This is a genomic window from Serratia sp. PL7 (genome assembly GCF_945957435.1).
Map to the genome: position 1 here is coordinate 909,622 of NZ_CAMFLB010000001.1, position 56,561 is coordinate 966,182.

The 56,561-nt window shown below is 57.4% G+C and carries 51 protein-coding genes, 2 tRNA genes, 1 pseudogene and 1 other annotated feature; of the genes and pseudogenes, 27 read left to right on the forward strand and 27 right to left on the reverse strand.

All coding sequences use genetic code 11. The annotated features are described in order from the left end of the window. Positions 1 to 78: 78 nt before the first annotated feature. From N6G83_RS04340 to N6G83_RS04355, 4 genes are all read right to left on the reverse strand, one after another. A tRNA-Tyr gene (locus N6G83_RS04340) sits at positions 79 to 163 on the reverse strand. 213 nt (positions 164 to 376) lie between these two features. After that, positions 377 to 461, reverse strand: a tRNA-Tyr gene (locus tag N6G83_RS04345). Between the two features lie 175 nt (positions 462 to 636). Next, positions 637 to 1,485 carry a formyltetrahydrofolate deformylase gene (gene purU / locus N6G83_RS04350; protein WP_260514767.1) on the reverse strand — a complete coding sequence of 283 codons (849 nt, stop codon included), beginning with the start codon at positions 1,483 to 1,485 and terminating at the stop codon, positions 637 to 639. Positions 1,486 to 1,553: 68 nt separating this feature from the next. Further along, positions 1,554 to 2,018, reverse strand: a complete 465-nt coding sequence (locus N6G83_RS04355; RefSeq protein WP_025303082.1) for a YchJ family protein — start codon at positions 2,016 to 2,018, stop codon at positions 1,554 to 1,556. A gap of 118 nt (positions 2,019 to 2,136) precedes the next feature. Between N6G83_RS04355 and rssA the strand changes: the two genes are divergently transcribed. The 5 genes from rssA to N6G83_RS04380 all read left to right on the forward strand — a co-directional run bounded on the left by rssA (position 2,137) and on the right by N6G83_RS04380 (position 7,690). Beyond that, positions 2,137 to 3,039 (forward strand): patatin-like phospholipase RssA, encoded by a 903-nt coding sequence (gene rssA / locus N6G83_RS04360; protein ID WP_025303081.1) that lies wholly within the window; start codon positions 2,137 to 2,139, stop codon positions 3,037 to 3,039. A 103-nt stretch (positions 3,040 to 3,142) separates the two neighbouring features. Next, positions 3,143 to 4,156 carry a two-component system response regulator RssB gene (gene rssB / locus N6G83_RS04365; protein WP_025303080.1) on the forward strand — a complete coding sequence of 338 codons (1,014 nt, stop codon included), beginning with the start codon at positions 3,143 to 3,145 and terminating at the stop codon, positions 4,154 to 4,156. 212 nt (positions 4,157 to 4,368) lie between these two features. Next, complete coding sequence (gene galU, locus N6G83_RS04370) at positions 4,369 to 5,286, forward strand: UTP--glucose-1-phosphate uridylyltransferase GalU (protein WP_049295767.1); 918 nt, start codon at positions 4,369 to 4,371, stop codon at positions 5,284 to 5,286. A 40-nt stretch (positions 5,287 to 5,326) separates the two neighbouring features. Beyond that, positions 5,327 to 6,670, forward strand: coding sequence for a UDP-glucose dehydrogenase family protein (locus tag N6G83_RS04375; protein WP_025303078.1), 1,344 nt, complete (start codon positions 5,327 to 5,329; stop codon positions 6,668 to 6,670). Between the two features lie 9 nt (positions 6,671 to 6,679). Beyond that, positions 6,680 to 7,690 (forward strand): NAD-dependent epimerase, encoded by a 1,011-nt coding sequence (locus N6G83_RS04380; RefSeq protein ID WP_025303077.1) that lies wholly within the window; start codon positions 6,680 to 6,682, stop codon positions 7,688 to 7,690. A 186-nt stretch (positions 7,691 to 7,876) separates the two neighbouring features. Here N6G83_RS04380 and hns read toward each other — a convergent pair whose 3' ends face one another. After that, positions 7,877 to 8,284, reverse strand: a complete 408-nt coding sequence (gene hns / locus N6G83_RS04385; RefSeq protein WP_004932170.1) for a histone-like nucleoid-structuring protein H-NS — start codon at positions 8,282 to 8,284, stop codon at positions 7,877 to 7,879. Between the two features lie 700 nt (positions 8,285 to 8,984). Here hns and N6G83_RS04390 point away from each other — a divergent pair. Beyond that, positions 8,985 to 9,569 carry a thymidine kinase gene (locus tag N6G83_RS04390; RefSeq protein ID WP_015378091.1) on the forward strand — a complete coding sequence of 195 codons (585 nt, stop codon included), beginning with the start codon at positions 8,985 to 8,987 and terminating at the stop codon, positions 9,567 to 9,569. 119 nt (positions 9,570 to 9,688) lie between these two features. Here N6G83_RS04390 and adhE read toward each other — a convergent pair whose 3' ends face one another. After that, entirely contained in the window at positions 9,689 to 12,361 is a 2,673-nt protein-coding gene (gene adhE / locus N6G83_RS04395) for a bifunctional acetaldehyde-CoA/alcohol dehydrogenase (protein WP_025303076.1), read from the reverse strand. 531 nt (positions 12,362 to 12,892) lie between these two features. Between adhE and N6G83_RS04400 the strand changes: the two genes are divergently transcribed. The 7 genes from N6G83_RS04400 (at position 12,893) to oppF (ending at position 21,609) form a co-directional block, all read left to right on the forward strand. After that, the gene (locus tag N6G83_RS04400) at positions 12,893 to 13,537 is read left to right on the forward strand and encodes a YchE family NAAT transporter (protein ID WP_015378089.1); all 645 of its coding nucleotides are present in this window, start codon (positions 12,893 to 12,895) and stop codon (positions 13,535 to 13,537) included. 696 nt (positions 13,538 to 14,233) lie between these two features. Next, a complete protein-coding gene (locus tag N6G83_RS04405; protein WP_049207077.1) occupies positions 14,234 to 15,871 on the forward strand; it encodes an ABC transporter substrate-binding protein in 1,638 nt (545 codons plus the stop codon). Between the two features lie 147 nt (positions 15,872 to 16,018). Further along, entirely contained in the window at positions 16,019 to 17,656 is a 1,638-nt protein-coding gene (oppA, locus tag N6G83_RS04410) for an oligopeptide ABC transporter substrate-binding protein OppA (protein ID WP_049207079.1), read from the forward strand. An 83-nt stretch (positions 17,657 to 17,739) separates the two neighbouring features. Further along, positions 17,740 to 18,660 carry an oligopeptide ABC transporter permease OppB gene (gene oppB, locus N6G83_RS04415; RefSeq protein WP_004932150.1) on the forward strand — a complete coding sequence of 307 codons (921 nt, stop codon included), beginning with the start codon at positions 17,740 to 17,742 and terminating at the stop codon, positions 18,658 to 18,660. Between the two features lie 14 nt (positions 18,661 to 18,674). Beyond that, positions 18,675 to 19,583, forward strand: coding sequence for an oligopeptide ABC transporter permease OppC (oppC, locus tag N6G83_RS04420; protein ID WP_025303073.1), 909 nt, complete (start codon positions 18,675 to 18,677; stop codon positions 19,581 to 19,583). Between the two features lie 11 nt (positions 19,584 to 19,594). Further along, on the forward strand, positions 19,595 to 20,611 hold the full coding sequence (locus tag N6G83_RS04425) for an ABC transporter ATP-binding protein (protein WP_043142468.1): 1,017 nt from the start codon (positions 19,595 to 19,597) through the stop codon (positions 20,609 to 20,611). Next, positions 20,608 to 21,609, forward strand: coding sequence for a murein tripeptide/oligopeptide ABC transporter ATP binding protein OppF (gene oppF / locus N6G83_RS04430; RefSeq protein WP_025303071.1), 1,002 nt, complete (start codon positions 20,608 to 20,610; stop codon positions 21,607 to 21,609). The genes N6G83_RS04425 and oppF overlap by 4 nt, the downstream gene beginning before the upstream one ends. 72 nt (positions 21,610 to 21,681) lie before the next feature. On the opposite strand, the gene N6G83_RS04435 is transcribed toward oppF, so the two are convergent. Both N6G83_RS04435 and cls read right to left on the reverse strand, forming a co-directional pair. Further along, positions 21,682 to 22,005 (reverse strand): HI1450 family dsDNA-mimic protein, encoded by a 324-nt coding sequence (locus N6G83_RS04435; protein ID WP_004932139.1) that lies wholly within the window; start codon positions 22,003 to 22,005, stop codon positions 21,682 to 21,684. Positions 22,006 to 22,061: 56 nt separating this feature from the next. Beyond that, positions 22,062 to 23,522 (reverse strand): cardiolipin synthase, encoded by a 1,461-nt coding sequence (cls, locus tag N6G83_RS04440; protein WP_025303070.1) that lies wholly within the window; start codon positions 23,520 to 23,522, stop codon positions 22,062 to 22,064. Between the two features lie 242 nt (positions 23,523 to 23,764). On the opposite strand from cls, the gene N6G83_RS04445 reads away from it, so the two are divergent. Further along, positions 23,765 to 23,941 (forward strand): YciY family protein, encoded by a 177-nt coding sequence (locus tag N6G83_RS04445; RefSeq protein WP_025159792.1) that lies wholly within the window; start codon positions 23,765 to 23,767, stop codon positions 23,939 to 23,941. A 45-nt stretch (positions 23,942 to 23,986) separates the two neighbouring features. Here the strand turns inward: N6G83_RS04445 and N6G83_RS04450 are convergent, their stop codons facing one another. Together N6G83_RS04450 and smfY are read right to left on the reverse strand one after the other, a co-directional pair. Further along, positions 23,987 to 24,478: a Dps family protein gene (locus N6G83_RS04450; RefSeq protein WP_004932132.1), complete on the reverse strand. Its 492-nt coding sequence runs from the start codon at positions 24,476 to 24,478 to the stop codon at positions 23,987 to 23,989. 200 nt (positions 24,479 to 24,678) lie between these two features. Continuing rightward, positions 24,679 to 26,151 carry a multidrug efflux MFS transporter SmfY gene (smfY, locus tag N6G83_RS04455; protein WP_025303068.1) on the reverse strand — a complete coding sequence of 491 codons (1,473 nt, stop codon included), beginning with the start codon at positions 26,149 to 26,151 and terminating at the stop codon, positions 24,679 to 24,681. Positions 26,152 to 26,278: 127 nt separating this feature from the next. Here smfY and N6G83_RS04460 point away from each other — a divergent pair, with 127 nt between their 5' ends. After that, positions 26,279 to 26,842, forward strand: coding sequence for a TetR/AcrR family transcriptional regulator (locus N6G83_RS04460; RefSeq protein ID WP_025303067.1), 564 nt, complete (start codon positions 26,279 to 26,281; stop codon positions 26,840 to 26,842). 143 nt (positions 26,843 to 26,985) lie between these two features. Here N6G83_RS04460 and N6G83_RS04465 read toward each other — a convergent pair whose 3' ends face one another. The 5 genes from N6G83_RS04465 to N6G83_RS04485 form a co-directional block, all read right to left on the reverse strand. Then, positions 26,986 to 27,993, reverse strand: coding sequence for a substrate-binding domain-containing protein (locus N6G83_RS04465; protein WP_025303066.1), 1,008 nt, complete (start codon positions 27,991 to 27,993; stop codon positions 26,986 to 26,988). A gap of 33 nt (positions 27,994 to 28,026) precedes the next feature. Continuing rightward, positions 28,027 to 29,004 (reverse strand): ABC transporter permease, encoded by a 978-nt coding sequence (locus tag N6G83_RS04470; protein WP_016927501.1) that lies wholly within the window; start codon positions 29,002 to 29,004, stop codon positions 28,027 to 28,029. 76 nt (positions 29,005 to 29,080) lie between these two features. Next, on the reverse strand, positions 29,081 to 30,586 hold the full coding sequence (locus N6G83_RS04475; protein WP_060433196.1) for a sugar ABC transporter ATP-binding protein: 1,506 nt from the start codon (positions 30,584 to 30,586) through the stop codon (positions 29,081 to 29,083). Further along, on the reverse strand, positions 30,583 to 32,100 hold the full coding sequence (gene xylB / locus N6G83_RS04480; protein WP_197819113.1) for a xylulokinase: 1,518 nt from the start codon (positions 32,098 to 32,100) through the stop codon (positions 30,583 to 30,585). The genes N6G83_RS04475 and xylB overlap by 4 nt, the downstream gene beginning before the upstream one ends. A 4-nt stretch (positions 32,101 to 32,104) precedes the next feature. Beyond that, positions 32,105 to 33,139 (reverse strand): NAD(P)-dependent alcohol dehydrogenase, encoded by a 1,035-nt coding sequence (locus tag N6G83_RS04485; RefSeq protein ID WP_025303062.1) that lies wholly within the window; start codon positions 33,137 to 33,139, stop codon positions 32,105 to 32,107. A gap of 228 nt (positions 33,140 to 33,367) precedes the next feature. On the opposite strand from N6G83_RS04485, the gene N6G83_RS04490 reads away from it, so the two are divergent. Then, entirely contained in the window at positions 33,368 to 33,922 is a 555-nt protein-coding gene (locus N6G83_RS04490; RefSeq protein WP_025303061.1) for a D-lyxose/D-mannose family sugar isomerase, read from the forward strand. A 70-nt stretch (positions 33,923 to 33,992) separates the two neighbouring features. Continuing rightward, positions 33,993 to 34,994 (forward strand): LacI family DNA-binding transcriptional regulator, encoded by a 1,002-nt coding sequence (locus N6G83_RS04495; RefSeq protein WP_025303060.1) that lies wholly within the window; start codon positions 33,993 to 33,995, stop codon positions 34,992 to 34,994. Between the two features lie 24 nt (positions 34,995 to 35,018). On the opposite strand, the gene N6G83_RS04500 is transcribed toward N6G83_RS04495, so the two are convergent. Continuing rightward, a complete protein-coding gene (locus N6G83_RS04500) occupies positions 35,019 to 35,975 on the reverse strand; it encodes a DMT family transporter (RefSeq protein ID WP_260514772.1) in 957 nt (318 codons plus the stop codon). A gap of 91 nt (positions 35,976 to 36,066) precedes the next feature. Here N6G83_RS04500 and N6G83_RS04505 point away from each other — a divergent pair, with 91 nt between their 5' ends. Next, complete coding sequence (locus N6G83_RS04505; RefSeq protein WP_049208561.1) at positions 36,067 to 36,921, forward strand: LysR substrate-binding domain-containing protein; 855 nt, start codon at positions 36,067 to 36,069, stop codon at positions 36,919 to 36,921. A 108-nt stretch (positions 36,922 to 37,029) separates the two neighbouring features. Here N6G83_RS04505 and N6G83_RS04510 read toward each other — a convergent pair whose 3' ends face one another. Next, positions 37,030 to 37,326 (reverse strand): YciI family protein, encoded by a 297-nt coding sequence (locus N6G83_RS04510; RefSeq protein WP_004932096.1) that lies wholly within the window; start codon positions 37,324 to 37,326, stop codon positions 37,030 to 37,032. 175 nt (positions 37,327 to 37,501) lie between these two features. On the opposite strand from N6G83_RS04510, the gene N6G83_RS04515 reads away from it, so the two are divergent. The 3 genes from N6G83_RS04515 (at position 37,502) to bioB (ending at position 40,740) form a co-directional block, all read left to right on the forward strand. After that, entirely contained in the window at positions 37,502 to 38,155 is a 654-nt protein-coding gene (locus N6G83_RS04515; RefSeq protein WP_025303057.1) for an epoxyqueuosine reductase QueH, read from the forward strand. 236 nt (positions 38,156 to 38,391) lie between these two features. Then, complete coding sequence (gene tonB, locus N6G83_RS04520) at positions 38,392 to 39,135, forward strand: TonB system transport protein TonB (protein WP_197835978.1); 744 nt, start codon at positions 38,392 to 38,394, stop codon at positions 39,133 to 39,135. A 582-nt stretch (positions 39,136 to 39,717) separates the two neighbouring features. Further along, complete coding sequence (gene bioB / locus N6G83_RS04525; RefSeq protein ID WP_049205512.1) at positions 39,718 to 40,740, forward strand: biotin synthase BioB; 1,023 nt, start codon at positions 39,718 to 39,720, stop codon at positions 40,738 to 40,740. A gap of 69 nt (positions 40,741 to 40,809) precedes the next feature. On the opposite strand, the gene yciA is transcribed toward bioB, so the two are convergent. Next, a complete protein-coding gene (yciA, locus tag N6G83_RS04530) occupies positions 40,810 to 41,238 on the reverse strand; it encodes an acyl-CoA thioester hydrolase YciA (RefSeq protein WP_004932085.1) in 429 nt (142 codons plus the stop codon). A gap of 116 nt (positions 41,239 to 41,354) precedes the next feature. Beyond that, complete coding sequence (locus N6G83_RS04535; RefSeq protein WP_016927511.1) at positions 41,355 to 41,894, reverse strand: septation protein A; 540 nt, start codon at positions 41,892 to 41,894, stop codon at positions 41,355 to 41,357. Positions 41,895 to 42,116: 222 nt separating this feature from the next. Between N6G83_RS04535 and N6G83_RS04540 the strand changes: the two genes are divergently transcribed. Further along, entirely contained in the window at positions 42,117 to 43,820 is a 1,704-nt protein-coding gene (locus tag N6G83_RS04540; protein ID WP_049205510.1) for a SulP family inorganic anion transporter, read from the forward strand. Positions 43,821 to 43,873: 53 nt separating this feature from the next. On the opposite strand, the gene N6G83_RS04545 is transcribed toward N6G83_RS04540, so the two are convergent. Together N6G83_RS04545 and N6G83_RS04550 are read right to left on the reverse strand one after the other, a co-directional pair. Further along, positions 43,874 to 44,626, reverse strand: a complete 753-nt coding sequence (locus N6G83_RS04545; RefSeq protein WP_260514776.1) for a YciC family protein — start codon at positions 44,624 to 44,626, stop codon at positions 43,874 to 43,876. 34 nt (positions 44,627 to 44,660) lie between these two features. Beyond that, entirely contained in the window at positions 44,661 to 45,101 is a 441-nt protein-coding gene (locus N6G83_RS04550; RefSeq protein ID WP_025303054.1) for a YkgJ family cysteine cluster protein, read from the reverse strand. Positions 45,102 to 45,387: 286 nt separating this feature from the next. On the opposite strand from N6G83_RS04550, the gene ompW reads away from it, so the two are divergent. Further along, a complete protein-coding gene (gene ompW, locus N6G83_RS04555) occupies positions 45,388 to 46,020 on the forward strand; it encodes an outer membrane protein OmpW (RefSeq protein ID WP_016927514.1) in 633 nt (210 codons plus the stop codon). 44 nt (positions 46,021 to 46,064) lie between these two features. Here the strand turns inward: ompW and N6G83_RS04560 are convergent, their stop codons facing one another. The 6 genes and pseudogenes from N6G83_RS04560 to N6G83_RS04585 form a co-directional block, all read right to left on the reverse strand. Continuing rightward, positions 46,065 to 46,379 (reverse strand): BON domain-containing protein, encoded by a 315-nt coding sequence (locus N6G83_RS04560; RefSeq protein ID WP_025303053.1) that lies wholly within the window; start codon positions 46,377 to 46,379, stop codon positions 46,065 to 46,067. Between the two features lie 217 nt (positions 46,380 to 46,596). Next, positions 46,597 to 47,403, reverse strand: coding sequence for a tryptophan synthase subunit alpha (gene trpA, locus N6G83_RS04565; RefSeq protein WP_025303052.1), 807 nt, complete (start codon positions 47,401 to 47,403; stop codon positions 46,597 to 46,599). Further along, positions 47,403 to 48,593, reverse strand: a complete 1,191-nt coding sequence (gene trpB, locus N6G83_RS04570) for a tryptophan synthase subunit beta (RefSeq protein ID WP_025303051.1) — start codon at positions 48,591 to 48,593, stop codon at positions 47,403 to 47,405. Before trpB ends, trpA begins: the two co-directional genes overlap by 1 nt. A 41-nt stretch (positions 48,594 to 48,634) precedes the next feature. Next, positions 48,635 to 49,996, reverse strand: a complete 1,362-nt coding sequence (gene trpCF / locus N6G83_RS04575) for a bifunctional indole-3-glycerol-phosphate synthase TrpC/phosphoribosylanthranilate isomerase TrpF (protein ID WP_260515563.1) — start codon at positions 49,994 to 49,996, stop codon at positions 48,635 to 48,637. Between the two features lie 3 nt (positions 49,997 to 49,999). Next, positions 50,000 to 51,596, reverse strand: a pseudogene (gene trpD, locus N6G83_RS04580) (bifunctional anthranilate synthase glutamate amidotransferase component TrpG/anthranilate phosphoribosyltransferase TrpD). Further along, on the reverse strand, positions 51,596 to 53,158 hold the full coding sequence (locus N6G83_RS04585) for an anthranilate synthase component 1 (protein ID WP_260514779.1): 1,563 nt from the start codon (positions 53,156 to 53,158) through the stop codon (positions 51,596 to 51,598). Before N6G83_RS04585 ends, trpD begins: the two are co-directional and overlap by 1 nt. Before the next feature lie 24 nt (positions 53,159 to 53,182). After that, positions 53,183 to 53,286, reverse strand: a sequence feature (Trp leader region). 252 nt (positions 53,287 to 53,538) lie between these two features. Here N6G83_RS04585 and rnm point away from each other — a divergent pair. The 4 genes from rnm (at position 53,539) to N6G83_RS04605 (ending at position 56,510) form a co-directional block, all read left to right on the forward strand. Then, on the forward strand, positions 53,539 to 54,420 hold the full coding sequence (rnm, locus tag N6G83_RS04590; RefSeq protein ID WP_260514780.1) for an RNase RNM: 882 nt from the start codon (positions 53,539 to 53,541) through the stop codon (positions 54,418 to 54,420). Between the two features lie 47 nt (positions 54,421 to 54,467). Continuing rightward, positions 54,468 to 55,088, forward strand: a complete 621-nt coding sequence (locus tag N6G83_RS04595) for an L-threonylcarbamoyladenylate synthase (protein WP_025303045.1) — start codon at positions 54,468 to 54,470, stop codon at positions 55,086 to 55,088. 115 nt (positions 55,089 to 55,203) lie between these two features. Next, positions 55,204 to 55,563, forward strand: a complete 360-nt coding sequence (locus N6G83_RS04600; protein WP_025303044.1) for a Rap1a/Tai family immunity protein — start codon at positions 55,204 to 55,206, stop codon at positions 55,561 to 55,563. Between the two features lie 149 nt (positions 55,564 to 55,712). After that, positions 55,713 to 56,510: an alpha/beta fold hydrolase gene (locus tag N6G83_RS04605; protein WP_260514785.1), complete on the forward strand. Its 798-nt coding sequence runs from the start codon at positions 55,713 to 55,715 to the stop codon at positions 56,508 to 56,510. Positions 56,511 to 56,561: the final 51 nt, after the last annotated feature.

Sequence of the window (56,561 nt, forward strand, 5' to 3'; positions counted from 1 at the left end):
AAGCTTCTCATCCTTCCCCGGTGCGGAGCAATATGGATGCGATGTGTTTTAACTTGGTTCAGGTATTTTTGCAAGAGATGGTGGTGGGGGAAGGATTCGAACCTTCGAAGTCTGTGACGGCAGATTTACAGTCTGCTCCCTTTGGCCGCTCGGGAACCCCACCATGGTATTCATGGATTTACAAATTGTTGTTCTGGTTTTATCCAGAAGAAACCTGGCCGGTTTCTTTACTGCGCCTTCGCTCCTGGCGGAGAGAAGATGGTGGTGGGGGAAGGATTATTCGTCACTTCGTTCCTCACCCTTTGGGCCGCGCTAAAGCGCGTTATCCTTCCCTTTCTGACTCGCTTAAACTCAGTGCGTATCAGCAACGAAAAGATGGTGGTGGGGGAAGGATTCGAACCTTCGAAGTCAGTGACGGCAGATTTACAGTCTGCTCCCTTTGGCCGCTCGGGAACCCCACCATATACATGGCTATTTAACTGGCCTTGCTTGCGATAACGCTGTCTCGGTAAGCGGGGCGCATCATATCAAATGAAGCGGATGTGTAAAGCATTGAAATGCAGAAAATGAATCGTTTGCCGTTTTTTTATTCTTGGCGGTGCATCCCTGAACGAAATGCACCGATTTATTGAGCGATTACAGAATAACGGTGCGGTTGCCGTAGACGAAGACGCGCTGCGCCAACACCTGATAAAGCGCGCGGCTGAGCACGTTTTTCTCTACGTCGCGGCCGGCGCGCATCATATCCTCGGCGGAATAGGTGTGATCGACGTGGATCACGTCCTGCATGATGATCGGGCCTTCGTCGAGATTGTCGTTAACGTAGTGGGCGGTGGCGCCGATGATTTTTACCCCGCGCTCATAGGCCTGGTGATAAGGGCGTGCGCCGATAAACGCCGGCAGGAACGAATGGTGAATGTTGATCACCTGGTTCGGATAATGTTGCACGAAGGCCGGCGTCAGCACGCGCATATATTTGGCCAACACCACGTAATCCGGCTGATATTGATCGATCTTGGCCGTCATTTCGCGGTCATGCTGCTCCCGCGTCAAGCCTTCGTGGCTCACCAGATGGAAAGGAATATCGAAACGCTCCACCAGCGTTTGCAGCGTGTCGTGGTTGCCGATCACGGCGGCAATTTCAACGTCGAGGCCACCATAGGCGCTTTTCATCAACAGATCGCCCAGGCAGTGGGCCTCTTTGGTGACCAGCACCACGACGCGCCGGCGCCCGGTGCTGTGCAGCTCGCGCAGCGAACCTTCCGGCAGCGCGCTGTCCAGATCGGCCAGCAACGTGTTGTCGTTGAAAATGCCTTCCAGCTCGGTGCGCATAAAGAAACGCCCGGTGCGGTGATCGACGAACTCATTATTCTGGACGATATTGAGTTCGTGCTTGTAACAGATGTTGGTGATCTTGGCGATCAGCCCTTTGGCGTCCGGGCAGATGGTGCGTAACACTTTTCGTTGTACATTTTGGTGTGGCATGGGTTTGAGGATCCTGTCTGATACTGAACGGCCTGTCTGCGCAGGCGTAAACGTGAAGCGCCGGCCGGTTAGCGCCCGCAGCACTTCTTATATTTTTTCCCTGAGCCACAGGGACACATCGCATTTCTGCCGGGCTGGGGTTTGGTACCGTCGATATAATACCAACGTTGATCGCGACGAAGGAAGCGTGAGCGCTCATGCATCGCTTGCGGTTCGCCGCTTTCGCCATCGGTAAAACGGGCGATGAATTCGACGAAGCCTTCATCCGGCTCATGACCGGCTTTCTCTTCCACGACCGTCAGGCCCAGCCATTCGGTATTCTTAAAACTGTCGACGATTGCATTGCGCCACGCTTCGGCACCGCAGTCGGGGTGCCAGGTGGCGATCAGATAGTCGACGTTATGACTCACGTAGGCGGTGAAGCGTGAACGCATCAGCTGGCCGGGCGTCGGCGCTGGCTGATTGCCGCTGATAAAAGGGGCGCAGCACGCGTTATACGCCAGTCCGCTGCCGCATGGGCATAATTCGGGCAAAATAACTCCTGAGAACACGAGGCAGAAAATGAATTTAGCGCATATGTTACCTAACAATATTCGTCAGTGACAATCTACCCTGAAAGCAGAGAACACCTTTCACCCTGAGGATGGCGCGATGCGGCAAATCAAGATCGGACTGGCGCTGGGAGCGGGCTCGGCCAAAGGCTGGGCGCACATCGGCGTGATCAATGCGATAAAGAAATTGGGGATTGAGGTTGATGTCGTTGCCGGCTGTTCTGTCGGCGCGTTGGTGGGCGCGGCGTTCGCCAGCCATCGTCTGCCGGCGATGGAGCAGTGGGTGCGATCGTTCAGCTATTGGGACGTCATTCGCCTGATGGATTTTTCCTGGCAGCGCGGCGGCCTGTTGCGCGGCGAGCGGGTGTTTAACGCCGTCGGACAGCTGCTGAAGGTCAATGATATCGCCGATTGTGCGTTGAAGTTCGGTGCCGTGACCACCAATCTCAGCACCGGGCGCGAGCTGTGGCTGACCGAAGGCGATATTCATCAGGCGATACGCGCCTCCTGCAGTATGCCTGGCCTGTTGGCGCCGGTATGGGCCGACGGCTATTGGCTGGTGGATGGCGCGGTGGTCAATCCTGTGCCGGTGTCGCTTTGCCGCGCCATGGGCGCCGATATCGTCATCGCGGTCGATCTGCAGCATGATGCGCATCTGATGCAGCAGGATCTGTTCTCGATACGTATCGAGGAAGAAAGCCCGAACGATGCGCCTGCGGCGACCTGGCGCGGGCGTCTGCGGGAACGCGTCGGCAGAATGCGTAAGCGCAAACCGGCGACGGCGCCGACGGCGATGGAGATTATGAGCACATCGATTCAAATGCTGGAAAATCGTTTGAAGCGTAATCGGATGGCGAGCGATCCGCCGGATGTGTTGATTCAACCTTTCTGTCCGCAAATCTCGACGCTGGATTTCCACCGCGCCGATGAAGCGATCGCAGCGGGGTTGCTTGCGGTGGAAAAACAACTGGATCGGTTGTTGCCGTTGATAAAAAATAGATAATTCTCGGTTCTCGGTTGGCAATGCGCGGTCAGTCTGTTTCAGACGAGCATAAGTGACCTTTTTGAGCCACTATTACACTATGGAAAGGGACGAGGCTCGGCTGATGGCATTACCACTTACTCACAAGCGCATCTTGATCGTTGAGGACGAACAGGTTTTTCGTTCAGTGCTGGTCGGTTATTTGGCCTCACTGGGTGCTGAAACCGGCGAGGCGACCAACGGTATACAGGCGCTGGGTGCCGTCGATGACTTCAAGCCGGATCTGATCCTGTGCGATCTCGCGATGCCGGAAATGGGGGGGATCGAATTCGTAGAGCACCTGCGTTTGCAGGGGCTGCAAATCCCGGTGCTGGTGATCTCGGCCACCGACAAGATGGCTGACATCGCCAAGGTGCTGAGGTTGGGCGTGCAGGATGTGCTGCTCAAGCCGCTGACCGATCTCAATCGCCTGCGTGAAGCGGTGTTGGCATGCTTATACCCCAATATGTTCACTTCCCAGGCGATTGAAGAGGTTGAACTGTTTCAGGACTGGGATGCGTTGAGCAAAAATCCCTCCGAAGCCGTCAAACTGCTTAAACAATTGCAACCGCCGGTACAGCAGACTATTGCGCATTGCCGGATCAACTATCGGCAGTTAACCACCGGCGAAAATCCTGGACTGGTGCTGGATATCGCCGCTTTGTCAGAAAAGGACCTGGCATTCTATTGCCTGGACGTCACGCGCGCCGGCGATAATGGCGTATTGGCGGCATTGCTGTTGCGTGCATTATTTAATGGGCTGCTGCAAGACCATCTGGCTAATCAACAGCATCGTCTGCCGCAAATGTCGGCATTGTTAAAGCAGGTTAATCAATTATTGCGGCAGGGGAAATTAGACGGTCAATTCCCGCTGTTGCTGGGATATTATCACGCCGAAAATAAAAACCTGATTCTGGTTTCTGCCGGGCTGCATGCCAACGTCAATACCGGTGACAATCAAATCCAGCTGAGCAATGGCGTGCCACTGGGGACGCTGGGGGCCACCTACATGAATCAGATCAGCCAGCGCTGCACTGCCTGGCAGTGTCAGGTATGGGGAAGCGGTGGTCGGTTGCGGCTGATGCTCAGCGCTGAATAACAGGCAACGAACGGCGAGATCTTAAGCTATTCACTTATCGGTAATTAAACCGTTTATTTATTCTCCCGATTATCCGAACGGGTAATAGTCCTAAATGTTTTCTATTTGTGTTCTGGTTAATGCCAGGCGCGCATAAGCTGGTATACTCCGAAGGTTTTTTATATTGAGCCCAAGCTCATAAAATGAGCGCTTTAGCTTCAAGAGAGGAAATAATGCCTGCTGTAAATCGCAAAGTCAGAAAAGCCGTGATCCCGGTTGCAGGCTTGGGTACGCGGATGTTGCCGGCCACCAAAGCCATTCCGAAAGAAATGCTGCCGCTGGTTGATAAACCGCTGATCCAATACGTCGTTAATGAGTGCATTGCGGCGGGGATTAACGAGATTGTGCTGGTCACCCACTCCTCCAAGAACTCGATCGAAAACCATTTTGATACCAGTTTCGAACTTGAAGCGATGCTGGAAAAACGCGTCAAGCGCCAATTGCTGGATGAAGTGCAGTCGATCTGCCCGAAAGGCGTTACCGTGATGCAGGTTCGTCAGGGCAATGCCAAAGGCCTGGGGCACGCGATTATGTGTGCCTACCCGATGGTGGGCGATGAACCGGTGGCGGTGGTGTTGCCGGACGTGATCCTCGACGAATACAGCGCCGATCCGAAAAAAGACAACCTCCACGAAATGCTGCAGCGCTTCGAAACTACCGGCGTCAGCCAGATCATGGTTGAACCCGTGCCGCATAAAGATGTCGGAAACTACGGCGTAGCCGACTGTAAGGGCGTTGCTTTGCAACCGGGCGAAAGTGCGCCGATGGTGAGTGTGGTTGAGAAACCTTCGCCGGATAAAGCCCCTTCCAACCTGGCGATTGTCGGTCGTTACGTGTTATCCGCCGATATTTGGCCGCTGTTGGCTAAAACGCCCCCTGGCGCCGGCGACGAAATTCAGCTGACTGACAGTATCGAAATGTTGATGCAGCAGGAAACGGTGGAAGCGTATCACCTGAAGGGCGTAAGCCATGACTGCGGTAACAAGTTGGGGTACATGCAGGCTTTTGTAGAGTACGGCATGCGTCATGCCAGCCTGGGCAAAGAATTTTCTCAGTGGCTGCAACAGGTTGTTGCCGCTGACAAGAAGTAATTTGATCTTTCGTATTAATTTGAAAAACTAGGATTTTCACATGAAAGTAACAGTTTTTGGTATTGGTTATGTGGGGCTGGTACAGGCCGCCGTACTGGCTGAAGTTGGCCATGACGTTATGTGCATTGATGTTGATGAGCGAAAAGTCGAAAACCTGAAAAAAGGGAATATCCCGATTTTTGAACCGGGCCTGACGCCGTTGGTACAGCAAAACTATGAGGCTGGGCGCCTGCATTTCACCACCGATGCCAAAGCGGGCGTGGCGCACGGGAATATCCAGTTTATTGCCGTCGGCACGCCGCCGGATGAGGACGGCTCCGCCGATCTGAAATATGTCACCGCGGTTGCACGTACCATCGCCGAACACATGACCGATCGCAAAGTGGTGATCGATAAATCCACCGTGCCGGTCGGTACGGCGGACAAGGTGCGTCAGGTGATGGCGGAAACGCTGGCTAAACGCGGCAGCAACGTGGCGTTCGACGTGGTATCCAACCCTGAATTCCTGAAGGAAGGCGCTGCGGTAGCTGACTGCATGCGCCCTGAGCGCATCGTGATCGGTACCGATAATAAAGAGGTAATCGAACCGATTCGCGAACTGTACGAGCCGTTTAACCGCAATCACGATCGTATGATCATGATGGATATCCGCAGCGCAGAGCTGACCAAATACGCCGCCAACTGCATGCTGGCGACCAAAATCAGCTTTATGAACGAAATGTCCAATCTGGCGGAAATGCTGGGTGCGGACATCGAGAAAGTGCGTCAGGGCATCGGTTCCGACTCACGCATCGGTTATCACTTCATCTACCCTGGCTGCGGCTACGGTGGTTCTTGCTTCCCGAAAGATGTCCAGGCGTTGATCCGCACGGCGGAGCAGATCGGTTACCAACCGAAGCTGCTGCAGGCGGTAGAGCAGGTCAACTACCAACAGAAAGATAAGTTGAACAGCTTTATCAAAGATTACTTCGGCAGCGATCTGAAGGGGAAAACCTTTGCGCTGTGGGGCCTGGCGTTCAAGCCGAATACCGATGACATGCGAGAAGCATCCAGTCGCGTGCTGATGGAGCAATTGTGGGCTGCCGGCGCCACCGTTCAAGCCTACGATCCTGAAGCGATGAACGAAGTTCAGCGCATCTATGGCCAGCGCGATGACTTGAAGCTGATGGGGACCAAAGAGGCTGCATTGCACGGCGCCGATGCTCTGGTGATCTGCACCGAATGGCAGAATTTCCGCGCACCGGACTTCGATGTGATCAAGAGTGCGTTGAAGCAGCCGGTGATCTTCGATGGACGTAACCTGTACGATCCGGAGCGTTTGGAGAATCGCGGCTTTACCTATTACGCGATTGGCCGCGGCGCCTCGATTAAACCGGTTATTTAAGGAGTGGGCATGAAATTCCTGGTTACAGGCGCCGCAGGGTTTATTGGTTATCACGTTGCAGAGCGTTTGTTGACCGCCGGGCATCAGGTTGTCGGCATCGATAACCTGAATGACTATTATGACGTGGGCCTGAAAATGGCCCGTCTGGACAGACTGGCGGATAAGCCGGGATTCCGCTTTATCAAGCTGGATTTGGCCGATCGTGAAGGGATGGCGGCATTGTTCGCCGAGCATCAGTTCCAACGAGTCATTCATTTGGGGGCACAAGCCGGCGTGCGTTATTCGTTGGTTAACCCGTTGGCTTATGCGGACGCCAACCTGATCGGCCATTTGAACGTTCTGGAAGGCTGCCGCCATAATAAGGTCGAGCATTTACTTTATGCCTCCTCCAGCTCTGTTTATGGCCTCAATCGCAAGCTGCCGTTTGCTACCGAAGATTCTGTCGATCACCCTGTGTCACTGTATGCGGCCACCAAAAAAGCCAATGAGCTGATGTCACACAGCTACTCTCATTTATACGGTCTCCCGACGACGGGGTTACGCTTCTTTACCGTATATGGTCCCTGGGGGCGTCCGGATATGGCGCTGTTCAAGTTTACCAAGGCCATATTGGCGGGGGAGAGCATCGATGTATATAACCACGGTGAAATGCACCGTGACTTTACCTACATCGATGATATCACCGAGGCGATTGTGCGGCTGCAGGCGGTTATTCCGCAGGCAGATCCGTCATGGAGCGTTGAACAGGGATCGCCAGCGACCAGTTCCGCACCGTATCATGTTTATAATATCGGCAATAACACCCCCGTTAAACTGATGGAATATATCACGGCGCTGGAGCAGGCTTTGGGGGTAACTGCCCGCAAGAATATGCTGCCGATGCAACCTGGCGACGTGATGGATACCAGTGCGGACACCGCAGAGCTTTATCGTGACATTGGTTTTAAACCGGAAACCAGCGTTGAAGAGGGTGTAAAGCGCTTTGTTGATTGGTATAAGGCATTCTACCAGGTTCAATAATTGAACGAGGGTAAATGCGATAAAGGGGCCTTAGGGCCCCTTTTTTTCATTGGGGCTCCATGCAGGGAAGAAAATGCGAATTAGGATATTTACTAAAAGGAGAGGGGGGAGGTGGGATCACGTCGATAAGCTTTAAAATGAAAAGGCCCCCCGGAGGGAGCCTTTCAGATACGGACTGAATCGCTATTACAGCAGGAAATCGTCCAGAGATTTACCTTGCTCTTCGATAGCTTTCTTAATCACCGCAGGCGTACGGCCTTGGCCGGTCCAGGTTTTCAGTTCGCCGTTTTCATCTTTATATTGGTATTTAGCAGGACGTGCTGCACGCTTTGCTTTGCCGGCAGCCTTGTTGGCAGCCATGGTTTGCAGCAGCTCATTTGGATCGATACCATCAGCAATCAGCATTTCGCGGTATTGCTGCAGTTTACGAGTGCGTTCTTCGATTTCTGCTTGAGCCTGGCTGTCTTCTTCGCGACGTTCGTTCACAACAACTTCCAGTTTCTCGAGCATTTCTTCCAGCGTTTCCAGTGTGCATTCTCTTGCCTGGGCGCGCAGAGTGCGGATGTTGTTCAAAATCTTTAATGCTTCGCTCATTGTCCTAGTCTCAAATTATATTGGTGGGGGGCGTCTCGATAATAATAGAGTGCTATTTTCTTTTCTGCAATAGCCAAATTGACTTGAATACTCAAATTTACCTTTTAAAAAACCGTTAATCGGATCTGTCCGACTAATATAGGAAGGGCTGTTAACTATTATCCTCACCGCACTTAAGTCAAAATTTCAGCAGGCATGCTTTAAAAGGCGCGTGTCGCAAGGCTTTCATCGATAAGTTATCGTCGTAATTTATATCAATATTACAATGAGTTCTGTGGGCTTAATCACGCCATGGTAAGGCAGACATTGTAAACAATAGGGGTATATAGGTAAAGGTTGCGTCAGGAAACGTCGGGGGGATAGCGAAGGTGATTAAATGCCCTGTATTGGCCTCACGTATAATAGACAAGCACTCTCCCGCGGCTGCGGTGCCTGCCGCAGTGAAAGAGGATTATGCATTAATGGGCAAATGTTCGGGGTTAACCATTAGCAAGAATTAATAGTGATGACAGGCATACATTATCCTGTAAATAGCTGTAAAAAGAACGGGCCGACAGAACGATATGTTTCGCTTGAAAGCGCATTATTACGGCGAACGCAATATTCGTTCGCTTTGGGCTGAGCCGGGGGGCGGCTTATGGTACACTTACCGTCCTAATCAACATTTGAATATTTCTTATACCATCGGAGTTGCGGGGCCATGGCTCAACTTTATTTTTATTACTCTGCGATGAATGCCGGCAAGTCCACCGCGCTGCTACAGTCTTCATATAACTATCAAGAACGTGGTATGCGCACGCTGGTGTTCACCGCGGAGATCGATCACCGCTTTGGCGTCGGTAAAGTCAGCTCGCGCATCGGTTTATCCTCGCAGGCCCAGCTCTATAACAACGACTCGATGCTGTACGCCATGATTCAGCAAGAGCATCAACAGCAGCCGGTGCATTGTGTGCTGCTGGATGAAAGCCAGTTCCTGACCAAGGCGCAGGTTGAGCAATTGTGCGATGTGGTGGACCAACTGGACATTCCCGTATTGTGCTACGGCCTGCGTACCGATTTTCTCGGTGAACTGTTTACCGGCAGCCAATATTTGCTGGCCTGGGCCGATAAGCTGGTGGAATTGAAAACCATCTGTCACTGTGGGCGCAAAGCCAACATGGTGTTGCGGTTGGATGAAAACGGCCAGGCGATGCACGCTGGTGAACAGGTGGTGATTGGCGGTAACGAGAGCTATGTCTCCGTCTGTCGCAAGCATTATAAAGAGGCGATTCACTCCCTGGAGTAGGAGCGAAAATGCCGCCAGCGCCCGCTGAGGCGTTTTGGCGGCGGGATAAGAAAAACCGCGCGCCAGGCGCAATAAAAAACCCGCCGTTTGGCGGGTTTTTTTATCGGTTCACGGAACCGTTATTTCTTGGGCTTCTTTACCGCGGTTTTGGCTGCAGCCGGAGCCGCCGCTTCCTCGTCGACCGCTTCGCTGAATTCGCGGCCGTAGAAGGTATCCAGCATGATTTGCTTCAGTTCGGCAATCAGCGGGTAGCGCGGGTTGGCGCCGGTGCATTGGTCGTCGAATGCGTCTTCCGACAGCTTGTCGACTTTCGCCAGGAAGTCCGCCTCCTGCACACCCGCCTCACGGATGGAGGTTGGGATGCCCAACTCGGTTTTCAGCTCGTCCAGCCAGGCCAGCAGTTTCTCAATCTTCTGCGCGGTGCGGTCGCCCGGTGCGCTCAGGCCGAGGTGGTCGGCGATTTCAGCGTAGCGGCGGCGCGCCTGCGGGCGGTCGTACTGGCTGAAGGCCGTTTGCTTGGTCGGGTTGTCGTTCGCGTTGTAGCGAATGACGTTGGAAATCAGCATCGCGTTGGCCAGGCCGTGCGGAATGTGGAACTCCGAGCCCAGCTTGTGCGCCATGGAGTGACAAACCCCGAGGAAGGCGTTGGCGAAAGCGATACCGGCGATGGTGGCGGCGTTGTGCACGCGTTCACGGGCAACCGGGTTTTTCGCGCCTTCTTTATAGCTGGCCGGCAGATACTCTTTCAACAGTTTCAGCGCCTGCAGCGCCTGGCCGTCGGAGTATTCGTTCGCCAGCACCGACACGTAGGCTTCCAGCGCGTGGGTTACCGCATCCAGACCGCCGAAGGCGCACAGGGATTTTGGCATGTTCATCACCAGGTTGGCGTCGACAATCGCCATGTCCGGGGTCAGCGCATAGTCGGCCAGCGGGTATTTCTGTCCGGTGGTGTCGTCGGTCACGACGGCGAATGGCGTGACTTCCGAACCGGTGCCTGAGGTGGTGGTGATGGCGATCATCTTCGCTTTCACGCCCATTTTCGGGAACTTGTAGATACGCTTGCGGATGTCCATGAAGCGCAGCGCCAGATCCTCGAAGTGGGTTTCAGGATGTTCGTACAGCACCCACATGATTTTCGCGGCGTCCATCGGCGAACCGCCGCCCAGCGCGATGATGACGTCCGGTTTGAAGGAGTTCATCTGCTCGGCGCCTTTGCGCACGATGCTCAGCGTCGGATCGGCTTCCACTTCAAAGAACACTTCAGTTTCGATACCGTGAGACTTCAGAACCTTGGTGATCTGGTCGGCATAGCCGTTGTTGAACAGGAAACGGTCGGTCACGATGAAGGCGCGTTTCGCCCCGTCGGTCGCCACTTCTTCCAGCGCGATAGGCAGTGAGCCACGGCGGAAGTAGATCGATTTCGGAAGTTTATGCCACAACATGTTTTCTGCTCGCTTCGCTACAGTTTTCTTGTTGATCAGGTGTTTAGGTCCGACGTTTTCAGAGATGGAGTTACCACCCCAGGAACCGCAACCCAGCGTCAGCGAAGGCGCAAGTTTGAAGTTGTACAGGTCGCCGATACCGCCCTGAGAAGCCGGGGTGTTGATCAGAATGCGAGCCGTTTTCATTTTATCGCCGAAGTAGGCGATGCGAGCCGTTTGGTTATCCTGGTCGGTGTACAGGCAGGACGTGTGGCCGATACCGCCCATGGCGACCAGTTTTTCGGCTTTGGCGACGGCGTCTTCGAAGTCTTTGGCACGGTACATCGCCAGGGTAGGCGACAGTTTTTCATGTGCGAAAGGTTCAGACTCGTCGACCAGCTTCACTTCACCGATCAGCACTTTGGTGTTGGCCGGCACTTTGATGCCTGCCATTTCGGCGATTTTCGGTGCGGATTGCCCGACGATGGCCGCGTTCAGGCCGCCGTTTTTCAGGATGATGTCCTGCACCGCTTTCAGTTCTTTACCCTGCAGCAGATAGCCGCCGTGGGAAGCGAAGCGCTCGCGTACCGCATCATAGATAGCGTCAACGACGATGACCGACTGTTCGGAAGCGCAGATAACGCCGCTGTCGAAGGTTTTGGACATCAGGATAGAGGCGACCACGCGTTTGATATCTGCGGTTTCGTCTACCACGACCGGCGTATTGCCGGCGCCGACGCCGATTGCCGGTTTGCCGGAACTGTAGGCGGCTTTCACCATGCCCGGGCCACCGGTGGCGAGGATCAGGTTGATGTCAGGGTGGTGCATCAGCTGGTTGGACAGCTCGACGGTAGGTTGGTCGATCCAACCGATGATGTCTTTCGGCGCACCGGCGGCGATAGCGGCTTGCAGCACGATATCGGCGGCTTTGTTGGTGGCATTCTTCGCACGCGGGTGCGGCGAGAAGATGATGCCATTGCGGGTTTTCAGGCTGATCAGCGCTTTGAAGATCGCGGTAGAAGTTGGGTTGGTGGTAGGCACGATACCGCAAATCAGGCCGATAGGTTCGGCGATGGTGATGGTACCGAAAGTGTCATCTTCAGACAGGATGCCACAGGTTTTTTCATCTTTATAGGCGTTGTAGATGTACTCGGAAGCGAAGTGGTTTTTGATCACTTTGTCTTCGACGATACCCATTCCGGATTCTTCCACGGCCATTTTGGCCAATGGGATACGGGCATCAGCAGCGGCGAGGGCGGCAGCGCGGAAGATTTTATCCACTTGCTCTTGAGTGAAGTTGGCATATTCGCGCTGGGCTTTTTTGACACGTGCGACAAGCTCGTTCAGTTCAGCGACATTCGTTACAGCCATAATGCTCTCCTGATAATGTTAAACTCTTTCAGTAAATAAGCCGTGCGAGCCACTAGTATAGTCGTAACGGGGATAAGCGGTGATGAGAATACCGGGGTCTTCCCGCGTTATTTCTTCGCATGCTGCTGATTTGCTTAAAGAGCTTCACCCTACGCCAACCGGAGGGGCAGGCAGTGAGGAGAACGGAACCGGCGATGCTGCTGCCGACTTTGTTCTACTCCCTGACTACGACTAAGAGCTTACCCACTGTTGGGTAGTTGATTTGTGATCTAAATCATGAAAACTGCAAGCTGACACCTTTCAGCTTGCTGGTGTTGGGAATTATTCTCGATAACTGTGAGCGGTGACTCTTTTTTCAACATAAAAAATCAAAAGGCCATACATCACTTTAACAAAGGGCATTTGTTTTGTTGCATAACCTGCTGGTAGTCAAAAATGCTGCTCTGGCCGGATGGATTACCCGCGGCAATTCCATTACATTAGCGCGCATAGGCAGCACACCTTTTTATAGTACTTAATGCGGAGCCATCTGTGGGCCAATCTCTGTTGGATCTTTCCGGCTTTATCAAGTTCTTTGTCGGTCTGTTTGCGCTGGTCAACCCGGTGGGCATCTTGCCGGTGTTTATCAGTATGACCAGTTATCAGGCGGAAGCGGGGCGCAACAAAACCAACCTGACCGCCAACCTGTCGGTCGCCATCATTCTGTGGACCTCGCTGTTCCTGGGCGAAGGGATCCTGCGGATGTTCGGCATCTCTATCGATTCGTTCCGCATCGCCGGCGGTATTCTGGTGGTGACCATCGCCATGTCGATGATCAGCGGCAAGCTGGGGGAAGACAAACAGAACAAACAGGAGAAGTCGGAGAGCGCGATCCGCGAAAGCATCGGCGTGGTGCCGTTAGCGCTGCCGCTGATGGCGGGGCCGGGGGCGATCAGTTCTACCATCGTCTGGAGTTCACGTTATCACAACTGGCAAAGCCTGCTCGGTTTTACGGTGGCGATCGCCTTGTTCGCCTTTTGCTGCTGGCTGTTGTTCCGCGCCGCGCCGCTGTTGGTGCGTTTGCTTGGGCAGACCGGCATCAACGTGATCACCCGAATCATGGGCCTGTTGCTGATGGCGCTCGGGATCGAGTTTATCGTTACGGGCATTAAGGCGATATTCCCCGGCCTGTTGTAATACCCTTTGTTTAGCCGCGCACCTTTCGCGTTGGCGCGGCTAAAATTAATTTTAAAATTTAAATTATTTATTGGTTCGCATTATTATAGTGCAGAGGATGAATAAAATTTATTCGGTTGCACCCTTATGTTGCATAAATCTCATGTTGCTGTGCAAAAAAAACGCTAAGCGTTATTTCAGACACTTTTCTTCCCCCATTTCCGCGCGTTTTGTCCCCGTTCAACGGTAAAGCTGTTGTTAAATTAATCACATCATTCTGTGGGGCTTGTCTCACTTTCATCCAGGTGTTATTAGTGATTAACCGACCATAGGCAGGTGTTTGTTCTTTGAATGGCTGGATTGTTAACTGAATGTTTCTTTGTGCGGCGGTGAGATGACGCTGACGGTTTCAAACGAAATGATTTTGTTTTTTTTATCTTTAAAATCAAAGTGATGATTTTGTTTTTTCGGTGCCCCGCTCTCGGGGAGCGGATCGGGCTTCGTGCGATAAAAGAGAATTGCTTAACATTTTCGTAAAATTTATTGGCTATGGAATTTGGCTTCTGCTAATTTCCGAGCAACTTTCCCGTGGTCAATTAACTGAAATGCGCCATAAAAACGGGAATGATTTTTGCTGGTATCCGTTTATTTAGAATTCTTATAAACACTTCACAAACTTCGATAAGCGATGCTTGTCGGTGAAAAGGAGCCTCGATTATGCAGCAAACCCTGAAGCGTACTTCTTTGACCTTGTTGATTAGCGGCGCGCTGAGCGTCGGCGCCATAAATAACAGTTTGGCGGCGGAAGTGCCGGCCGGCGTTCAGTTGGCGCAGCAACAGAATATTGTGATCAACAACGGCAGCGAAGTGGCTTCATTGGATCCGCATAAGGTCGAGGGGGTACCGGAAAGCAATATCATTCTTAATCTACTTGAAGGGCTGGTGAGCACCGACGCCAACGGGCATGTGGTGCCGGCGGCGGCGGCGAGCTGGGAAAACCAGAATTATCAGCAATGGACCTTCCACCTGCGCCCCGGCGCGGTGTGGAGCGACGGCACTCCGGTGACCGCGCAGGACTTCGTCTACAGCTGGCAGCGCCTGGCCGATCCGAAAATCGCCTCGCCTTACGCCAGCTATCTGCAATACACCAAAGTCGACAATATCGACGACATCCTGACCGGCAAGAAGCCTCCGCAGACCCTCGGCGTCAAGGCGTTGGATGACCAGACGCTGCAGGTGACGCTGAGCGAACCGGTGCCGTATTTCATCAGCATGCTGAGCCACACGTCGCTCAAACCGGTCAAACGGGCGGTGGTGGAGAAATTCGGCGATAAATGGACGCTACCCGCCAACTACGTCGGCAACGGCGCTTACCGCCTGAAAGAGTGGGTGGTGAACGAGCGCATCGTGCTGGAGCGCAGCCCGAGCTACTGGAACAACAAGCAGACGGTGATCAATCAGGCGACCTTCCTGCCGATTACTTCGGAAGTCAGCGACGTCAACCGCTTCCGCAGCGGCGAGATCGACATCACCAACAGCGCGATCCCGCCGTACCTGTACGTCAAGATGAAGCGCGAAATGCCCGAACAGCTGCACGTTAACCCTTATCTGTGCACCTTCTATTACGAGCTCAATAACAAGCGGGCGCCGTTTACCGATCCACGCGTGCGTACGGCGGTGAAGATGACGCTGGATCGCGACATCATCGCCAACAAGATCATGGGCCAGGGACAGATCCCGGCCTACAGTTTCACGCCGACCTTTACGGAGGGCGCGAACTTTACGCAGCCCGCATGGGCCGGCTGGAGCCAGGAACAGCGCAACGCCGAAGCCAGGAAGCTGCTGGCGGAGGCGGGCTACAGCGATGCCAAACCGCTGAAGTTCTCGTTGCTCTACAACACCTCCGATCAAAACAAACAGCAGGCGATCGCCGCCGCATCGATGTGGAAGAAGAACCTCGGTGCGGAGGTCACGCTGCGCAATCAGGAGTGGAAGACTTCATTGGAGAGCCGCCATCAGGGGCAATACGATGTGGCGCGCGCCACCTGGTGCGGCGATTACAACGAACCCAGTGCGTTCCTGAACCTGGTGCTGTCCAACAGCAGTATCAATACCGTGTTCTATAAGAGCCCGGCGTTCGACGCCATCATGGCCGCTACGCTGAAGGCGCCGGATGAGGCCGCGCGCGCCGCGCTCTATCAGCAGGCGGAAGCTCAGCTGGACAAAGACTCCGCGTTGGTCCCGGTTTATTACCGCGTCAGCGCACGGTTGATCAAGCCGACGGTAGGCGGGTTCACCGGCAAAGACCCGCTGGACTATACCGACGTTAAAAATCTGTACATTATCAAGCAGTAAAGGGGTATTCCTTGCGCTAACTCGCGGAGGAATATAGGGAAGGCCGGCCGCCGCATTCGTTCCGCGGCGGCGGGAAAACAGAGTCCGCTTACGGGCAACGCAGGTTCCACGAAGAGCCTGTGATAATAAAAACTGGAGTCGATAAGTATGACCAACATCACGAAGAAAACGCTCATTGCCGCCGGCGTCATCGCCGCGCTGGGCATCACAGCAACCACCTCCGCCTTTGCCGCCGACGTTCCTGCCGGCGTGCAACTGGCCGACAAGCAAGAAATTGTCAAAAATAACGGTTCCGAAGTGCAGTCGCTTGACCCGCATAAAATCGAGGGCGTGCCGGAAAACAACGTCACCCGCGATCTGATGGAAGGCTTGGCGAACAACAGCCCGGACGGTTCCATCGTGCCGGGCGTCGCGGAAAGCTGGGATAACAAAGATTTCAAAGTCTGGACCTTCCACCTGCGTAAAGACGCCAAATGGTCCAACGGCAAGCCGGTGACGGCGCAAGATTTCGTCTACAGCTGGCAGCGCGTAGTGGATCCGAAAACTGCATCGCCTTACGCCAGCTACCTGCAGTACGCCCATGTGGAAAACGTCGATGACATCATCGCCGGTAAAAAAGACAAGTCGACGCTGGGCGTGAAGGCCATCGACGACCACACCTTCCAGGTGACCCTGAGCGAGCCGGTGCCTTACCTGGTTGAAATGACCCCACACTACGCCATGAAGCCGGTTTACAAAGACGCGGTGGAGAAGTTTGGCGAGAAGTGGACGCTGCCAGCCAACTACGTCAGCAACGGCGCTTACAAACTGAAAGACTGGATTGTCAACGAACGCATCGTACTGGAACGCAACCCGGAATATTGGGATAACGCCAAAACCATCATCAATAAAGTGACGTTCCTGCCTATTTCGTCGGAAGTGACCGACGTTAACCGCTACCGCACCGGCGAAATCGACATGACCTACAACAACATGCCGATCGAACTGTTCCAGAAGCTGAAGAAAGAGATCCCGAAAGAGGTGCATGTCGATCCTTACCTGTGCACCTACTACTACGAAATCAACAACCAGAAGGCGCCGTTCACCGATGCGCGCGTGCGTGAAGCGCTGAAGCTGGGCATGGACCGCGACATCATCGTCAACAAGGTGAAAAACCAGGGCGATCTGCCGGCCTACAGCTTTACGCCGCCATACACCGACGGCGCCAAGCTGACCGCGCCGGAGTGGTTCGGCTGGACGCAGGAAAAACGCAACGAAGTGGCGAAGAAACTGCTGGCGGAAGCCGGCTACGGCCCGGGTAAACCGTTGACCTTCTCCCTGCTGTACAACACCTCCGATCTGCACAAGAAGCTGGCGATCGCCGCCGCCTCCATCTGGAAGAAAAATCTGGGCGTGGACGTGAAGCTGGTGAACCAGGAGTGGAAAACCTTCCTGGATACCCGTCATCAGGGGACCTATGACGTGGCGCGCGCCGGCTGGTGCGCCGACTATAACGAGCCGAGCTCGTTCCTGAACATGATGCTGTCCGACAGCAGCAGTAACACCCCGCACTATAAGAGCGCCGAGTTCGACAAGCTGATGGCCAACGTGTTGACCGCGAAGAGCAAAGACGAGCGCGCCGATCTGTATCAGAAAGCGGAAGTTCAGCTGGATAAAGATTCCGCCATCGTTCCGCTGTATTACTATGTGAACGCCCGTTTGGTGAAACCTTACGTCGGTGGCTACACCGGCAAAGACCCGCTTGATAACGTGTACGACAAAAACCTGTACATCATCAAGCATTGATACGGTAAGAGCCGGCGGCGCAGGCCGCCGGCCCATGTTGAGAATAATAAGCCGTCATCAGGCTGTCGCACAGGGTTAGGGCAATGCTTAAATTTATACTTCGTCGCTTATTGGAAGCGATCCCGACACTATTTATCCTTATCACCATCTCATTCTTCATGATGCGCCTGGCGCCCGGCAGTCCATTTACCGGGGAACGCGCATTGCCGCCGGAAGTTATGGCGAATATCGAAGCCAAATACCATTTGAACGACCCGATCTGGAAACAGTACGGTCATTATCTGGCGCAGCTTGCGCAGGGAGACTTCGGCCCGTCCTTTAAATACAAGGACTATTCGGTCAACGATCTGGTCGCCAGCTCTTTCCCGGTTTCCGCCAAACTCGGCCTGGCCGCGTTTCTGCTGGCGGTGGTGCTGGGCGTGAGCGCCGGCGTGATCGCCGCGTTGAATCAGAACACCAAATGGGACTACACGGTGATGGGGTTCGCCATGACCGGGGTGGTGATACCCAGTTTCGTGGTGGCGCCGCTGTTGGTGCTGATCTTCGCCATCACGTTGAAATGGCTGCCGGGCGGCGGCTGGAACGGCGGCGCGCCTAAGTTCATCATCTTGCCGATGGTGGCGCTGTCTCTGGCCTATATCGCCAGCATCGCCCGTATCACGCGCGGCTCGATGATTGAAGTGCTGCACTCCAACTTCATTCGCACCGCGCGCGCTAAAGGCTTGCCGATGCGCCGCATCATTTTCCGCCACGCGCTGAAGCCGGCGCTGTTGCCGGTGCTGTCCTATATGGGCCCGGCGTTCGTCGGGATCATCACCGGTTCGATGGTGATCGAAACCATCTACGGCCTGCCGGGGATCGGCCAGCTGTTCGTTAACGGCGCGCTGAACCGCGACTACTCCCTGGTGTTGAGCCTGACCATTCTGGTGGGCGCTCTGACCATTCTGTTCAACGCGATCGTCGATGTGCTGTATGCGGTCATCGATCCGAAAATCCGTTATTAATCTGGAGCACGCGAATGATGTTGACTAAAAAGAACAGCGAAGCTCTGGAACACTTCAGCGAGAAGCTGGAAGTGGAAGGACGCAGCCTGTGGCAAGACGCGCGCCGGCGCTTTATGCATAACCGTGCGGCGGTCAGCAGCCTGTTCATCCTGGTGTTGATCACGCTGTTTGTGGTGCTGGCGCCGATGCTGTCGCAATTTGCCTACGACGATACCGATTGGGCGATGATGTCCGCCGCGCCAAGCCTGGAATCGGGGCACTATTTCGGCACCGATTCCTCCGGGCGCGACCTGCTGGTGCGCGTGGCGATTGGCGGGCGTATCTCGCTGATGGTCGGCGTGGCGGCGGCGCTGGTGGCGGTGATCGTCGGCACCCTGTACGGCGCGATGTCCGGTTATCTGGGCGGCAAGATCGACTCGGTGATGATGCGTCTGCTGGAGATCCTCAACTCCTTCCCGTTCATGTTCTTCGTGATCCTGCTGGTGACCTTCTTCGGCCAGAATATCCTGTTGATCTTCGTGGCGATCGGTATGGTGTCGTGGCTGGATATGGCGCGTATCGTGCGCGGCCAAACGCTCGGTCTCAAGCGTAAGGAGTTCATCGAAGCGGCGCTGGTGTGCGGCGTCTCCACGCGCAACATCGTGCTGCGGCATATCGTGCCTAACGTGCTCGGCGTGGTAGTGGTGTACGCGTCGCTGCTGGTGCCGAGCATGATCCTGTTCGAGTCCTTCCTCAGCTTCCTGGGGTTGGGCACGCAGGAGCCGCTGAGCAGCTGGGGCGCATTGCTCAGCGACGGCGCTAACTCAATGGAAGTTTCACCGTGGTTGCTGCTGTTCCCGGCGGGTTTCCTGGTAGTCACTCTGTTCTGTTTCAACTTTATCGGCGATGGCCTGCGTGACGCCCTCGACCCGAAAGATCGTTAAGGAGTGCAACCATGAGCACCATTGAACATCCTCAACTGCAAACCGGCGCCGGCGTCAAAACGTCGCCGCTGCTGGACGTGAAAGACCTGCGCGTCACGTTTTCCACGCCGGACGGCGACGTGACGGCGGTAAACGATCTGAACTTCGATCTGCGCGCCGGCGAAACGCTGGGCATCGTCGGTGAATCCGGCTCAGGCAAATCGCAGACCGCGTTCGCCCTGATGGGGCTACTGGCGAGCAATGGCCGCATCGGCGGCTCGGCCAAATTCAACGGCCGCGAGATCCTCAACCTGCCGGAAAATCAGCTTAACAAGCTGCGGGCCGAGGAGATCTCGATGATCTTCCAGGACCCGATGACCTCGCTCAACCCTTATATGCGCGTTGGCGAACAGCTGATGGAAGTGCTGATGCTGCATAAGAAGCTGAGCAAAAGCGAAGCCTTCGAAGAGTCGGTCCGCATGCTCGACGCGGTGAAAATGCCGGAGGCGCGCAAGCGCATGCGCATGTACCCGCACGAGTTTTCCGGCGGTATGCGCCAGCGCGTGATGATCGCCATGGCGTTGCTGTGCCGGCCGAAGCTGCTGATCGCCGACGAGCCGACCACCGCGCTGGACGTGACCGTCCAGGCGCAGATCATGACGCTGCTCAACGAGCTGAAGCGCGAGTTCAACACCGCCATCATCATGATCACCCACGACCTGGGCGTGGTGGCTGGCATCTGCAACAAGGTGCTGGTGATGTACGCCGGCCGCACCATGGAATACGGCAGCGCGCGCGAGGTGTTCTACCAGCCGAGCCATCCGTACTCCATTGGTCTGTTGAATGCGGTGCCGCGTCTCGACGCCGAAGGCGAAGCGTTGTTGACCATTCCCGGCAACCCGCCGAACCTACTGCGGTTGCCGAAAGGCTGCCCGTTCCAGCCGCGCTGCCCGTACGCCATGGAACAGTGCGCGAGCGCTCCGCCGTTGGAGCAATTTGGGGAAGGGCGCCTGCGCGCCTGCTTTAAACCGGTGGAGGCGTTAGTATGACAGCGGTAACCGACAAGAAAGTGCTGCTCGAAGTCGCCGATCTGAAAGTGCACTTCGACATTCATGACGACAAACAGTGGTTCTGGCAGCCGCCGAAAACCCTGAAGGCGGTCGATGGCGTCACGCTGCGGCTGTTCGAGGGGGAAACTCTGGGCGTGGTTGGCGAATCCGGCTGCGGCAAATCCACCTTCGCGCGCGCCATCATCGGCCTGGTGAAGGCCACCAGCGGGCGCGTCGCCTGGCTGGGCAAAGATCTGCTGGGCATGAGCGACGCCGACTGGCGTAAAACCCGCAGCGATATCCAGATGATCTTCCAGGATCCGCTGGCTTCGCTCAACCCGCGCATGACCATCGGCGAGATCATCGCCGAGCCGCTGCGCACCTACTACCCGAAAATGCCGCGTCAGGAAGTGAAGGACAAGGTCAAGGCGATGATGCTGAAGGTCGGCCTGTTGCCTAACCTGATCAACCGCTACCCGCACGAGTTCTCCGGCGGTCAGTGCCAGCGTATCGGCATCGCGCGCGCGCTGATCCTCGAACCGAAGCTGGTGATCTGCGACGAGCCGGTCTCCGCGTTGGACGTGTCGATTCAGGCGCAGGTGGTGAACCTGTTGCAGCAGCTGCAGCGCGAGATGGGGTTGTCATTGATCTTTATCGCCCACGATTTGGCGGTGGTGAAGCACATTTCCGATCGCGTGCTGGTGATGTACCTGGGCCATGCGGTGGAGCTGGGCACCTATGATGAGGTGTACCACAACCCGCAGCACCCTTACACCAAAGCGCTGATGTCGGCGGTGCCGATCCCGGATCCGGACAAGGAGAAGGAAAAACAGATCCAGCTGTTGGAAGGGGAGCTGCCTTCGCCGATCAACCCGCCGACCGGCTGCGTGTTCCGCACCCGCTGCCCGATCGCCGGGCCGGAGTGCGCCAAGACGCGTCCGCTGCTGGAGGGCAGCTTCCGCCACGCGGTATCCTGCCTGAAGGTCGATCCGCTGTAATGCGCCGCTAGCCGGCAACAAAAAGCCCTGCTGAATAAGCGGGGCTTTTTTATCCGATGCGCTGGCGGCGAATCACTCTTTCCACAGAATGTGGCACAGCTTGTGGTCTTTCTCGCGGCAGATCAGCACGCGGGCGAACACGTCGTTGATTGGCTCGCCGTCGCTGTCCGCCAGACCGATCACCACTTCGGCGAAGAAGTCTGGGTTCAGATCGTAGTCCACGTGCTCGCTCCAGTCTTCGGAGGGATCGTACAGTTCTGCGCCGCCGCGCTCTTCAAACTGCAGATTGAACAGCAGAATATCCGCCGGATCCAGATTGTCGCCGGCCAATTCGAGAAAGATGTCGTAGGCCTGTTCCAGCGTTTCGTCTTCGGTAAGGCGGTTATTCAAATCCATAAAAAAATCCTGATAACAAATGATTTGGCGCTATTAAAGCACGCTCGTTGCGGCTTTTACAGCAGCGGGCTGAAAAAGTAGAACAGGCGCTCAACCAGGCGATGCCAGAACGGCCGCTTCAGCCACTCTTTGGCGTTCAGCAACTGGGAACGGGCGATGTAATCTTCCTGCACGCAGGCCAGATCGCTGCCGAAGCCGTCGTCGTCGATCACCAGGGTGATTTCGAAATTCAGCCACAGGCTGCGCATATCCAGATTGACGGTGCCGACCAGGCTAAGCTGGCCGTCAACCAGCACGCTCTTGGTGTGCAGCAGACCGCCTTCGAACTGATAAATTTTCACTCCGGCTTCCAGCAGCTCGGAGAAGAACGCGCGGCTGGCCCAGCGCACCATCATCGAATCGTTGTCGCGCGGCACGATGATGCTGACCTCGACGCCGCGCAGAGCGGCGGTGCAGATGGCGTGCAGCAGATCGTCGCTCGGCACGAAGTACGGCGTGGTCATGATCAGCTGCTCGCGCGCGGAATAAACCGCGGTCAGCAGCGCCTGGTGGATCATTTCCTCGGGGAAGCCGGGGCCGGAGGCGATCACCTGAATGGTGTGGCCGCTTTCCTGCTCGAACGGCATGATGTTGACGTCCGGCGGCGGCGGCAGAATGCGCTTGCCGGTTTCAATTTCCCAGTCGCAGGCATAGACGATGCCCATGGTGGTGGCCACCGGGCCTTCCATGCGCGCCATCAGATCGATCCATTGGCCGACGCCCGCATCCTGTTTGAAGTAGCGCGGATCGACCATGTTCATGCTGCCGGTATAGGCGATATAGTTGTCGATCAGCACCACTTTGCGGTGCTGACGCAGATCCATGCGGCGCAGGAACACGCGCAAGAGGTTGACCTTCAACGCTTCGACCACTTCGATGCCGGCGTTGCGCATCATCGCCGGGTAGGGGCTGCGGAAAAATTGCAGGCTGCCGGCGGAGTCCAGCATCAGGCGGCAGTGTACGCCGCGCCGGGCGGCGGCCATCAGCGATTCGGCCACCTGATCGACCAGGCCGCCGGGCTGCCAGATATAGAACACCATTTCGATGTTGTGGCGCGCCAGCTCGATGTCGCGGATCAGCGCTTTCAGCGTGTCGTCGGTGGTGGTGAGCAGCTGCAGCTGGTTGCCCTTGACGCCGTCGATGCCCTGGCGGCGGTTGCACAGCTGGAACAGCGGTTCGGCGACTTTACTGTATTCGGTGGCGAAGATGCGACGGCTCTCTTTCAGTTCCTTCAGCCAGCGCGCGGTCGACGGCCACATGGCCTTGGCGCGCTCGGCCCGGCGCTTGCCCAGATGCAGCTCGCCGAACGATAAATAGGCCACGATGCCGAACAGCGGCAGAATATAGATAACCAGCAGCCAGGCCATGGCAGAGGGAACCGCACGGCGTTTCATCAAAATGCGCATCGTCACGCCGGCGATCAGCAGCCAGTAGCCGAACACCATGAGCCAACTGATTACGGTATAAAATGTTGTCATAAAGGCGAAAAATCCCGTTCGCAAACCACCAATGATGAGTGTACGCACAGATCGGGCAAGGCGAAACCTTTTATCGGCGCTTATGTTACATAAATATGATGAAGTTAAGGCACTTGCCGAAATTGAAAGGGGGGTTTTTGCCGGTGCGACGTCCGGTATGTTGCCGATAACGGCGGCTTGGATCACGGGCGGAAAGGGCTATAATGCCCGCGGTTGGCATTAGACGAACGAGTGACGGAATTATGAGACGCAGTAGAAATGAAGTGGGCCGTTGGCGCATGTTGCGACAGAGCCAACGTCGCCGGCATCGCTGGCTGGAACGCCAGTCGTGCAGCAATCGCCATATTATCCGGGTGCGGCGCCGCCTGGACGATCAGCATCGGCGTGCGCTGCTGTTTGCGGTATCCTGCGAGTGGTAAAACGAAAACAGTCCCGAGAGGGACTGTTTTGTTATGGCGTCAGGGTTATTTGCCGAGGTAGGCGTTGAGCATCCAGACCTGTTTTTCCTGCTCTTTGATATAATCGCTCATCAATGACGCGGTGCCTTCGTCGCCGGCGTCTGCCGCTACCGTCAGCAGTTCACGCTGCTGCTGCAGCAAGATTGAATACCCTTCCAACAGGCCGCGCAGCGTGCCCTTATCATCGGTCACGTTGGTGTGTTCCTTGATGTCGGCGGTTTTCAGATAGTCGCTGAAAGCGTGACGCGGCTGCGAGCCCAGCGTCAGGATACGTTCCGCCAGCTCATCCACCTTGGTCAGCAGATCGTTGTAAGTTTCTTCGAATTTCGCGTGCAGCTCAAAGAACTGCGGGCCGGTAATATTCCAGTGATAGCCGCGCACGTTCATATACAGCACCTGATAATTCGCCAACAGCGCATTCAGCGCTTCGGCGAGTTTTGCCGATTGTTTACTGTCGAGGCCGATATGGGTTTTCGCTGCTTTCTTCGCCGTTGCCATAATAATCTTCTCCTGATTATTCGTTCCAAGGGTAGACAGAATCAATTTCCATAGCTGTTACAGTAACCGGATTTATCGCAGGGTTAAACACGATAACAGGCATCATTACCATCGCTTAAACCGATGACGATAAATCCGTCGAGCAAATTGCCGAATCAGTTTACGCAGGATCCGCCGGCGAAAAAAGCCGCTTTTATCGGTTACTTGCGCAGCGCCAGTTTTACCACGCCGGCGCCCAGCGCCATTAACAGCGCGGCGGCGATCAGCACCGTAATAAAGGCGCGATCGAAGGCCAAACGCGCCAGCTGCGTCAGCTGCTGCGCGCGATCGGCCGCCATTCCGGCGGCCAGCCGCAGGGCTTCGTCGATACTGTCGTAGGCCAAATCGCTGACCGGCAGCGCCGCCGGCAGCGCCAGGCTGTGACTGTAGACCGCCGTCATCAACCCACCGAGCAGCGTCACGCCCAGCACGCCACCCAGCTCGTAGGAGACGTCTTCGATAGAGGCCGCCATGCCGGATTTCTCCTCCGGCGCGTTCAGCATGATGGCGGTGGACGCGGCGGTGATCACGCCGCCGAGGCCAAAGCCCACCAACGCCAGGCTCACCAGCTGCGGTGCCATGCTGCTTTGATACCACAGGGCGAGGCCGGCGATGCCGAAGGCGGTCAGGACGAAACCGCCGAGGATGATGCTGCGCTCACCGTAGCGCGGCAACAGTAAACCGGCCATTGGCCCCGCCAGCGCCGAGGCCAGCGGGATCGGCAAGATGAACAGCGCTGCCTGCAGCGGGCTGAGGCCGAGCACCAGCTGCAAGCGTTGGCTGAGCACCAGCTCGACGCCGATCAGGGCCACCATCGACAGCAACGCCACGCCGATGCCGCCGGCGAACAGCCGGTTGCGGAACAGGGAGAAATCGATCATCGGGTGAGCGCTGCGCTGCTGACGACGCACAAACAGCACCAGGAACAGGATGCCGATCAGGGCCGCTGCGAGCAACGCGCTGAGGTCAGGCGCCGGCTTGCTCAGTTCCTTCAGCGCATAGATAGCGCCGACCAGACCGATCATGATCTGCACCGAGCCGACGATATCGGCGGGGCGCGGGTTATCGCCGCCGCAGCGGGGGATCAGTTTCCACGCCAGCGGCCAGACCAGCAACACCACCGGTACGTTGATCAGGAACACCGATCCCCACCAGAAATACTCCAGCAGCAGGCCGCCGACCACCGGGCCGATGGCCGCGCCGCCGGAGGCCACCGAGGCCCAGATGCCGATCGCCAGCGCGCGTTCGCGTTCGTCGGTAAAGACGTGACGCACGATGGACAGCGTGGCGGGCATCATCATTGCCGCGCCAACGGCGAGGAATACCCGCGCGGCGATCAGCCACTCGGCGGTGGGCGAGAAAGCGGCGCACAGCGACGCGACGGCAAACACCGGCAGCCCGGCGAGAAACAGCCGCTTATGGCCGATGCGATCGCTCAGCATGCCGGCGCCGGGCAGTAGCCCGGCGACCACCAGCGGGTAGGCGTTGACGATCCAGAGTTTTTGCGATGCGCTGGCGTCCAGCGCCTGGGTTAAGCGTGGCAGAGCGGTATAGAGCACCGTCATGTCGATAACAATCAGGAACAGGGCGCTGGCGACCATTGTCAGGATTAACCAGCGGTTCTTGGCGTACATAAGTCATAATCCAGTTAACGTGGGAGGCGCGAAGGCACCGCCATTGTGGTAACCCTCCGGCGATGCCGGGTGGTATACTGGCGATAATATATATCCATACGTTCGTATTGAAAAGAAGGGTTTCTTAATGGGACGTCAACGCAGCATCGATCGCGACAAAGTTTTGGACACCGCCGAAGAGATCGTCGCCACCCAGGGCGCCGCCGGCTTGACCATTGACGCCGTCGCCAAAGCGATGGGGATCTCCAAGGGCGGGGTGCAGTACTGTTTCGGCAGCAAAGACGCCCTGATTGATGCCATGTTCGATCGCTGGGGCAGTGCCTACGAGACGCTGTTCGCCGCTATCGCCGGTGACGATCCTTCGCCGCAGACCGGCGTGCGTGCGCATATGTTGGCGACGCAAAGCTCGGATCAGACCGCCAGCGCCAAGGCCGCCGGGCTAATGGCGACGCTGATTCAAACGCCGGAGCATCTGGCGAGCACGCGTGAATGGTATCGCAGCCGCATCGCCGGTTTGGATTTGACGACGGAAGAAGGCAAGCGCGCGCGCCTGGCGTTTCTCGCCACCGAAGGCGCCTTTATGCTGCGTTACTTTGGTTTGATGGATATCGACCAGGCGGAATGGGAAACGATGTTCACCGATATGCAGGCGTTGATTTTAACTGAGGGTGCCTATCGCACTGATAGCTAGTAAAGCCCGCAGTGAAAGGCGTATGTTTATCGCACAAGATATTCCCTCGAAGAACTTTTTAGCCAGCCACTCCGTGCTGGCTTTTTTTTTGCCTGCGGCAAGCTTCGGAGCAAAGGCCCCCTGCGTGCAGGGGGCTCCGGACATTACTTGCGCGCGTCCAACAGTTGCTGGGCATTCTCTGTGGTAACGACGGTCCACGGAATGTAGTAATGCTTCTGCGTGCCACCCTCCCATTTCAGATCCTTGGCGTACTGCTTCCAGATATCCGACTGTGGTTGATAGCTTTCACCTTTCACGGCGCGCAGCGCGACGTCAATGGAACCCTGCATCTGGCCTTTGGCATCTTGCAGAATAGAGACCATTTCACCGGCCTGCACCGCATGAATCGCGTCGGAGACGCCGTCAACGCCGGCAATCGCGAAGTCCTTCACATTCAGGCCGGCGCCTTTGATCGCTTCGATAGCGCCCAGCGCCATCTCGTCGTTTTGACCAATCACGCCGTTGATTTTACCCCGGTGCTTCTGCAGCCAGTTTTCCATCAGCGGCTGCGCTTCCGCGCGTGACCAGTTGGCCGTTTTGCGCTCAAGTACCGTGACCTGGCCGGCGCCGCACTCGGCAATCGCTTTATCGTTGCCCTTGCCGCGCTGGATCTCGCCGCTGCCGCCTTTCGGGCCTTCGATAATCACCACGTTCACCTTCTGGTTCTTGCAGTCGAGTTTGTCCAAGACGGCTTTGGCTTCCAGATACCCCCCCAACTCGTCATTAGACACCACTTCAGACGTCATCGCGTCCGTGTTCAGGCGCGCGTTGGTGACCACCACCGGGATTTTGGCTTCGTTGGCATTAGTGACGATATCGATATTGGCCTCAAAATCCATCGGGTTGACGATAATGGCATCGGCGCGCGTTTGGATAGCGGTGGCGGCCTGATCGTTTTGCACCGATGCATCATAACGCCCATCGTAGAAGGTCAGCACGGCTTCGCCGCTTTTCACCGCCGGGTGTTCCTTCCCGAACCTTTCCATCAATTGCACGAACTCGGCTTTGTTGCCGTACATCAATACCGCGATTTTTACCGGGGCGGCCTGAGCTGCCGACAGGCTACCGAGCATCATGGCAGAGGCAAACAACGCTATCTTGGTCTTATTCATGGTTTTCTCCTGGTAGAGTTGGGTCTGATGTTATTAATCGCGCTGTTGCTTACGCGATGGGTCGAGCAATACGGCAAGAACGATCAATGCGCCTTTGATAATTTGTTGGTAATACGATTGCACGCCGAGCAGATCGAGGCCGTTATTCATCACCCCGATAATCAGCACGCCGAAGAAGGTGCCGACCAGCGTACCGACACCGCCGGCCATGCTGGTGCCACCGATCACCACCGCCGCGATGGCGTCCAGCTCATACCCTGCGCCGGCGTTGGTCTGCGCCGAACCGGTGCGTGCGGTGAGGATCAGGCCGGCGATGCCGGCCAGTGCGCCGCACAGCGTATACACCAGTATTTTGATGCGGGTGACGTTAATCCCCGAGGTGCGCGCGCTTTTCGGGTTGCCGCCGACGGCGTAGATGTAACGCCCGAAGAGGGTTTTATTCAGCACCAGCCAGGCGAGGGCGAACAGCACGATGAAGATGATGACGGGCACCGGAACGCCGCCGACATAGCCATTGCCTAACCAGCGGAAATCGCTGTTCAATTGCGATACTGGATTGCCGTTGGTGGTCAACATGGTCAACCCGCGCGCCGCGGAGAGCATGCCCATGGTGACGATAAACGGCTGCAGCCGATAACGGGCTAACACGGTGCCGTTCACCAGGCCGCAAACGATGCCGATGCCCAGCGCCACAATCAGCGGCGCCATGACGGCGGTCGCGGTGTCGCCGATAGCCAATCCGCTGTTGTTGGTGGCGAAACGGGCGGCGACGATCCCGCTTAACGCCAGCACCGAGCCCACGGAGAGATCGACGCCGGCCGTAATGATGACGAAGGTCATGCCGATCGCCAGAATGCCGTTGATCGAGACCTGGCGCAGGACGATCAGGGTGTTTTCATTGCTGAGAAAATAATTGCTGCTCCAGGCCCCCTGAGCGACCTGATATTCGCCAATCAGCGCCACGATCAGGCACAGGGCGAAAAAGGCGATGATAATGCCGTATTTGTGCATACGGCGCTTATTGCGGGTGAAAAATGAAATTCCTGGTGATAAGGAGTGGGCGCTGCTCATTTTTTTTCTCTCTCTGTTAAACCGCAAGTTTCATCAGTGCTGCCTGGGTCGCATCGGCCGCCGAAAGCTCGCCGGCCAACTGCCCGTCACGAAACACCAATATGCGATCGCTCATGCCGATAATTTCCGAAAGCTCGGAGGAAACCATGATGATCCCTTTGTTTTGCAAGGCGAACTCCGACATAAATCGGTAGATCTCTTTCTTGGCGCCGACGTCGATGCCGCGCGTCGGCTCGTCGAGCAGCAAAACCTCCGGATCCAGCAGCGCCCAACGGCCCAGCACCACTTTTTGCTGGTTGCCGCCGCTCAGGTTACCCACGGGTTGTTCGCCATCGTGGGTTTTAACGTTGAAGCGCTGGATCATGTCGCGGGTTCGCGCCTGCTCCCGTTTCTCGCTGACAAACCCCATCCGGCTGATGCCGGCAAAAGAGGCGATATTGATGTTTTCACTGACGGAACGGCACAGCACTAGGCCGGTTTCCTTGCGATCTTCCGTCACGTAGGCAATACCGCTGTCGATGGCCTTGCGCGGAGAATGGCGGTTCAGCGTCTTGTCACCCAAGCGGATCGTGCCGCTGTCGGCATGCTGAATGCCGAAGATAAGATCGAGAAACTCGCTGCGGCCCGAGCCCACCAGGCCGTAGATGCCCAGGATCTCACCGTGCTTCAGTTGCAGGCTGATATCTTTTATCTTGCTGCGCCAACACAGGTTGTTGACCTCCAGCAAGACCTCTTCACCGGGCTGATTGAATTTGGCGAACTCGCTGTCGTACTCGCCGCCAATAATGTGTTCGATCAGCTGCTCACGGGTAATGTCAGCGATATAGCCTTCATGGATATAGGCGCCGTCGCGGAAAATGGTGTAGCTGTCCGCGATTTGGAATATCTCTGACAAACGGTGGGAGACGTATATAATGCCTTTACCTTTCGCCGCCAGCTGCTGAAGCGTCTGAAAGATTTTTTGCGCATCCTCCTCGCCAATCGCCGAGGTGGGTTCATCCATGATGATGATGTCGGCATTGGCATGCGACAGCGCTTTGGCGATCTCGACCAACTGCTGCTCGGCGACGCTCAGGTTGCGCATTTTCTCTCGGGCGTCGATCTTGAAATCGAGTTCCTTGAGCAAGCTGGTGGTGCGTTGATTGAGCGTCGCGAAGTCGACGAACCCCAGGCGCCTCGGCTCGCGGCCCAGCCAAATGTTTTCGGCCACCGTCAGATCCGGGATCGCGCTCAGCTCCTGCTGCACGATGGCGATGCCGGCGTTGAGGGCTTCCCGGGGATGATGAAATTCACAGCGTTGGCCATTGATAAAAATGTCGCCGCCATCGGGTTGAATAAAGCCCATCAGAATGCTGAGAAAGGTGGATTTACCCGCGCCGTTGCCGCCGCACAGGGCATGGATGGATCCACGCCGCAGGCAAAACTCCGCATTCTTGAGCGCCACGACCGGGCCAAAAGCTTTCCTGACGCCGCTGACCTCCAGCAGGTAGGCGGGCGCTTGCGTCTGGGGATCTCGCGTCACAGTTGCACCTCCGGATAGGTCTGCTGCAAGCGTTGCAGGTACCGTTGATAAAGCGTCTCGTATTGCGCCTGTCTGCCAGCATGTGGCCGTGTGCGCGTGGCCTCATCCAGCGCAACGAAACGCTGGCACAGTTCGGCCAGCAACGCGCCGGCGTTCCGCTGCGGATCGTCGGCCAACGTCGTCGCCCACATCGCCTGAATGGCGCCGCCCAGCGCGGCGGTCTCTTTGGCTTTCAGACAGACTACCGGGCACCCCATCACGTCCGCGACGATTTGTCGCCAGGCGGCGCTGCGGGCGCCGCCGCCGGTGAGGCGGATCTCGCGCGCTTCAATGCCCTGACGGCGAAACAGCTCGATGCCATAGCGCAACCCATACGTAGCGCTTTCGACTACCGCCAGGCAGAGATTGGCACGGGTAAAATTGTCGCTATCGAGGTTATGCAGACTGGCGCGCGCGTGGGGCAACGGCGGAACACGTTCGCCATTGAAGAACGGCAGCATCTCGACACCGCCTGCACCGGGCGCGGCCTGCGTCAACAAAGCGTTAAAGCCGGCAAGGTCTTCGTCCAGCAGCGTTTGTACCGCAGTGGTGGCCGAGGTGACATTCATGGTGCAAATCAATGGCAGCCACCCGTTGGTGCTGGAGCAGAAGCCGGCAATCATGTCCGACTCCGCCGCGACGGGGGCGGCAGACCAGGCGAATAGCGTGCCGGAGGTGCCCAGACTCAGGGTAAGGGTGCCGGCCTCGATGTTGCCGGAACCGATGGCCGCCATCATGTTGTCGCCGCCGCCGGTCGATACCCGAACTGCCGGGCCGAGGCCGAGTTTTTCCGCGGCGGCGGGGCGCACCGTGCCGATGCAGCATTCCGCGCTTTTGAGCGGCGGCAGGGCTTGCCACAGGCGGCCGCTGTCGTCGATGAGATCGACCGCGGTTTTGCTCCAGCGACGGGTGCGTACATCGAACAACCCGGTGCCGGAAGCGTCGCCATATTCCGCTACGCGCTCCCCGGTCAGCCAGAAGTTCAAATAATCATGAGGCAACAACACGGTGTGCAGTTTTGCCCAGAGCGCCGGATGGTGTGTTTTGAACCAAAGGATTTTTGACGCGGTATAACCGGTGGCGATCCGCAGGCCGAGTGTTTCCAGCGAGCCGTTGGCTCCGCCGAGCTGTTGCAGGAGCCGTTCGTTTTCCTCTGCGGTTTCGGTATCGCACCACAGCTTGACGCTGTGCAGCACGTTGCCGTCTGCGTCCAGTGGCACAAACCCATGTTGTTGGCCCGAGACCCCCAGAGCATGAATCTCCCGTGCATCAACGCCGGCGTTAGTCACGGCTTGGCGAAAAGCGATGACTAACGCCTCAATCCACCAGTCGGCCTCTTGTTCGCGCCGGCCATTGGCTTGGCTGATGAGACGGTGAGGGGCGTTGCCCTCACCGAGGATCACGCCCTGTGTGCTGTCGACAATCACGACTTTCGTGCCTTGCGTACCGCAGTCTATGCCAGCATAGAGCGCCATAGGATCACTCCATTTCCAGCATGATTTTGATGTCCGAGGCATGTCCTGCCGCCGCGCGCTCGAAAGCGGCTACGCTGTCGGAAAACTTGTAGGTTTGGCTTATCAACGGTTGGACGCGCAATTTGCCGCTGCTCAACAGCCGCAGCGTGCGCGGGTACATGTTGGCGTAGCGGAAAATGGTCTTGAAGGTGATTTCCTTGGCCTGCGCGGCGACGATATCCATCGGCGCGGCATCGATCGGCATGCCGACCAGCACGGCGGTCGCCCCGGGCGCCGCATGCTCGGCCAGCGTAGCGATAGCCGGTTTGGCGCCGCTGCATTCAAACACGACATCGGCGCCATTGCCGCTGGTGAGCGCGGCCACTTTCCCCGCCAGGTCGCCGGTTTTGATATTGACGGCGTGCAGCCCCTCATAACTGGCCGCCACGGCGAGTTTTTCGTCAAACAGGTCGCAGATAATGACGTCCGAACAGCCGCCCGCCAGCGCCGCGAGGGCGGTGACCACGCCGATCGGCCCGGCGCCGATCACCAGTGCGATATCGCCGGGTTTGATCCCGGCTTTGGTGGCCGCTTGCATGCCGATGGCTAAGGGTTCCACCATGGCGCCCTCAGCGAAACTGACGTTGTCCGGCAATCTGAACGTGAAGGCGGCGGGGTGGATGACGGTTTCGCGCAGGCAGCCGTGCACCGGTGGCGTCGCCCAGAAGCGAACGGCGGGATCCAGATTGTAAATCCCGGCGCGCGTCTGCGCCGAGTTGAGGTCGGGAATGCCGGGCTCCATGCAAACGCGATCGCCGACGCTGAGGTGAGTGACGTTTTTACCGGTCGCGAGCACCACGCCGGCGGCTTCATGGCCGAGCACCATCGGGGCGTTAACCACGAACGGGCCAATGCGGCCATGTTGGTAATAGTGCACATCGCTGCCGCAGATGCCCACGGAATGAATTTTTATCTGCACATCATCGGGCCCCAGCGTTTCGGCAAGCTGGACGTCCTCGATAGCGATTTCCCCCGCTTTGGCCAACACTAATGCTTTCATATTGCCTCCTGGTGAATCATTTTTATGGTAACGGTATCATTTCAATGCGGCGATAGTGGGCTAAAGCGGGGGGTTAAACTGTGATCGATGTTGGAATTACTCGACGGGAGTTAATTTTGCTGGTGGGTTGTTATTCAATATAGGGATGAAGATCACAAAATCGGCGATGCAATGACGGTTTTAATATCAGCATGCTGATATCGATACCGTTACTTTGCAGGGGAAATGATGAACAAACAACAACGTGCCATAGCCGCTACGCTGGAATACTTGCGTGAGGCGGACATTGTTTTGACTGAGGAAGAACAGCAACGTATTGAAATTGCGACGTTTGGCTTGGCTGACTATCCCGTCTCAGGGCTGCAACTGCTGACCTATGTCAACTCACCTCGGTATTGCGCGAAAGAGCTGGTGCTGTTTCCTGGTCAGACTTGCCCGGAACATTTACATCCTCCCTTTGCCGGCACACCCGGCAAGCAAGAGACGTTCCGTTGCCGTTGGGGAGAGGTGTTTTTGTTTGTCGATGATGAAAACCTGACGCTTAATGATGCCGGCGGCGAACCGGTATGTCGGGTGCCAGAGGGCGCAGAACCTTGGTACACCTGCAATCGCTATATTCTCTTGCGGCCTGGCGAACAATACACCATCGCACCCAATACCCGGCACTGGTTTCAGGCTGGAAAGCGGGGCGCAGTGGTGTCCGAGTTCTCTTCCGAGAGTCGTGACGAGCTGGATATCTTTACCGATCCCCGGATTAACCGCCTAGCAGGCGTAAACCATTAGCGCCACGATGAAAGTTCTGTCATGATGTTGCCAATGGTACAAAATGATACTTTAAGCTAAGGAGCTGCATTTGGCAGTGGGTCGAGGACGGAAAGCGACGCTGGCTAGCGTGGCCGCACAGGCAAACGTCAGTAAAATCACCGCGTCGCGGGCATTTTCACAGCCGGACAAGGTTCATCCGGAAACGCTGCGCCGCATTCGGGAGACGGCTGCCGAACTCGGTTATGTGGTCAATGCCGCGGCGCGCAACCTGCGGGCGAAAAGCAGCAGAACCATTGGCATCGTCAACCCGGATATGGCCAACCCGTTCTTTGGCGGCCTGACACGCCTGATGACGCTTGAAGCGCAAAAAATGGGGTACGACACCCTGGTGTTCGACTCCTATGAGTCTCAGGAAAGCGAAGACAGAATCATCGACAAACTGATTGGCTACAACGTCGATGCGATCATTCTCTCGGTCATTTCCAACGATCATCTGTACCAGCCTTCCTATCTAAAACGGTTGGAAACATTGAATATCCCGGTGGTGCTGATCGACCGGGAACTGGACAATCGCCACTGCAGCGGCGTGTATATCGATAACCTGGACTGCGGTCTCCAGGCGGGGCGCTGGCTTTTGGAACAGAAAGCGCAGCGGGTGGTGGTGGTGTCCGGACCGGAGAACTCCAACGTTGCACGGGACAGGGTCACAGGGCTGCAGGCGGCGTTGCAAGGGAAAGTGGCGTCGTTTGAAGTGCTGTATGCCGATTTCTTTATGGACGTCGCCTGGCAAGAGACGAGCCGCTGGCTGGCCAATCACCGCGCGCCGGACTTTTTCGTCGGCTGCAATAACCAGATCTCCCTGGGTATCATCAAGGCCTGTATCGAACATCGGCTGCCGTTGATGCAGGACGTGTCGCTGTTCAGCATCGATGAGGTTTCGCATGCCGAGATCTACGGTTTCCATTTCCCTTGCGTGTCGCATGATTTGCAAGAGATCGCCTGGCAAGCCTTGAATCTGGCGATCCGTCGTATTGCCGACCCCGAGATCAAACCGGGCAAGGTGGTGGTGCGAGGAAAACTCGTCGCGTAACGGCGCACCCGTTCTCCTTATCCTTCATTTTTCAGCGTGTTGCGCTGTTTTTGGCTCATCCCGCCCGGCGGGACGGATGAGCAGCCACAAACCGCTTCCTGCCGTCGCCGCGCCTAGCAGCATGGGCCAGGAAAGGGGTTCATTGAACATTAATCCCGCCCAACAGAAGGTAACGAAGGGACTGAGAAACAGCAGGCTCGTCACGCGCAGCGCAGAAGTGAGCCTTAGACACAACCAGTACAGGCCGTAACCGGCCAGCGTCGCCAGTAGCGCGTTCCAAAGCACGCCGATCGCAAACCCCGTCGTTACCGTGGGCAGCAGCGGGCCTTCATTGCCGGCCAGCGCGGCGAAAGCCAGCGCCGAAACCGCGCTTTGTATCCCCAGCGAGGCCGGCAAACTCATTGCGTGCGCCCGCGGCAGCCGTTCCTGCCACAGGGTTGCCAGCGCGAGCGAGAGCATCCCCGCCAGCGGCAACAGGTAACTCCACAATGGGGCTTCTCCCCATGAGATGGCGCTGCCGGTCGCCAGCGTTACCCCGCTAACCCCCAAGGTTAAGCCGGACCAAACGCGACCATCGGGCAGACGGCGTTGCAACAGCATGCTCAGCAGCGCGGTGCCGAGAGGGAGCAAATCGGCGATGAGGGCGGCCAACCCGGCCGGCACGCCATATTCGATGCCTTTGCTGACGCCGGTCAGGTAACCGGTCATGGCGAGCAACCCAATCCCGGCGTGAACCGCTATCGTCAGCGGAGATGCGCGCCTGATGACGCTCAGACTAAACGGCAGCAACGCGAGAGCGACGACCACGCAGCGCCAGAACGCTACCAGCAACACCGGCGCGTAATCGGCGGCGAAGCGGATGCCGACGAAACCGGAGCTCCAGGCCACGATCAGCAGAACCTCGGCCGCAGCCAGCCAGAGGGCGGCTTTGCCGCGATGTTTGCCGCCGTGGGACGAGGGGCGAAATGATGGCAGGGACATGATGGTCACCTCCTTTCCGCCCGATGGTAGTGTGTGGCTATAATTTAATAAATCGAATAATTTTCGTTCAGTTGTTTAATGGAGTTAAATCATGCGGCCGACATTGGATATCGATCTCTTGCGCACTTTTCACGCCATTGCACGTTTGGGGCAATTTCGCGCGGCGGCGGCATTTGTCAATCGCAGCCCCGCCGCCGTGAGCGTGCATATCCAGCGCCTGGAACAGGTGGTGGGCGGCCGCCTGCTGGAGCGTGACAATCAGGCCGTGGTGCTGACGCCGCTGGGAAGCAAGCTGCTGGCATCGACGCTCGGGCTGCTGAGCGCCCATGACGATATTCTGCGGGAACTGCAGGGCGCGCCGCTAAGCGGCCATATCAAATTGGGATTGCCTGATGAGTACGCTTCTCATGTGATACGCCATATTTTGCCGCGGTTTGCCGACAGTTTCCCCGCGGTGGAGCTGGAGGTCTCTACCGCTGCCAGTCAGGCGCTGGTGGAACAAATTGGCCGTAATCGGCTGCATCTTGCGCTGGTGGTTCAACCCTCGAAGAGACAGTGTCCGACACCGCTCGCGGTGACAGTACCAGTGTGGGTTGGAGGCCGTTCGCTGGCGCTGCAGGCTAACCGGCCGCTGCCGCTGGCATTGCATGCCGCCGATTGCCCTTATCGTGAGGCTATGATCGATGCATTGACCAGGGCGGGAAGGCATTGGCGAGTGGTTGTGAGCAGCCCTTCGGCCAGCGTGGTGGCGGCTGCCATCGAGGCAGGATTGGCCGTCACGCTGCTTGACCGCGCACGGGTTTCGGCGGCGATGCGGATACTCGACGAATTGCCTTCGGTCGTACCACATGAAGTGCAACTGCTCCGTTCTGCCACGGCCGCCAGCCAACCGGCGGTGGCGATGCTGGAAAGCGTCATCGGTGAGTATTTACGGGGGGAAACATGAATATCGGCCGCGTGGGGAAGACGAATCGAGCATGACGGTGACGGAGAGATGTGGCTAGCGCCGGGAACGCTGTATCGCGGGGCGTTCCCGGTATTCGAGGGCTGGAGATCAGAACACCTGTTTGAACGGCTTCACCGTCACGTCGGCATAGACGCCGGCGGCGATATAGGGATCCTGCTGCGCCCAGGCCTGGGCTTCCGCCAGCGAGGCGAATTCGGCGATCACCGTTGAACCGGTAAAGCCGGCGGCGCCGGGATCGTTGCTGTCGATGGCCGGGTTAGGGCCGGCGACCACCAGGCGGCCGGCGTCGCGCAGCGCCTGCAGGCGCGCCAGGTGTGCCGGGCGCACCGCCAGACGGTTTTCCAGCGAGTTGGGGACGTCTTGCGCGTAGATCAGATAAAGCATGTTTCACCTTTAAAATCATGGCTATAAAACGGTGCTACCAAGGTAGCGCAAAAGGCGCGGCAGGGGAACGGTACGCGGCGAATTTCCCCGCGGATTGGCGCTTATGCCTTGAAGCCGCTACTTTTTATTCGTATAGTGCGGCGCGCTTAAACTGATATGCCATTGAGGTGAGGACATGACGGAACTGGTAAGGGAAAAACTCGATTTGCCGGCGGGCAAAAGTAAACTGCTGCTGCACTCTTGCTGCGCGCCCTGTTCCGGCGAAGTGATGGAAGCGATCCAGGCGTCCGGGATCGAGTACGCCATTTTCTTCTATAACCCCAACATTCACCCGCAAAAAGAGTATCTGCTGCGCAAGGAAGAGAACATCCGTTTCGCCGAGCAGCACGGGGTGCCGATTATCGATGCCGATTACGACACCGACAACTGGTTCGCCCGCGCCAAGGGGATGGAGAATGAGCCGGAGCGCGGTATCCGCTGCACCATGTGTTTCGACATGCGCTTCGAGCGCACGGCGCTGTATGCGCATGAGCATGGTTATGACACTATCTCCAGTTCGCTGGGTATCTCGCGCTGGAAGAATATGCAGCAGATCACCGACTGCGGCATCCGGGCGGCGGAAAAGTATCCCGATCTGGTGTACTGGGATTACAACTGGCGCAAGAAGGGCGGTTCGTCGCGCATGATAGAGATCAGCAAGCGCGAACGCTTCTATCAGCAGGAATACTGCGGCTGCGTCTATTCGCTGCGCGACACCAACCTGCACCGTAAGGCGCAAGGGCGACCGCTGATCAAACTGGGCGTGCTTTACTATGGTGATGAAGAATAGCGCTGACTCACCGCAATTAACCCGCTCCGGCGGGTTTTTTACTTTTTGACGCCTGCCCAAACGTTAATGAAGCGTGTCGCCCCGGCGGTAAAAAAGCAACGGCCAGGTTAATATCCTTATGAGTTTGCTGGTTTTAGCCGCGCATACTGACGATTAAAGCGATAGTTTGCCTTTCGTTATTGAATATGATTGCTATTTGCATTTAAACTTGGCGAACCAGAGGAAACAGAATCATTATGCCGCTAAAAAAGATGTTCCTTAATCGCCGTATATCCGTGCCTTTCGTCTTGTCCGTAGGCCTGCACAGCGCCCTGGTGGCGGGATTGCTTTACGCTTCGGTAAACGAAGTAGTGGAGCTGCCGAAGCCAGAGGACGCGCCGATCAGCGTCATGATGGTCAATACCGCCGCGATGGCCGAACCGCCTCCGCCGGCGCCGGCCGAGCCGGAGCCGCCGCAGATCGAACCTGAGCCGGAGCCAGAACCGGAACCTATTGTGGAGCCGCCGCCGAAGGCGATCGTGAAGCCGGAGCCGGTCAAGCCGAAACCAAAACCTAAGCCGAAGCCAAAGGTCGAAAAACAGGTCAAACCGGAGCCGAAAAAAGTCGAGCCGCGCGAACCGTCACCGTTCAACAACGATTCGCCGGCCAAGCCGATCGACAAAGCGCCGGTGAAACAGGCGCCTGCCGCGCCGGTGCAGGGCAATTCGCGCGAGGTCGTGCCGAAGGCGTTGGTGCAGTCCAAACCGATGTATCCGCCGCGCGCGCTGGCCTTACAGATTGAAGGCAGTGTTAGGGTCCAGTTTGATGTCGACAGCGATGGTCGCTTGAGTAACGTGCGTATCTTGTCGGCCGAACCGCGCAATATGTTCGAGCGCGAAGTGAAGCAGGCGCTACGCAAATGGCGCTATGAAGCCAAAGAAGCGAAAGACCTCATCGTCAACATTCGCTTCAAGCTGGATGGCTCGACCGAATTGAACTGAGGTAGATCTGGCGACAGATATCAAGCGTGTTGATCGTTTGTCGCTTCATCTGACTACCGTCCTTGACTTCCTCGCCCGATGCCTGGGCGAGGAAGCTATCCAGACCTGATAATTCACGTTGATTGTTTTACGTGGACGTCCTCTTTTGTCCTACCGCAATGCCAAATTTATCCTCATAAATATTCGCAATCTGCCGGCAAACTTCACCGTTCTCATAGCAATACTTTTACATGTCTGTTGAAAAACATTCATTTTCATCAGGTTATGAGTTTTTTTGACATGGATACGCAGGTTTTAAATTTATTCCTGTCGTGATTATGCGCCAAGTCTGGGTGAAAAATAATCCACGGTAAACATATAATATGTAATTCAGGTTTACAATAGAGGGGTGATTTGCTTGAATGCGGAGCGAGATTTGTCACTACGCCCGCTAAGCCGACGGCCACTGCATTGTTCGTCGGTGAGCGAGGGAAGGTGCGGTCTCAAACAGCCACTCAGATCAGTGAAGTCTCCGTTAATCTGTGTGACAGAACGGGGGCTGTCTGATGGGGCTGTCACTGCGAATAACATCAGGATGAAAATATGAGCTGGACGATTGATAAAGTGAAAGTGCTGTTTAATAAGCCTTTGTTGGATTTGCTCTATGATGCGCAAAAGGTGCATCGTCAACATTTTGATCCGCTGGAAATACAAATGAGCACTTTGCTGTCTGTTAAAACAGGAGGGTGCCCAGAGGACTGCAAATATTGTTCGCAAAGCGCAAGGTATAAAACAGGATTGCGGGCAGAAAAGTTGTTGCAGGTAGAAAAAGTCTTACAGTCAGCCCGTACAGCGAAAGAGGCTGGCTCCTCGAGATTTTGCATGGGAGCGGCCTGGAGTAATCCTCACGAACGCGATATGCCTTATTTGGAGGAGATGGTCAGAGGGGTTAAGGCGTTGGGATTGGAAACCTGCATGACGCTGGGAAAACTGACTGATTCTCAGGTCGAGCGATTGGCTAACGTTGGCTTAGACTACTATAGCCACAATCTGGATACCTCTCCCGAATATTATGGCAGCATCATCACAACCCGCACTTATCAGGATAGATTAACGACGATCGATAAAGTCAGGGCGGCCGGCATCAAGGTCTGCTCCGGTGGAATATTGGGTCTAGGTGAAAGTAACCTAGACCGGATAGGTCTGCTTTTGCAATTGGCCAACCTGTCTAAAGCGCCGGAAAGTGTGCCCATTAACATGCTGGTCAAGGTGGCGGGCACCCCCCTGGAAGACAGTGAGCCGGTGGATGCCTTTGACTATATCCGCGTCATTGCCGTTGCCAGAATCATGATGCCTACCTCCTACGTGCGCATCGCGGCAGGGCGCGAGAAAATGAATGAGCAAATGCAGGCCATGTGTTTTATGGCGGGGGCCAATTCAATTTTCTATGGATGCAAATTGTTAACGGCAACGAATCCCGATGAGGATCAGGATATGAAATTGATACGGAAGTTGGGTCTGAAAACACAAAAAGTGCGCCAATCACTGACAGACGAGGAAGAGGGCGCTTCATTGCTGAAAGACGTAATGACTATGGATGATGAGAAGTATTATCAGGTTATTTGATGCGGCATTTAAATATGCCCACGGATAAAGCGTCAAGCCAACAGCAGTATGCTGTTGGCTTCAATCATCTTATTCTTCGAAACCGACGCGGAAATTCATTTTGCCCTCAGGCAGCGCGCGCGAGTTGCCTTCCGCATCGACCGCCACATAGGTGAACACCGCTTCGGTCGCCCGGTAACGCTGGCCGATCGGGGCGGAAGAAACTTTCTTTACCCACACTTCGATATTGATGGTGATCGAGCTGCGTCCGGTGCGGATACAGTGCGCATAGCAGCAAACCACGTCGCCTACCGCCACCGGTTTCAGGAAGGTCATGCCGTCTACGCGCACCGTCACCACGCGCCCTTCGGCGATCTCTTTTGCCTGGATGGCGCCGCCGATGTCCATTTGCGACATCAGCCAGCCGCCGAAAATATCGCCGTTGGCATTGGTATCGGCCGGCATTGCCAGCGTGCGCAGCACCAGCTCGCCGCTGGGTAAAGGTCGTTGTTGTGTCATAGCAGTCTGCTTTTAAAAGGAAGGGATAACATCATACTGCCCGCGGCAAATGCCGCAGGCATTAACAATTTTGTAACTATTTTGTTTCTTCTGCCGGTACGTGCCGGTATTTGTAACTATTTTTTCTGTTCTTCCGGCATGTGCCGGTAAATATAGATACCGCTGAGGAGGGTGAAGACCAGCGTCAGTACCGTCAGGCCAAAGACTTTGAAATTGACCCAGACGCTTTGCGGCAGCCAGAAGGCGACATAGATGTTCGCCAGGCCGCAGGCCAGGAAGAAGATCGCCCAGGCTAGGTTAAGGTTGCTCCACACTTTGTCCGGCAGCGTCAGCTCTTTGCCCAGCATGCGCTGAACCAGCGGTTTTTTGAGCACCCATTGGCTGATCAGCAGCGCCAGCGCGAACAGCGCGTAAATCACCGTGACCTTCCATTTGATGAACAAATCGTTGTGGAACACCAGCGTCAGGGTGCCGAATACCAGCACCATCAGGAAGGTGATCAACGTCATCTTCTCGACCTTGCGGTATTTCACCCAGGTGAACACCAGCGCCAGCGCGGTGGCGACGATCAACGCGCCGGAGGCGACGTAGATGTCGTACAGCTTATAAAAAGCGAAAAAGACAATTAGCGGGAGGAAATCAAGAAACTGCTTCATAAATCAATCCATCATCTGTTCATCGGCCGACTATACCGGATTCGGCGAGCTCTGTGTACCGCCGGGCGTTGCCGATTATCGGCGTTTAGCCGGCGGATTTCTGCCGCGAAAGCAGGAATTTGCATAAACTTACGCAAGAAAGCGCCGGCACATTGCCAGCGCGGGCCGCAGGTCGCATAGTAAGTGTCATAATAACCAGATAATTTACCGCGGAAAACAAGCATGCAGTGGAAATCTCTCCAGGCCCTGACGCCTGGTTTGACGCATTTATTGGGCTATCAACGCAGTTGGCTCAAGCCGGATATTCGCGCCGGCCTTTCCGTCGCCGCCGTCGCCCTACCGGTGGCCATCGCCTACGCCGAACTGGCCGGGGTTAGCCCGGTGGTGGGGCTCTATTCCTGTATCTTGCCGATGATGGCCTACGCGCTGTTCGGCTCGTCGCGCCAGCTGATCGTTGGGCCTGACGCTGCCACCTGCGCGGTGATCGCCGCCGTGGTGACGCCGCTGGCAGCGGGCAATATGGAACGCCATTGGCAGCTGACCATCATGATGACCGCCATGATGGGCGGTTGGTGTCTGCTGGCCAGCCGGTTCAAGCTGGGGGCGCTGGCGGATCTGCTGTCGCGACCGATCCTCAGCGGGCTGCTGAACGGAGTGGCGATCACCATTATTGTCGATCAGATCGGCAAGGTGTTGGGGTTCACGGTGCGCCCGGCACAGCTGATCGAACGCATCTACGCGCTGCCCGGCAACCTGCTGCACAGCGACTGGCTGACGATGGCGGTGTCGTTGTTGACGCTGGTGACGCTGCTCGGATTTAAAAAATGGCGGCCTAACTGGCCGGCGCCGCTGTTCGCTATCGTGCTGGCGGCGTTCGTGACCTGGGCGGGCGGCCTGCAGCAGCATGGCGTGGTGACGGTGGGCGGTTTCAGCGGCGTGCTGCCGATCGTCCAGTGGCCGGACTTCCAGCCCGGTTTGCTGCGCGACATGGTGATCCCGGCGCTTAACCTGGCGGTGGTGAGTTTTGTCAGCATGATGCTCACCGCCCGCAGCTTCGCCGCCAAAAACGGTTATGAGGTGAACGCCGACGCTGAGTTTCGCGCGCTGGGGCTGGTGAATATCGTCTCTGCGCTGTCGCAAGGTTTCGCCATCAGCGGCGCGGATTCGCGCACCGCGGTGAATGATGCCAACGGCGGCAAGAGCCAACTGGTGTCGATCATCGCCGCCGCGGTCATTGCCTTTGTCTTGCTGTTCCTGATGGCGCCGCTGCAGTTTATTCCGGTGGCCGGGTTGGGCGTGGTGCTGATGTATGCGGCCTGGTCGCTGCTGGACATCCGCGGCATCTGGATCTTGCGCCGTCGCAACGCGCAGGCGTTCCGCCTGGCGCTGTTTACCTTCCTCAGCGTGCTGCTGGTGGGAGTGATCAGCGGCATTGGGCTGGCGGTGTTGCTGGGGCTGATGCAGTTTCTGCGCACCGTCTTCCGGCCGACGGAACAGCTGCTGGGCGTCAACGACGAAGGCATGATCCATTCCATGGGCAATAACAATGGGGTGAAGGCGGTGCCTGGCGTCATGATGTATCGCTTCAATTCGCCGCTGACCTATTTCAACGTGGCGTATTTCAAACGCCGTATTCTCAATTTGGTCGACGGCACGCCGTTCCAGCCACGTTGGGTGGTGGTGGATGCGGTGGCCAGTTTCACCCACGCCGATATCAGCGTGCTGGCGGCCATCGACGAACTGAAACGCGACCTGTTACAGCGTAACGTAAGGCTGGTGCTGGCGGGGCGCCGCACCGAGCTGACGCGTTGGTTCCGCATCAACCGCTTAGGGCGCGACAAAGAGCTGATTTTGGTGCCGGACCTGTATCTGGCCCTGAAACTGATTCAGAGTAAGGAGCAGGCGGAAGCCGCCGTGGTGGGGTAAACAAAAAAAGGGGCGCGCCGAAGCGTGCCCCTTGGTTTTTGCTTGCGCCGGCGTTAGCCGCGCAGCAGCATGTACAGACGGAACAGATAGATCAGCAGCAGGGCAGACACCAGGTTGCTCAACGCGGTCAGTACCACGCTGGCGACGTTCGGCGTCAGCACCGACAGATGGCTCACCAAAAACAGCACCAGCAGCTTGGCCGCCAGCCACAGCATCATCGCCGGCACCAGCACGCGCGCATTGGCGAAGGCTAATTTGCTGCTCAGCTTGAGCGAAGCGAAGACGCCTTTTTTGTCGACGGAGGCGATCACCGGGGCCAGTGCGAAGGCGATAGCCATCAGCACGCCCGGCACCACAAACAGCGTCAGGCCAAGTTGGATCAGCAGGGTGCAGATAAACAGCAGCAACAACAGGCGAGGCAGATCGGGCGCCGAAGCGCCGAGCGCGCGCAGGGCGCTGGTGCGTTGCCCTTGCGACACCAGACGGATCAGCGTCAGCATCCCGCCGACCAGCAGCACGTTGCCGACCAGCGCGGAGAAGGTGGCGGCCGCCGACACTTTCAGCAACACCATCTGCTGTTCCGGCGTCATCTGCTGGATCACTTCCTGAATGCCCATGCCGGTAGAGGAAGCGAAATCGCTGGTGGCAGCAGCGAGCGTCGCCAACTGTTCGGCATCGGGGCTGAAGGCCTGATTCAGCAGCACGGAGATAAACGCCGTCAACAGCGCCAGCATCAGGATGCTGGCCAGTTGATTGCGTAAAAAGTTAAAACTGTCACGGTACAAAGCGTTGGCCGTGATAGGCATGCAGACTCCTTGGCGTCGGGAAAACAGAGATAAATCAGTGGGTGATTGTACCCTGTTCCACGCCGCTGTGGCACCCCGCGAATTGCACTACGCCTATTTCTTCAACGATCGTCGTCTCAGGCAGCGATAGCGGCAAGGGCACCGGCAAGGGGGGCAGGCCGTAGCGTTCCCGGGCGCGATCGCAGGCTTCGTTACGCAGGCCGTTTTCACCGGACTGATCGAACTCTCTGCACGGGCTGGGTCGATTGAGGTAGATCGAGCAGGACACGGCTTTGCCGATCTCGCCGTCCAGCGCGGTGCAGCGGGGGGACTTGCTGTTGGTCCCCTGCATGCAGCGCAGGAACGGGCTCAAAGGCTCCGTCAGGGAAAGGGGGACGGTGCCGCCGCCGTCTTCGGCTTCGGCCCAATAGAATGACACTCGAAAATAACCGCAGCATGCGCCGCAGCTGACACAGGGATTAAGGATTTCGCTCATCTTGATTGCCCGCCGACTCCTCACGGCACCAACCAAAACCAACACGGAAAATGAAATTACCTCAGCCGCATTTTTCTCCGCAACTGAAATTTGAACATGTAGATAATTTGCAACAAAATCGTTTTTTTGATGCAGATCAATCCTTGATTTATTAGACGGTTAGGTAACCTTGTTTTTAGTGGGATTTTAAATTTTTACACATAAGATGTGATCTCGATGGGATCACAAATACCCGAAAGTAGGTATATTCCCCCTCGAGCGATTAACCACACAAATGGAATGGATAATGAAAAAGACAACTCTGATGGTATTGGCGACGATGATGGCGCCTATGTTGGCAAGTGCGCATCAGGCCGGTGATTTCCTGTTCCGCGCGGGAACCGCGACCGTGCGTCCAAATGCAGGTTCAGACAACGTACTGGGGTTGGGCTCGCTGGATGCGAAAAACAACACCCAGCTCGGTCTGACCTTCGGTTACATGGTGACGGACAACATCGGCGTTGAGTTGTTGGCCGCAACGCCATTCCGCCACAAGGTGACGCTGGGCGGTACCGATCTGGCGACCGTTCACCAACTGCCGCCTACGCTGATGGCGCAATACTACTTCGGCGACAAGCAGGACAAACTGCGTCCTTACCTGGGCGTCGGCGTTAACTACACCACCTTCTTCGACGAGAAGTTCAACGACTACGGCAAAAGCGCCGGGTTGAGCGACCTCGATCTGAAAGATTCCTGGGGCGTGGCGGCGCAGGCCGGCCTGGATTACAACCTGGATGAGCACTGGATGCTGAACATGTCGGTGTGGTGGATGAACATCGAAACCAAAACTCGCTTCAACGATGCGAATGGTGGGCACCATAGCTTCGATACGCGTCTGGATCCGTGGGTGTTCATGTTCGGGGCGGGTTACCGCTTCTGATGAAGGCTTCAAGCAGGGAGGCGTTGCGCCTCCCTGTGTCGGTATTATTTAATCTGCATCACGTTTTCAACAGATTTCACGCCGGCTACGCCGCGTGTGACCTGCACCGCACGGTTGGCGTCATCGCTGGACGTCACGAAGCCGCTCAGCTGTACGCGCCCTTTAAAGGTTTCCACGCTAATCTCGCGTGACTTGATGTTTTTATCCGCCAGCAACGCCGATTTCACTTTGGTGGTGACCACGGTGTCATCGATATAACCGCCTGTTCCCTCTGATTTTGCCGTCGGCGCGCAAGCGCTCACCGCGACCGCCACAACGGCTGCCATGCACAAGGCCGAAAGGGTTTTAAACAGCTTCATAAATTACTCTCCATGCAATGTTATGGTTGAAATTCGCTACGGTTTTTCGCCGCAGCGAGCGCATTCCCCAAATCAAACGAAGAAATGCATAGCGAACAAAGTTCATTGTGAGACAAGACTGGGTTTTGTTCAAATTTTTGCTGTAAATAAATGGAACAAACTTTGAGGGGAAACAAGCTGTTAAAGCGAGCGCCGGCAGGGCGCTCGCTAAAGAGGATCACGCCCGGGTGGCGCGCTTCATATTGCTGACAAAGGCCGCCAGCTTAGTCAGCATCTCCGCCGGGTTGGCATGGTGCTGTTCGATGATTTTGACGATTGCCGAGCCGGAGATCGCGCCGGCGGCCCCGGCCTGCAGCGCCGCCTTCACCTGCTCGGGTTCGGAGATGCCGAAGCCCTGCAGCGGCGGCGCGGCGTGATACTCGCGCAGCTTGTTCACCAGGTGATGCAACGGCAGCTGCGCTCGGCTTTCGGTGCCGGTGACGCCGGCGCGCGACAGCAGGTAGGTGTAGCCGCGGCCGTGCGACGCGATTTCACGCAGCAGATCGTCATCGGCGTTCGGCGGGCAGATGAAGATCGGTGCGATACCGTGGCGAATGGCCGCGGCGCGGAACGGCGCAGACTCTTCAAACGGCACGTCGGCGACCAGCACCGAATCCACGCCCACTTCGGCGCAGCGTTGGTAAAACGCATCGATGCCTTTATGGAACACCAGATTGGCGTACATCAGCAGCCCAATGGGAATGGTCGGGTGCTTCTGGCGGATGGCCGCCAGCATCTCGAAGCACTGGGTCGGCGTGACGCCGGCGGCGAAAGCGCGCAGCGTCGCGCTCTGGATAGTGGGGCCATCCGCCAGCGGATCGGAGAAGGGGATGCCCAACTCCAGCGCGTCCGCACCGGCTTCGATCAGGGTGTCGATAATCTGCAGCGATAGCGTCGGATTGGGATCGCCTAACGTCACGAACGGGACGAAGGCGCCTTCCTTGCTGCTTTCCAGACGCGTGAACAGTTGCTGATAACGTTCCATCAGATTTCTCCCCGAGCTTTCAAAATGTCGTGAACGGTAAATATGTCTTTGTCGCCGCGGCCGGACAGGTTGACCACCAAGATTTGCTCTTTCTGCGGCGTTTCACGGATCATTCTCAGCGCGTGCGCCAGGGCGTGTGAGGATTCCAGCGCCGGGATAATGCCTTCATGGCGCGACAGCGCCTTGAACGCTTCCAGCGCTTCGTCGTCGGTGATCGACACGTATTCGGCGCGGCCAGTGCTGTTCAGGTAGGCGTGCTGCGGCCCGACGGATGGGAAGTCCAGCCCGGCGGAAATCGAATAGGACTCTTCAATCTGGCCTTCGTCGGTCTGCATCATCGGCGCCTTCATGCCGAAGTAGATGCCGACGTGGCCGTGCTTGAGCGGCGCGCCGTGCTGACCGGTTTCGATACCCAGGCCGGCAGGTTCCACGCCGATAAGCCCAACGTCGGCGTCATCGATAAAATCGGCGAACATGCCGATGGCGTTGGAGCCGCCGCCGACGCAGGCGATGACCGCATCCGGCAGGCGGCCTTCGCGCTCCAGCACCTGCGCTTTGGTTTCTTCGCCGATCATGCGCTGGAATTCACGCACGATGGTGGGGTACGGGTGCGGGCCGGCGGCGGTGCCGAGCATATAGTGCGCGGTTTCATAGCTGCCGGACCAGTCGCGCAACGCTTCGTTGCAGGCGTCTTTCAGGGTGGCGGAGCCGCTGTGCACCGGGATCACTTCCGCGCCCATCAGCCGCATGCGGAACACGTTCGGCGACTGGCGCTCGACGTCTTTGGCGCCCATATAGATGCGGCATTTCAGGCCGAGCAGCGCGCAGGCCAGCGCCGACGCGACGCCGTGTTGGCCTGCGCCGGTTTCCGCGATGATCTCGGTTTTGCCCATGCGCTTGGCCAGCAACGCCTGGCCCAGCACCTGGTTGGTCTTGTGTGCGCCGCCGTGCAGCAGGTCTTCACGCTTCAGATAAAGCTTGGTGTTGCTGCCGGCGGTGAGGTTTTTGCACAGCGTCAGCGCCGTCGGGCGGCCTGCGTAGTTCTTTAGCAGATCGATGAATTCCGCCTGAAACGCCGGATCGCGCTGAGCGCTGACAAAGGCTTCTTCCAGTTGTTTCAGGGCCGGCATCAGAATTTGCGGCACATACTGGCCACCAAATTCGCCGAAGTAGGGGTTAAGCAGCGTCATGAGAGTTCCCGTTATTATCCGTTATTAATGTTGAGCCGTATTCAGTAGGCGCGCAGGGTCTGGAAGACCGAGGCCAGGCGCGCGGGATCTTTGATGCCCGGTTCGCTTTCCACGCCGGAGTTGAAGTCCAGCCCGGCGCAGCCGAGCTTGGCCGCTTCGACGCAGTTGTCGGCGCGCAGGCCGCCCGCCAGCATCACGTTAGTCAGATCTTCGTCTTGCAATACCGACCAGTCGAAGCGTTGGCCGGTGCCACCGGCACCGTTGTCGAGCAGGTAGCGATCGACATACTGCAAATCGCGCGCCGGCACCCGATCTTTCACGCTCAGCGCTTTCCAGATGCGGCAATCGGCCGGCAAACGGGCGCGCAGGGCGCTGATATAAGCCTGGTCTTCCGCGCCGTGTAATTGCACCGCGTGCAGACCGAGGCGCTCAACGGTCAACGCCACGGTCTCGACCTGGGCGTCGCAGAATACGCCGACGTACTTCAGCGGCGCGCCGGAAATCACTTCGCGGGCGCGGGTGATATCCACGTAGCGCGGGGAGCGGCCGACGAAAATCAGCCCGCCGTAGATGGCGCCCGCCTGATACGCGGCGGCGGCGTCCTGTGGGCGGGTCAGGCCGCACACTTTGTTGTCGCCCAGGATCACGCGGCGCACGGCGGCGCGCAGATCGGGTTCAGACATCAGCGCGCTACCGATCAGGAAGCCGTTGGCGTAATGGCTCAGCTCGCGGATCTGCCCATAGTTGTTGATGCCCGACTCGCTGATCACCGTCACGCCATGCGGCACGCGCGGCGCCAGTTGACGAGTACGGTCCAGATCGATGCTCAGATCGCGCAGATCGCGATTATTGATGCCGACCACGCGCGCTTCCAGCGCGATCGCCCGCTGCAGCTCTTCTTCACTGATCACTTCGGTCAGCACGCCCATATTGAGGCTGTGGGCCACCGCGGCCAGCTGGCGGTACTGCTCGTCGGTCAACACCGACAGCATCAGCAGAATGGCGTCGGCCTGATAGTAGCGCGCCAGGTAAATCTGATACGGGTCGATGATAAAGTCTTTGCACAATACCGGCTGGCTGACGGTCTTACTGACCAGCGGCAGGAAATCGAAGCTGCCCTGGAAGTATTTCTCGTCGGTCAGCACCGAGATCGCCGAGGCGAAATCTTTATAGACCGTGGCGATCTCCACCGGATCAAAGCTCTCGCGAATCAGTCCCTTGGAAGGCGAGGCCTTCTTGCATTCGAGAATGAAAGTCGTCCGGGTGCCCTGCAGCGCGTGGTAGAAGCTGCGTTCGCTCGGTACGATGTCATTCTGAAAGCCGGCCAGGGGCTGTTGCTGTTGTCGCGCCGCGATCCATTGCGCTTTGTCGCGGACAATCTTGTGTAGCACGGTTTCCTGCATCATTTATCCTCTTGCCGCCAGTGCGATGACACGCTCATAGGCCTGCCCGCTGTTGATCATATCCAGTGCCTGCCGCGCATTTTGGCGCAGGTCTTCATGTCCGAATAACTTCAGAAGCAACGCGACGTTGGCCGCGACCGCCGCGGCGTGCGCCGGCTCGCCTTTACCTTGTAACAGCCGCGCCAAAATGTCACGGTTTTCTTCCGGCGTGCCGCCCAGCAAGGCTTCCAGCGGATAGGTTTCCAATCCGAAGGACTGCGGCGTGAGCTGGTAGCTGCTGATTTCGCCGTTGTTCAATTCCGCTACGTGCGTCGGGGCGTGGATCGCCACCTCGTCCATGCCGCCGCCGTGAACCACCGCCGCACGTTGATAACCCAGCACGCGCAGGGTTTCGGCAATCGGCAGCACCAGTTCCGGGCTGTATACGCCGATCAGCGCCAGCGGTGGACGCGCCGGGTTAATCAGCGGGCCCAGCACGTTGAACAGCGTGCGGGTCTTCAGCTGCTGGCGCACCGGCATGGCGTGGCGAAAACCGGTGTGGTACTGCGGCGCGAACAGGAAGCACACGCCGAGGTCGTCCAGCGCCTTGCGCGCTTCTTCCGCCGGCAGATCCAGACGGATGCCGAACGCCGCCAGCAGATCCGAAGAGCCGGAACGGCTGGAGACGCTGCGGTTGCCGTGTTTGGCGATTTTCGCGCCGCACGCCGCCGCCACAAAGGCGCTGGCGGTGGAAATATTGATGCTGTTGGTGCCGTCACCGCCGGTGCCGACGATATCGGCGAACGGGTAGTCAGGGCGCGGAAACGGCTGAGCGTCGTCCAGCAGCGCTTTGGCGGCGCCGGCGATCTCTTCCGGGCGCTCGCCGCGGACTTTCATGCTGATCAACGCCGCCGCCAGTTGGCTAGGTTCCAGTTCGCCGCGCACGATAGCGCTGAACAGCTGTTGGCTTTCCTGCTGGCTCATCGACTCGGCGCGGTACAGTTTCTCAAGAATAGGTTGCATCGTCGTGTTCCTTATATTACTTCGCCAGCGCCCAGGCGAGGGTCTGCTCAAGCAGGCGCGCGCCATGGGTGGTCAGAATCGATTCCGGGTGGAACTGGAAGCCGCACACGCGGCGGTGGTCGTCGCGCACTGCCATCACCATCTCGCCGAAATGGGCGTTGACGGTGAGATCGGCCGGGATGTTGCTGCCGACCAGCGAGTGGTAGCGCGCCACCGGCAGCGGGTTGGCCATGCCGGCGAACATGCCTTCGCCATCGTGAGCGATCGCCGAGGCTTTGCCGTGCAGGATCTCACCCGCCTGGCCGACCTGGCCGCCGTAGGCTTCGACGATCGCCTGGTGGCCGAGGCAGATGCCGATAATCGGCAGCCGACCGCGCAGGCGCTGCAGCAGTTCCGGCATGCAGCCCGCTTCGGACGGCGTGCCGGGGCCGGGCGACAGCATCAGCACCGGCTGAGTCATGTGCTCCAGGCGTTCGATGATCACCTCGGCGGCGATCTGGTTACGGTAAATCACCACCTGGTGGCCGCTGGCGCGCAGCTGATCGACCAGGTTGTAGGTAAAGGAGTCGACGTTGTCGAGCAGCAGGATATCGGCCATCAGAACACCTCCTTGGCATGGTGCGCAGTGGCGATGGCACGCAGCACGGCACGGGCTTTGTTGCGGGTTTCGTCGGCTTCCGCCTGCGGGATGGAATCCAGTACCACACCGGCGCCGGCCTGCACGGTGGCGATGCCGTCTTCAACGTAGGCAGAGCGAATGACGATGCAGGTATCCAGATCGCCGGTGGCGGTGAAGTAGCCCACCGCGCCGCCGTAGCTGCCGCGGCGCGTGCCTTCTGAGGCGGCGATCAGCTGCATCGCCCGCACTTTCGGCGCGCCGCTGAGGGTGCCCATGTTCATGCAGGCCTGGTAGGCGTGCAGCACGTCGAGATCGGCGCGCAGGGTGCCCACCACCCGGGAAACCAGGTGCATGACGAACGAATAGCGATCCACCTTGGTCAGGTCGGCCACGTAGCGGCTGCCGGCCTGGCAGATGCGTGCCAGATCGTTGCGCGCCAGATCGACCAGCATCAGGTGCTCGGCCAGCTCTTTGTGGTCGGTGCGCATTTCCAGCTCAATGCGGCTGTCGAGATCCAGATCCAGCGAACCATCGGCACGGCGTCCGCGCGGGCGGGTGCCGGCGATCGGGTAGATTTCGATCTGGCGATTGCCCGCGTCGTATTTCAGCGCGCTCTCCGGCGAAGCGCCGAACAGGGTGAAGTCATCATCCTGCATGAAGAACATGTACGGGCTGGGGTTGTTGTCTTTCAACGTCTGGTAGGCCGCCAGCGGCGCCGGGCACGGCAGGGTGAAGCGGCGCGACGGCACCACCTGGAAAATCTCGCCCTGGCGGATCGCTTCCTGCAGCTCGCTGACCACCGCGCCGTACTCTTCGTCGCTCTGGTTACAGCTCAGCTGCATGTTTTCCAGCGTTTGGTGCGGGATCGGCTGCGGGGTTTGTTGCAACTCGGCCTGAAGTTGTTCCAGACGTTGCTGCAAACGCTGCGCTTCACTCGCTTGTTCACTGAAGACGCTGGCCTGCAGACGGGCCGTACCGCGTTGGTGATAAAGCACCAACAGCGTTTCAGCCAGATAGAAGCAGAAGTCCGGGCAGCGCTGATCCTGGCGCAGTGCCGGCAGGTCTTCGAAACCGGCGACCAAATCGTAGGCGAACAGGCCGCCCAGCATCACGGCTTCGCGCTCGTCCGCCGGTGAGTCCACCAGGGTCAGCAGCGTGCGCAGCGCGTCGAACACCGACAGTGAGCGCAGGCGAGCGTCTTCGTCCTGCACCGCGTCGATCGCCGGGAAGGTCAGTTCGCGGCCGTTGGGGCGCGCCTGATTGCGCACCTCGGACGGCAGCGCTTCGTCCAGCAGCGGCAACAGCGCCGCGCCGTTGGCGGTCAGTGCCTGCACGCTGACGGTGTGGCCCAGTGCGGTAATGCGCAGCGCGCTGTCGATCACCAGCAGGCTCTGCAGATTCTGTTTGCTGTTGATTTCCGCCGATTCCAGCAGCAGGGTGGCCGGACGGGCGCCGCACAGCTGGTGGAAAAGGGTGGTGGGGTCGCCCCGGTAGCTGGCTTGCGCCTTCAGCAATGTCAGTTGTGGTTTGGTGTTCATCATCGGTGGTTCCAGTGAATTCTGTCCATAAAAAAGCCCGCATCAAGTGCGGGCTCAGGAAATCTGCATTGTCAGATGACAGCTATGCGCGATTACACCGCCCGCAAGAGGGAGGTACGCCACCAACCGTGAAGAGAAATATAGTTGTTCATTTGCCGACTCTCTCTGTTAACACTCATCTGACACGGCCGTTGCCGTGAACTTGTGTACTAGTTAACTGGTTCGTGGCGGCAAAGTCAACCCTCTTTTTGCACAATGTTTTAGCGGCCAGGGTGAATTCTATTCATCATCCGCCTGGCGCCTGCGGCCAGGGCAGAATAGATTTCCGTCCGGCCGTCGATCGCGGGTATGATAGAAAACCAAGCCATTGCCGGATAGCCGTTTTGACAGACAGTAACCCCCCATCCACCGCTTTTACTCTGTACGATCTCCACAGCCACACGACCGCCTCCGACGGTTATCTGACGCCGACGCAGCTGGTACTGCGGGCGGTCGAGATGCGTGTAGGCGTGCTGGCGATCACCGATCACGATACCACCGCCGGATTGGCCGAGGCCGCCGCGGCCATTGCGGAGCAGGCGTTGCCGCTGCGGTTGGTCAACGGGGTGGAAATCTCGACGCTGTGGGAAAATCATGAAATTCATATCGTTGGGTTGGGCATGGACGTCACGCATCCGGCGCTGGTGGCACTGTTGGCGGAACAAACCGAACGCCGCAACTGGCGGGCGCAGGAGATTGGCGTGCGCCTGGGTAAAGCGCGGATCCCTGACGCTTATGCCGGCGCGCAACGGCTGGCGGGCGCCGGCGCGGTCACCCGCGGCCATTTCGCCCGTTACCTGGTGGAGCTTGGCGTGGCGAACAACATGGCGCAGGTGTTCAAGAAATACTTGGCCAAGGGCAAAACCGGCTACGTGCCGCCGCAGTGGTGTACAATAGAACAAGCCATTGATGCGATTCATCAATCGGGCGGTCAGGCGGTGATGGCGCATCCCGGCCGTTACGATCTGACCGCGAAGTGGTTGAAACGTTTACTGGCGCATTTCGCCGAACACGGCGGCGACGCCATGGAAGTGGCGCAGTGTCAGCAGGCGCCGCATGAGCGCGCGCAGCTGGCGAAATACGCGCATGACTACCACCTGTTGGCCTCGCAAGGCTCTGATTTCCATCAACCTTGTTCGTGGATCGAACTGGGGCGCAAGCTGTGGCTGCCGGGCGGTGTCGAGCCAGTGTGGCGCGATTGGCCGCAACCGGGCCAGGCGGTCTGATTTTACGCGCGTGGCAACGCGCGCGGGCATCATTTTAGGAGCAAGTCATGAGTCAGCTTTTTTATATTCATCCGGACAACCCGCAACCGCGTTTGATTAACCAGGCGGTCGACGTGCTACGCAAGGGCGGAGTGATCGTTTATCCCACCGATTCCGGCTATGCGTTGGGTTGCATGCTGGAAGAGAAGGCGGCGATGGAGCGCATTTGCCGCATCCGTCAACTGGACGGCAACCACAACTTTACCCTGATGTGCCGCGATCTGTCCGAATTATCGACCTATGCGCACGTCGATAACACGGCCTTCCGCCTGATCAAAAACAATACGCCGGGCCACTACACGTTCATTCTGAAGGCGACCAAAGAAGTGCCGCGCCGCCTGATGAATGAAAAGCGTAAAACTATCGGCCTGCGCGTGCCCTCAAACCCGATCGCGCTGGCGCTATTGGAGGCGTTGAACGAACCGATGATGTCCACCACCCTGATGCTGCCGGGCAATGATTTTGCTGAGTCCGATCCGGAAGAGATCAGCGATCATTTGGGCAAGGTGGTCGATCTGGTGATCCACGGCGGCTTCCTCGGCCAACAGCCGACTACGGTTATCGATCTGACCGAATCCACGCCGGAAGTGGTGCGCGAAGGGGCGGGCGACGCGGCGCCTTTCCGCTGATGTAAAAGGTTGCCACCTTGCCCATTGTCTGAAAATCGGCTGAAGCGAGGCTATTTCGCGTGAAAGCCGCTATTCTTGATTACTTCAGAATTGATAATGGGCAGGATGCGCAGCAATGATTAAACAGGTTTCTTTTTTAGCGGCCTTATTATTTTCCTCAATGGCAAATGCGGGTTTTTATTCAGGCAGCGGTTTGCTGGCGGAATCCGGCGGTTACGTAAAAAATAAAAGCGGTGAAGCCACCGTGGCCGAAGCGCTGAATGGTGGCATGTTTATGGGATACGTCGCCGGCGTATTCGATACCTATTCTATGCAGGGCAATCGCAATATCTGTCCGGCTGCCGGGATGAGCATCGGCGTCGCCGCCGACGCGGTGATGAAGTATTTGAACGAGCACCCAGAGCAACTGCATTATTCCGCTCCGTCGGTGATCATGCTGGCATTAAGCGCTGCCTATCCCTGCGTGCGCCATTAAGTTCCCGTTCCAATTAGTGCGCATTTTTTCATAAGATGCGCTCGGGGCGCATTCCGCACGAACTTCAATAGATCAATGCCTGCTGCGCTGTCACCTTATTCCCGTCGGTATTTCCCGAACGGGTCGGGGAGAGACGCGCAGGAGGTAATATGACCGCATTTCACAGTGCCAACATGATGCTCGACTATCAGGATATCGGCTCAGGGCCGCTCACGCTGGTGCTGTTGCCCGGCTGGTGCGAACCGAAAACCGTGTTCGAGCCGTTCATTGCTTTGGCGGCCGAACGTTATCGGGTGATCAGCATCGACTGGCGGGGCCATGGCCTGTCGTCGAAAGCCGCGGAGATGTCGCTGACGGCGGACGATTTGCTGGAGGATGTGCGCCAACTGCTGACGGCGCTGCGTTTGGATAACGTGGTCACCCTGTCGGTGGCGCACGCCAGCTGGCTGGCGGTAGCGTTGGCTGAAGCGTTGCCGCAGAGGGTGCAGGGCATGGTGTTTCTCGACTGGATCATGACGCAGCCGGAACCGGCGTTCTTTACGGCGGTGAGGCGCATGCAGGAGCCGCAGCAGTGGCTGGCGGCGCGCGACGCCTTGTTCGACTTCTGGCAGGGCGGCATCCGCCACGATCGGGTCAAACGCCATCTGGAGGTTGAGATGGCGCAGGAAGATTACCGGCTCTGGCGTGCCGCCGGCGTGGCCATCGAACAGGCCTATCGGCGATTCGGCTCACCGCTGCAACGCCTGGCGGGAATGAGCGCACCGCCGCCGTGCCGGCACATCTACTCGTTGGATCGCCGTGACGACTATCTGCGGCAACAGCAGGCCTTTGCCGCCGAGCAGCCGTTTTTCTCCGTGGTGCGTCTCGGGGAGGCCCGCACTCACCTCGGCATTCTGGAACGGCCTGACTCGGTGCTGTGGGCTGTGGAGGATTTTTTGGCGCCGTGAACGCCGTCTGAAGGGGGGCACCGCCGATAAAGTGGGTTTCAACACCTTAGA

What these genes read in the sequence shown, in the direction of transcription:
- purU (WP_260514767.1), bottom strand. Translation starts at nt 1,485, where the DNA reads ATGCCACACCAAAATGTACAACGAAAAGTGTTACGCACCATCTGCCCG.
- rssA (WP_025303081.1), top strand. Translation starts at nt 2,137, where the DNA reads ATGCGGCAAATCAAGATCGGACTGGCGCTGGGAGCGGGCTCGGCCAAA.
- rssB (WP_025303080.1), top strand. Translation starts at nt 3,143, where the DNA reads ATGGCATTACCACTTACTCACAAGCGCATCTTGATCGTTGAGGACGAA.
- galU (WP_049295767.1), top strand. Translation starts at nt 4,369, where the DNA reads ATGCCTGCTGTAAATCGCAAAGTCAGAAAAGCCGTGATCCCGGTTGCA.
- N6G83_RS04375 (WP_025303078.1), top strand. Translation starts at nt 5,327, where the DNA reads ATGAAAGTAACAGTTTTTGGTATTGGTTATGTGGGGCTGGTACAGGCC.
- N6G83_RS04380 (WP_025303077.1), top strand. Translation starts at nt 6,680, where the DNA reads ATGAAATTCCTGGTTACAGGCGCCGCAGGGTTTATTGGTTATCACGTT.
- hns (WP_004932170.1), bottom strand. Translation starts at nt 8,284, where the DNA reads ATGAGCGAAGCATTAAAGATTTTGAACAACATCCGCACTCTGCGCGCC.
- N6G83_RS04390 (WP_015378091.1), top strand. Translation starts at nt 8,985, where the DNA reads ATGGCTCAACTTTATTTTTATTACTCTGCGATGAATGCCGGCAAGTCC.
- adhE (WP_025303076.1), bottom strand. Translation starts at nt 12,361, where the DNA reads ATGGCTGTAACGAATGTCGCTGAACTGAACGAGCTTGTCGCACGTGTC.
- N6G83_RS04405 (WP_049207077.1), top strand. Translation starts at nt 14,234, where the DNA reads ATGCAGCAAACCCTGAAGCGTACTTCTTTGACCTTGTTGATTAGCGGC.
- oppA (WP_049207079.1), top strand. Translation starts at nt 16,019, where the DNA reads ATGACCAACATCACGAAGAAAACGCTCATTGCCGCCGGCGTCATCGCC.
- oppB (WP_004932150.1), top strand. Translation starts at nt 17,740, where the DNA reads ATGCTTAAATTTATACTTCGTCGCTTATTGGAAGCGATCCCGACACTA.
- oppC (WP_025303073.1), top strand. Translation starts at nt 18,675, where the DNA reads ATGATGTTGACTAAAAAGAACAGCGAAGCTCTGGAACACTTCAGCGAG.
- N6G83_RS04425 (WP_043142468.1), top strand. Translation starts at nt 19,595, where the DNA reads ATGAGCACCATTGAACATCCTCAACTGCAAACCGGCGCCGGCGTCAAA.
- oppF (WP_025303071.1), top strand. Translation starts at nt 20,608, where the DNA reads ATGACAGCGGTAACCGACAAGAAAGTGCTGCTCGAAGTCGCCGATCTG.
- N6G83_RS04435 (WP_004932139.1), bottom strand. Translation starts at nt 22,005, where the DNA reads ATGGATTTGAATAACCGCCTTACCGAAGACGAAACGCTGGAACAGGCC.
- cls (WP_025303070.1), bottom strand. Translation starts at nt 23,522, where the DNA reads ATGACAACATTTTATACCGTAATCAGTTGGCTCATGGTGTTCGGCTAC.
- N6G83_RS04445 (WP_025159792.1), top strand. Translation starts at nt 23,765, where the DNA reads ATGAGACGCAGTAGAAATGAAGTGGGCCGTTGGCGCATGTTGCGACAG.
- N6G83_RS04450 (WP_004932132.1), bottom strand. Translation starts at nt 24,478, where the DNA reads ATGGCAACGGCGAAGAAAGCAGCGAAAACCCATATCGGCCTCGACAGT.
- smfY (WP_025303068.1), bottom strand. Translation starts at nt 26,151, where the DNA reads ATGTACGCCAAGAACCGCTGGTTAATCCTGACAATGGTCGCCAGCGCC.
- N6G83_RS04460 (WP_025303067.1), top strand. Translation starts at nt 26,279, where the DNA reads ATGGGACGTCAACGCAGCATCGATCGCGACAAAGTTTTGGACACCGCC.
- N6G83_RS04465 (WP_025303066.1), bottom strand. Translation starts at nt 27,993, where the DNA reads ATGAATAAGACCAAGATAGCGTTGTTTGCCTCTGCCATGATGCTCGGT.
- N6G83_RS04470 (WP_016927501.1), bottom strand. Translation starts at nt 29,004, where the DNA reads ATGCACAAATACGGCATTATCATCGCCTTTTTCGCCCTGTGCCTGATC.
- xylB (WP_197819113.1), bottom strand. Translation starts at nt 32,100, where the DNA reads ATGGCGCTCTATGCTGGCATAGACTGCGGTACGCAAGGCACGAAAGTC.
- N6G83_RS04485 (WP_025303062.1), bottom strand. Translation starts at nt 33,139, where the DNA reads ATGAAAGCATTAGTGTTGGCCAAAGCGGGGGAAATCGCTATCGAGGAC.
- N6G83_RS04490 (WP_025303061.1), top strand. Translation starts at nt 33,368, where the DNA reads ATGAACAAACAACAACGTGCCATAGCCGCTACGCTGGAATACTTGCGT.
- N6G83_RS04500 (WP_260514772.1), bottom strand. Translation starts at nt 35,975, where the DNA reads ATGTCCCTGCCATCATTTCGCCCCTCGTCCCACGGCGGCAAACATCGC.
- N6G83_RS04505 (WP_049208561.1), top strand. Translation starts at nt 36,067, where the DNA reads ATGCGGCCGACATTGGATATCGATCTCTTGCGCACTTTTCACGCCATT.
- N6G83_RS04510 (WP_004932096.1), bottom strand. Translation starts at nt 37,326, where the DNA reads ATGCTTTATCTGATCTACGCGCAAGACGTCCCCAACTCGCTGGAAAAC.
- N6G83_RS04515 (WP_025303057.1), top strand. Translation starts at nt 37,502, where the DNA reads ATGACGGAACTGGTAAGGGAAAAACTCGATTTGCCGGCGGGCAAAAGT.
- tonB (WP_197835978.1), top strand. Translation starts at nt 38,392, where the DNA reads ATGCCGCTAAAAAAGATGTTCCTTAATCGCCGTATATCCGTGCCTTTC.
- bioB (WP_049205512.1), top strand. Translation starts at nt 39,718, where the DNA reads ATGAGCTGGACGATTGATAAAGTGAAAGTGCTGTTTAATAAGCCTTTG.
- yciA (WP_004932085.1), bottom strand. Translation starts at nt 41,238, where the DNA reads ATGACACAACAACGACCTTTACCCAGCGGCGAGCTGGTGCTGCGCACG.
- N6G83_RS04535 (WP_016927511.1), bottom strand. Translation starts at nt 41,894, where the DNA reads ATGAAGCAGTTTCTTGATTTCCTCCCGCTAATTGTCTTTTTCGCTTTT.
- N6G83_RS04540 (WP_049205510.1), top strand. Translation starts at nt 42,117, where the DNA reads ATGCAGTGGAAATCTCTCCAGGCCCTGACGCCTGGTTTGACGCATTTA.
- N6G83_RS04545 (WP_260514776.1), bottom strand. Translation starts at nt 44,626, where the DNA reads ATGCCTATCACGGCCAACGCTTTGTACCGTGACAGTTTTAACTTTTTA.
- N6G83_RS04550 (WP_025303054.1), bottom strand. Translation starts at nt 45,101, where the DNA reads ATGAGCGAAATCCTTAATCCCTGTGTCAGCTGCGGCGCATGCTGCGGT.
- ompW (WP_016927514.1), top strand. Translation starts at nt 45,388, where the DNA reads ATGAAAAAGACAACTCTGATGGTATTGGCGACGATGATGGCGCCTATG.
- N6G83_RS04560 (WP_025303053.1), bottom strand. Translation starts at nt 46,379, where the DNA reads ATGAAGCTGTTTAAAACCCTTTCGGCCTTGTGCATGGCAGCCGTTGTG.
- trpA (WP_025303052.1), bottom strand. Translation starts at nt 47,403, where the DNA reads ATGGAACGTTATCAGCAACTGTTCACGCGTCTGGAAAGCAGCAAGGAA.
- trpB (WP_025303051.1), bottom strand. Translation starts at nt 48,593, where the DNA reads ATGACGCTGCTTAACCCCTACTTCGGCGAATTTGGTGGCCAGTATGTG.
- trpCF (WP_260515563.1), bottom strand. Translation starts at nt 49,996, where the DNA reads ATGCAGGAAACCGTGCTACACAAGATTGTCCGCGACAAAGCGCAATGG.
- N6G83_RS04585 (WP_260514779.1), bottom strand. Translation starts at nt 53,158, where the DNA reads ATGATGAACACCAAACCACAACTGACATTGCTGAAGGCGCAAGCCAGC.
- N6G83_RS04595 (WP_025303045.1), top strand. Translation starts at nt 54,468, where the DNA reads ATGAGTCAGCTTTTTTATATTCATCCGGACAACCCGCAACCGCGTTTG.
- N6G83_RS04600 (WP_025303044.1), top strand. Translation starts at nt 55,204, where the DNA reads ATGATTAAACAGGTTTCTTTTTTAGCGGCCTTATTATTTTCCTCAATG.
- N6G83_RS04605 (WP_260514785.1), top strand. Translation starts at nt 55,713, where the DNA reads ATGACCGCATTTCACAGTGCCAACATGATGCTCGACTATCAGGATATC.